The sequence below is a fragment of the Serratia sp. 121840015-1 genome (assembly GCF_053627655.1).
In genome coordinates, this window is record NZ_JBSEYF010000002.1 from 512,110 (window position 1) to 569,780 (window position 57,671).

Here is a 57,671-nt window from a genome sequence, read left to right on the forward strand (position 1 = left end):
GGAGTTGTGATGCGGCAGCTGGCGGATCAGTTCGCTGGCGTGAATGCCGTCCATCTTCGGCATCTGAATGTCCATCAGGATCAAATCCAGCACGTTGTCGCGCGCTAGCGCCAGCGCTTCCTCACCGCTCTCGCACAGCAGGGTTTTTTCTACCTGTTCCCCCAGCAGCGTGCCGATCAGCTTCAGGTTGGCCGGGTTGTCGTCAACCGCCATCACCGTCAGCGGCAGGCGTTTACGCTCAGGCTGCGCGGTGAGGCGTGCCGGCGCTTCCATCCGGAGCAGAGGGAACAGTCGGGTGCTGGTGATCGGCTTGATCAGACAGCCGAGCGCGCCTTGTTGTTTAAGCAGCTCGGCGTCGATCTGCGCCTGGCACGGCAGCGCCAGAATCACCCGATCGGCCAGCTTCAGCGAGGCCAGCAATTTGTCCTCGTGCTGCGCCATGTTGTCGCGGAACGGGATGGGCACGCCGGCCAGCAGGAAGTCATAGTGGCCTGGCGGCAACTGGCCCAGCGTCGGCGAGTGGGTGATCACCAGCTGCGTGATGCTGAGCATGTTGAGCGTCGCCTGCGCCGCCGTTGGGTTGGACTCGATATAGGCGAGCGTTTTGCCGCTCAGGTCCGGCAGGCTCGGCGCCAGCGACAGCATGCCCTCGTTCAGATCCAGCGTGATGTGGAACCAGAAGGTCGAGCCGCGGTTCAACTGGCTGTGGAAGCAGATATCGCCCCCCATTTCTTTCACCAGTTTTTGCGTGATCACCAGCCCCAGCCCGGTACCGCCGTGGCGGCGGGAGATGCTGGCGTCCGCCTGACGGAACGCCTGGAACAGCTGCGACTGCTGGCGTTCGGAGATGCCGATGCCGGTGTCGTGGATCTGCACTTCCACCTCCACCCGGCGATCCAGCTGTTTGCGCAGCTCGACGCGAATGTCGATATTGCCGGTTTCGGTGAACTTGATGGCGTTGCCCAGCAGGTTGGTGATGATTTGCTGTAGGCGCAGCGAGTCGCCGATCACCTGCTCCGGCACGTCGTTGTGCACATCCAGCGTCAGCTCCAGCCCCTTGTCGTGGGCGCTGGGTGCCAGCAACACCACCACTTCGTCCAGCGTTTCACGCAGGGCGAAAGGAATATGCTCCAGCACCAGCTTGCCGGCTTCCAGCTTGGAGAAGTCCAGCACGTCGTTGATGATGGTCAGCAGGTTGTTGGCCGAGCGTTCGATGGTCTGCAAATAATCGGTCTGGGTCGCGCTCAGATCGGTTTTCAGCATCTGGCGGGTGAAGCCGATCACGCCGTTGAGCGGTGTACGCAGCTCGTGCGACATGTTGGCCAGGAATTCGGACTTGATGCGCGCCGCCTCCTGCGCGCGTTTTTTCGCCAGATCCAGCTCGACGTTCTGGATCTCCATCTGCTCCAGGGTTTCACGCAGATCGGAGGTGGCCTGATCGATGTTCTGCTGCATCTCTTCGTGATAGGCGGTGAGCGACATCGCCATCGAGTTGATGCCATTCTTCAGCATGTGCAGCTCGCCGAGCATGTAGCCCTCCACGCGGCTGTCGAGCTGGCCGCGGCGGATGCGGTCGACGGTGTTCACCATGTTGCGGATCGGGCCGGTCACGTCGCGCATCAGCCGGTAAGCGAACAGGATAGCGATGCACATGCACAGCAACAGCAGCAGGGTGGAGACGAAGACCTCTTTATATTGCTGCAGCCGCACTGACTGCAGATCCAGCTCGATCGCCACATAGCCTAGGTTGTTGTCGGGGTGGCTGCCGCCGTCGGCGGTTTCATCCGGATACTGGCTTTCCGACAGGATCGGCGTGCGCAGGATCAGCGAATCGCCGCGTCGGGTGAGCATCAGCTCGGTGGGCAACGGCACGCCTTTCGGCAGCTGCAGCTGAGCGAAGTTGTGATGATAATTGGAGGTGACGAACAAATTATTCTGCGCATCGAACACGGTGATCGAACGCACGATGTCCGAATGGCGGCGGTGCAACAGGCTGACCAGCTGCCTGACCGATTCTCGGCTGCGGAACGTCATGCCGTACTCGCTGGCCACCGCCAGCGGCTCGATGATGCTGGCGCCGGCGTCGACCAATTGCTCCTGCAGCTCGTTATAGCGGTGCACCACGAAGAAGGTGCTGAGCAGCAAACCAATCAGCAAGGTCGGGGCCAGAATCAGGATCATCATGCGCGCACGCAGGCTGTATTTGGTCATGGGATTCCAATGTGGGAGAATTGACAGCTGACACTAGCTTAATGAACCAGCACACAATCGACAAATATGGCGCAATTCTACTCTCCCAAACGCCGCGTGACGACCCGGCAGAGCTCACAAATCTTCACCGTGACGGTGAGCGATCTCGATCCTTTCGGCCAGGGCGTGGCGCGCCACGACGGCAAAGCGGTGTTCGTGCCGGGCGTATTGCCGGGCGAGCAGGCGGAAATCCAGCTGACCGAAGACAAGCGCCAGTTCGCCAAAGGCAAGCTCAAACGCTTGCTGAGCCGTAGCCCGCAGCGGGTGACGCCGCGCTGCCCGCATTTCGGCGTCTGCGGCGGCTGCCAGCAGCAGCATGCGGATGAAGCGCTGCAGCAGCAGAGCAAGGCGGCGGCGCTGGTGCGCATGATCGCCCGCGAAACCGGGGTGACCCCGCAGCAGGAACCGGTGATCGCCGGCCCGGAATACGGCTATCGCCGCCGCGCTCGCCTGAGCCTGGCATGGCAGCCGAAGTTGCAGCGCCTGATGATGGGTTTTCGACAGGCGGCCTCCAACGAGCTGGTGGCGGTGGAGCACTGTCCGGTGCTGCGGTCGGAGCTGGAACAGCTGCTGGCACCGGTGCGCGCCTGCCTGAGCGGGCTGCAGGCGGTACGGCGGCTGGGGCATGTGGAGCTGGTGCTGGCGGACAACGGCCCGCTGCTGGTGCTGCGCCATCTCGACGCGCTGAAAGAGGCGGATCGGCAGGCGCTGTTGGCGTTTGGCGAGCGGGAAAACGTCGCCGTCTATCTGGCGCCGGACAGCGATCGCGTGGAGAAACTGTGCGGTGACACGCCGTATTATCAGGTTGACGGGCTACGCTTAGACTTCAGTCCGCGCGACTTTATTCAGGTCAATGACGTCGTAAACCAACAAATGGTGGCGCAGGCCCTTGAATGGCTCGATATTCAACCCAATGATCGGGTGCTGGACCTGTTCTGCGGCATGGGCAACTTCACCCTGCCGTTGGCGCGCCGGGCCGCTGCGGTGGTGGGCATCGAAGGTGTTGCCACGCTGGTAGCGAATGGGCAATATAATGCACATAAGAATAAGCTGAATAATGCATCGTTCTTCCACGAGAATCTGGAGGACGACGTTGCGCGGCAACCTTGGGCAGCACAAGGGTTTGATAAGGTGATGCTGGATCCCGCCCGTGCCGGTGCGGCCGGGGTGATGTCACACATTGTAAAACTGGCGCCGGCGCGGGTGGTGTATGTTTCCTGTAACCCCACCACGCTGGCTCGCGACAGCAAAGTGCTGTTGAGCGCCGGTTATCGTCTTGCGCGCGTGCGGATGTTGGATATGTTTCCGCACACGGGGCATCTTGAATCAATGGCGCTGTTTATCAACGAGCGCGCGCCAGAGGTCGCTGCAAAGTAGGGAGAAGTTATGGTTGCGGTAAGAAGTGCACATCTGAATACGGCGGGTGAATTCGCTCTCGATGAGTGGATCGCTGGCTTGGGGCTACCTAACCCGCAGTCATGTGAGCGATTGGCCGCAACCTGGCGTTATTGTGAGCAGCAGACCCAGAACCATCCCGACGCCTCGCTGCTGCTGTGGCGCGGTCTGGAGATGGTGGAAATCCTCTCGACGCTGAGCATGGACAACGACAGCATGCGCGCCGCGCTGCTGTTCCCGCTGGTGGACGCCGGCATCGTGCAGGAAGAGACCCTGACCGAAGCGTTCGGCAAGGGCATCGTCGCGCTGGTGCACGGCGTGCGCGACATGGACGCCATTCGCCAACTGAAAGCCACCCAAAACGATTCGATGGCCTCCGAACAGGTCGACAACGTGCGCCGCATGCTGTTGGCGATGGTGGAGGATTTCCGCTGCGTGGTCATCAAGCTGGCGGAGCGCATCGCCCATCTGCGCGAGGTGAAAGACGCGCCGGAAGACGAACGCGTGCTGGCGGCGAAGGAATGTTCCAACATCTACGCCCCGCTGGCCAACCGGCTCGGCATCGGCCAGCTGAAGTGGGAGCTGGAGGATTTCTGCTTCCGCTACCTGCATCCGGAAGAATACAAGCGCATCGCCAAGCTGTTGCATGAGCGCCGCATCGATCGCGAACAGTTCATCGACGATTTCGTCGCCGGGCTGCGTACCGAGATGGCCAGCGAAGGCATTCGGGTGGAGATCTACGGCCGGCCGAAACACATCTACAGCATCTGGCGCAAGATGCAGAAAAAGCACCTGGCGTTCGACGAACTGTTCGACGTGCGCGCGGTGCGCATCGTGGCGGAGCGCCTGCAGGATTGCTATGCGGCGTTGGGCATCGTGCATACCCATTTCCGCCATCTGCCGGACGAGTTCGACGACTACGTCGCCAACCCGAAACCCAACGGCTACCAGTCGATCCACACCGTGGTGCTGGGGCCGCGCGGCAAAACCGTCGAGATTCAGATCCGCACCCGGCAAATGCATGAAGACGCCGAGCTGGGCGTGGCCGCGCACTGGAAGTACAAAGAGGGCGCGGGCGTGACCGTGCGCTCCGGCTACGAAGAACGCATCGCCTGGCTGCGCAAGCTCATCGCCTGGCAGGAAGAGATGGCGGACTCCGGCGAGATGCTCGACGAAGTGCGCAGCCAGGTGTTCGACGATCGGGTCTATGTGTTTACGCCGAAAGGCGACGTGGTGGATCTGCCGGCCGGCTCCACGCCGCTCGATTTCGCTTACCACATTCACAGCGACGTCGGTCACCGCTGTATCGGCGCCAAGATCGGCGGCCGCATCGTGCCGTTTACCTATCAGCTGAAGATGGGCGATCAGATTGAGATCATCACCCAGAAGCAGCCGAACCCGAGCCGCGACTGGCTGAACCCGAACCTGGGCTATGTCACCACCAGCCGCGGGCGCTCGAAGATCCATAACTGGTTCCGCAAGCAGGATCGCGACAAGAACATTCTCGCCGGTCGTCAGATGCTGGACAACGAACTGGAGCATCTCGGCATCAGCCTGAAAGAGGCCGAGAAGCTGTTGATCCCGCGCTACAACATGAACTCGCTGGACGAGGTGTTGGCGGCGATCGGCGGTGGGGACATTCGCCTGAACCAGATGGTGAATTACCTGCAGGGCAAGTTCAACAAGCCGAGCGCCGAAGAGCAGGATCGCGAGGCGCTGCGCCAGCTGGTGCAGCAGAAAGCGCCGCCGCCGGCCCGCAACAAGGACAATGGCCGGGTGGTGGTGGAGGGCGTGGGCAACCTGATGCACCACATCGCCCGCTGCTGCCAGCCGATCCCGGGCGACGACATCGTCGGCTTTATCACCCAGGGGCGCGGTATTTCGATCCACCGTGCGGACTGCGATCAGCTGGTCGATCTGCAATCGCACGCGCCGGAGCGCATCGTCGACGCGGTATGGGGTGAAAGCTACTCCAGCGGTTATTCGCTGGTGGTGCGCGTGATGGCCAACGATCGCAGCGGGCTGCTGCGCGACATTACCACCATTCTGGCCAACGAAAAGGTCAACGTACTGGGCGTCGCCAGCCGCAGCGACACCAAGAAGCAGTTGGCCACCATCGACATGGATATCGAAATCTACAACCAGCAGGTGCTGAGCCGGGTGCTGGCGAAGCTGAACCAGCTGCCGGACGTGATAGACGCCAAGCGTCTGCACGGCAACTAAGCTCACATCGCCTTCGGGCCGTATCGATAGCGGATACGGCCCGAATTCGGCGTGCGCCCCCATGCGCTTCCATTCTTTCTCAGAGATTTTTTATGACCCAATCCACTCCGCTGCAGCGTCTGCTGAACATCATGAAAACGCTGCGCGACCCGCAGATCGGTTGCTCGTGGGACCGCAAGCAAACCTTCGCCACCATTGCGCCTTATACGTTGGAAGAGACTTACGAAGTGCTGGACGCCATCGAGCGGCAGGATTACGCCGATCTGCGCGACGAGCTGGGCGATTTGCTGTTTCAGGTGGTGTTCTACGCCCAGATGGGGCAGGAGCAGGGGCTGTTCGATTTCGATGAGGTGTGCACCGCCATCAGCGACAAGCTGGAGCGCCGTCACCCGCACATCTTCGGCGACGCCGAGGGCGGAGACAGCGAAGCCGTGGCGGCGCGCTGGGAGCAGCTGAAGGCCGGCGAGCGCGCCGAAAAAGCGCTGCACTCGGTGCTGGACGACATTCCGCAGGCGCTGCCGGCGTTGATGAAAGCGCACAAGATCCAGAAACGCTGCGCCTCGGTCGGCTTCGACTGGAATACCCTGGGCCCGGTGCTGGACAAAGTGTACGAAGAGATCGACGAAGTGATGCACGAAGCCCGCCAGGCGGTGGTCGACGAGAGCAAGCTGGAAGAGGAGATCGGCGATCTGCTGTTCGCCACGGTGAACCTGTCGCGCCATTTAGGCCACAAGGCGGAGAACGCGCTGCAGGCGGCGAACCGCAAGTTCGAGCGCCGCTTCCGCCAGGTGGAAGAGATTGTCCAGCAAAGCGGGCTGCGGCTTGAAGACGCCACGCTGGAGCAGATGGAAGAGGCCTGGCAGCAGGTGAAACGTCAGGAAAGTTGAATCGCCGCGACAATGTTGATCGCCGACAAGGTTCGCTCAAGCTGAAACGGTTAAGCTTTCGGTCAGGTTAGAGGCGCATGGCTGCCGGCGGCAGCAAAAGGGCAACAAACTGAAATCTAAGGCGTTTTATCGCTCCTGAGGGGCGGTAAAAAGAAATTTTCTCTGCTAACTCTTTGTTTTACCTGGAGGGTTTAGGCGGCGCCGGCGGAGTAAACCCTGATGAACACGGGAGGGCGGCCGAGATGATGGACAGCAAAACGATCGTTTGTAGGTCAGGAGAGGTTCGGGTATACTACTTTCCCGTCCTGGTTCTTCCATCGTCTTTAAACCTAAACTCTCAGGTTCAGCATGACAACTAATTATATTTTTGTGACCGGCGGGGTCGTATCCTCTCTGGGTAAAGGCATTGCCGCAGCCTCTCTGGCGGCTATTCTTGAAGCCCGTGGCCTCAACGTTACCATCATGAAACTGGACCCGTACATCAACGTGGATCCGGGCACCATGAGCCCGATTCAGCATGGGGAAGTTTTCGTCACCGAAGACGGCGCAGAAACCGATCTGGATTTGGGTCACTACGAGCGCTTCATCCGCACCAAAATGTCGCGTCGCAACAACTTCACCACCGGCCGCATCTACTCCGACGTGCTGCGTAAAGAACGCCGCGGCGACTATTTGGGTGCGACCGTGCAGGTCATTCCGCACATCACCAACGCGATCAAAGAGCGCATCATCGAAGGTGGCGAAGGCCACGATGTGGTGCTGGTGGAAATCGGCGGCACCGTCGGCGATATCGAATCGCTGCCGTTCCTCGAAGCCATCCGTCAGATGGCGGTGGAAGTGGGCCGCGAGCACACTCTGTACATGCACCTGACGCTGGTGCCGTACATGGCGGCGGCCGGTGAAGTGAAAACCAAGCCGACCCAGCATTCCGTAAAAGAGCTGCTTTCCATCGGTATTCAGCCGGATGTGCTGATTTGCCGTTCCGATCGCGCGGTTCCTGCTAACGAACGCGCTAAAATCGCGCTTTTCTGCAACGTGCCGGAAAAAGCGGTTATCTCTCTGAAAGACGTTGATTCTATTTATAAAATCCCAGGCCTATTGAAATCTCAGGGGCTGGACGATTATATTTGTAAACGATTCAGCTTGAACGCACCGGAAGCCAACCTGGCCGAATGGGAACAGGTGATCTACGAAGAAGCCAATCCGGGCGGCGAAGTGACCATCGGTATGGTCGGCAAATACGTTGAGCTGCCGGACGCCTACAAGTCGGTGATCGAAGCGCTGAAGCACGGCGGGCTGAAAAACCGTCTGACCGTAAACATCAAGCTGATCGATTCGCAGGACGTGGAAACCCGCGGCGTGGAAGTGCTGAAAGGGCTGGACGCGATCCTGATCCCGGGCGGCTTCGGCTACCGCGGCGTGGAAGGCAAAGTGATGACCGCACGCTATGCGCGTGAGAACAACATTCCTTATCTGGGCATTTGCCTGGGCATGCAGGTGGCGTTGATGGAGTTTGCTCGCAACGTGGCAGGCATGGAAAACGCCAACTCCACCGAGTTTATGCCAGACTGTAAGTACCCGGTGGTGGCGTTGATCACCGAATGGCGCGACGAAGACGGCAACGTCGAAGTGCGCAGCGAAGAAAGCGATTTGGGCGGCACGATGCGCGTAGGTGGCCAACAGTGCAACCTGATCGACAACAGCCTGGTGCGTCAGCTGTACGGCGAACCGACCATTGTCGAGCGTCACCGTCACCGTTACGAAGTTAACAACATGCTGTTGAAGCAGATCGAAGCCGCAGGGCTGCGTGTCGCCGGTCGTTCCGCCGACAACAAGCTGGTCGAGATCATTGAACTGCCGAATCACCCGTGGTTTGTAGCCTGTCAGTTCCACCCGGAATTTACGTCTACGCCGCGTGATGGGCATCCGCTGTTCGCCGGCTTCGTGAAAGCCGCAGGCGAGCATCAGAAGCGCCAGGTGAAATAAAATATTTGGTAGGCGGCGCGCGGTGAGAACCGCGCGCTGTTTGTCTGGAGTTTTAGTTTAACTTGTACTGAGGAAAACCTAATGTCCAAAATCGTTAAAGTCATCGGTCGTGAAATCATCGACTCCCGCGGTAACCCGACTGTTGAAGCCGAAGTTCATCTGGAAGGCGGTTTCGTAGGCCTGGCTGCTGCGCCGTCAGGTGCTTCTACCGGTTCCCGCGAAGCGCTGGAACTGCGTGACGGTGACAAGTCTCGTTTCCTGGGTAAAGGCGTACTGAAAGCCGTTGCTGCAGTAAACGGTCCGATTGCTCAGGCAGTACTGGGTAAAGATGCCAAAGACCAGGCGAACATCGACAAGATCATGATCGATCTGGACGGCACCGAGAACAAATCCAACTTCGGCGCCAACGCCATTCTGGCGGTTTCCCTGGCAGCAGCGAAAGCGGCCGCAGCCTCTAAAGGCATGCCGCTGTACGAGCACATCGCTGAACTGAACGGCACCCCAGGCAAATTCTCCATGCCACTGCCGATGATGAACATCATCAACGGCGGCGAGCACGCTGACAACAACGTCGACATTCAGGAATTCATGATTCAGCCGGTTGGCGCGAAAACCCTGAAAGAAGCGGTGCGCATCGGTTCTGAAGTGTTCCACCACCTGGCGAAAGTTCTGAAAGCCAAAGGCATGAACACCGCCGTGGGCGACGAAGGCGGCTATGCACCAAACCTGGGTTCCAACGCCGAAGCGCTGGCGGTTATCGCTGAAGCGGTAAAAGCGGCAGGCTACGAGCTGGGCAAAGACGTGACTCTGGCGATGGACTGTGCGGCTTCCGAATTCTACAAAGACGGTAAATACGTGCTGGCCGGCGAAGGCAACAAAGCCTTCACTTCCGAAGAGTTCACTCACTTCCTGGAAGATCTGACCAAACAGTACCCAATCGTGTCTATCGAAGACGGCCTGGATGAATCCGACTGGGCGGGCTTCGCTTACCAGACCAAAGTTCTGGGCGACAAAATCCAGCTGGTGGGCGACGATCTGTTCGTGACCAACACCAAGATCCTGAAAGAAGGCATCGAGAAAGGCATCGCTAACTCCATCCTGATCAAATTCAACCAGATCGGTTCTCTGACCGAAACGCTGGCTGCTATCAAGATGGCGAAAGACGCTGGCTACACCGCGGTGATCTCTCACCGTTCCGGTGAAACCGAAGACGCGACCATCGCCGACCTGGCGGTAGGGACTGCGGCTGGCCAGATCAAAACCGGTTCTATGAGCCGTTCTGACCGCGTTGCCAAATACAACCAACTGATCCGTATCGAAGAAGCGCTGGGTGACCGTGCGCCGTTCAACGGCCTGAAAGAAGTTAAAGGCCAGTAAGTTCGACCGATTCGGTTGTTAAATAAAAACCCGCTGCGGCGGGTTTTTTTATGGTCGGCGTTTGGCCAAAAGCGCAATAAAAAACCCGCCGCAGCGGGTTTTATCAGAAGCGAGCGTTACATCTGCTGCGTTGCCGCGCTCACCGGCGAGCCGCCGCCTTTCTTGCGCACCCACAGCCAGTAAGCCACGGTGAGTAAAGCGATCCACACCAGCCCGACGTACAGCGCGATGCGGCTCTCTTCGAAGTAGCCGAGCAGGCCGATGACAAATGCCATAAAGGCGGTCGCTAATGCCGGCGCCACTGGCCACCATGGCACCGGGAAGCTCAGCTGACGGGTTTCCTCCGGCGACAGCGTGCGGCGCATGACGATCTGCGACAGCAGGATCATCAGCCACACCCAGACGGTGGCGAAGGTGGCGATCGAGGCGATGATCATGAAGACTTTCTCCGGGATCAGGTAGTTGAGCACCACCGCCAACAGCAGAGCGACCGACATCACCAGCACCGTCATCCAGGGCACGCCGCTGGCGGTCAGTTTGGTGAAACTGCGCGGCGCCTGGCCGTCCTGCGCCATGCCGTACATCATGCGGCCGGCGCCGAAGATGTCGCTGTTAATGGCCGAGATGGCGGCGGTGATCACCACCACGTTCAGTACGTTGGCGGCGGAGCTGATGCCGAGGTTGCTGAAGATCTCCACGAACGGGCTGCCGTTCTGGCCGATGCTGTTCCACGGGTAGATCGCCATCAGCACCGTCAGCGTCAGCACGTAGAACAGCAGGATGCGCACCGGCACGGCGTTGATCGCTTTCGGCAGCACTTTGGCGGGGTCTTTCGCCTCGCTGGCGGTAATGCCGATGATCTCGATGCCGCCGAAGGCGAACATCACCACCGCCAATGACGCGACCACGCCGCCGATGCCGTTAGGCATAAAGCCGCCGTGCTGCCACAGGTTGCTGATACCGGTGGCGTGCTGGGTTTGGCCGAAGCCGAACAGCATCACCGCTGCGCCGCCGACGATCATCGCCACGATGGCGGCGACCTTGACCAGCGACAGCCAGAATTCCAGCTCGCCGAATACCTTGACGCTGCACAGGTTGAGCGCGCCGATAAACAGAATGATGCTGAGCACCCAGACCCACTGGGCGACCTCCGGGAACCACAGCCCCATATAAATGCCGAAGGCGGTGACGTCCGCCAGGGCGACGATCACCATTTCGAAGGTGTAGGTCCAACCGGTGAGGAACCCGGCCAGCGGGCCGAGATAGTGGCTGGCGTAGTGGCCGAACGAGCCGGAAACCGGCTGGTGCACCGCCATTTCACCCAGCGCGCGCATTACCATGAACACCGCCGCGCCGCCCACCAGGTAGGCCAGCAGCACGGCCGGGCCGGCCAGCTGGATGGCGCCGGCGGAGCCGTAGAACAGGCCGGTGCCGATCGCCGAGCCGAGAGCCATGAAACGGATGTGCCGCGCGTTTAGTCCGCGTCTGAGTTGTGTCGTTTCGTTACGCATGTTGCTTCCCGTTAAGTGTTTGCCGAACAGGCACGCGCTGCCCGCGCCGGGTGGAACGCACCCGGCGGGGCAGAACAAACTGCGTGATTCAGAGTGTGATGATTATGCCTGGCTAGGCAGCAGCGCCGCAGGCAGCAGCGATGTCAGGTGACCGGCCGCCAAGAGTTGGCTGGCGGCTTCAATGTCGGGGGCGAAGAAACGGTCCTTGTCGTAGAAACTGACATGCTCGCGCAGCAGACGGCGCGCCTGCTCCAGACCTTCCGAGGTCTTCAGGCCGTTGCGGAAATCCAGGCCCTGGCAGGCGGCCAGCCATTCGACCGCCAGAATGCCGCGCACGTTGTCCGCCATGCTCCACAGGCGGCGACCGGCGGCCGGCGCCATGGAAACGTGGTCTTCCTGGTTGGCGGAGGTCGGAATGCTGTCGACGCTCGACGGGTGCGCCAGCGCTTTGTTTTCGCTGGCCAGCGCCGCGGCGGTCACCTGGGCGATCATGAAGCCGGAGTTCACGCCGCCGTTCTCCACCAGGAACGGTGGCAGCTGCGACATGTGCTTGTCCATCATCAGCGAGATGCGGCGCTCGGACAGCGAACCGATTTCGGCAAACGCCAGCGCCAGGTTATCGGCGGCCATCGCTACCGGTTCGGCGTGGAAGTTGCCGCCGGACAGCACGTCGCCCTGTTCGGCGAACACCAGCGGGTTATCGGAGACGGCGTTGGCTTCAATTTCCAGCACCTCGGCGGCCTGGCGGATCTGCGTCAGGCAGGCACCCATTACCTGTGGCTGGCAGCGCAGGGAGTAAGGATCCTGCACTTTTTCACAGTTGCGGTGCGAGTCGGAGACTTCGCTGCGCGCGCCGAGCAGGTGGCGATAGGCGAGGGCGGCGTCGATCTGGCCGCGCTGGCCGCGCACCTCGTGGATACGCGCATCGAACGGGCTGCGAGAGCCCAGCGCCGCTTCCACCGTCAGGCTGCCCGCCACGGTCGCGGCGGCGAACAGATCTTCGGCATCGAACAGGCCGCGCAGCGCGAAGGCGGCGGAGACCTGGGTGCCGTTCAGCAGCGCCAGGCCCTCTTTCGCCGCCAGCGTCAGCGGTTTCAGGCCGGCTTTGGCCAGCGCTTCGGTCGCCGGCAGCCATTGGCCCTGATGGCGCGCCTGGCCTTCGCCCAGCAGCACCAGGCTCATGTGCGCCAGCGGCGCCAGGTCGCCGGAGGCGCCGACGGAGCCTTTCAGCGGAATATGTGGATAAACTTCGGCGTTGACCAGCGCGATCAGCGCCTGAATGACTTCCAGACGAATGCCGGAGAAGCCGCGCGACAGGCTGTTGATCTTCAGCACCATGATCAGGCGCACCAGGTTGTCGTCGGTCGGCTCGCCCACGCCGGCGGCGTGTGACAGCACGATCGAACGCTGCAGGTTTTCCAGATCGTCGCGGGCGATGCGCGTCGAAGCCAGCAGGCCAAATCCGGTGTTGATGCCGTAAGTGGTGCGGTTTTCTTCAACGATGCGTTCCACGCAGGCCACGCTCTGCTGGATTGGCGCGTAGGCGTTGTCGTCCAGCGTCAGCGTCACCGGGTGTTGATAGACGTCGCGTAGCTGGGCCAGCGTCAGTTTGCCTGGGTGAATAGTCAGCGCTTTCATGCTTTTTCTCCTTGGGTCGCGGCAACCATCGGCAGGTTCAGGCCTTGCTCACGGGCGCAGTCGATAGCGATATCGTAACCGGCGTCGGCGTGACGCATGACCCCGGTAGCCGGGTCATTGTGCAGGACGCGGGCGATGCGCTCGGCGGCCTCGTCGGTGCCGTCGCAGACGATCACCATGCCGGAGTGTTGGGAGAAGCCCATACCGACGCCGCCGCCGTGGTGCAGGGAAACCCAGGTGGCGCCGCTGGCGGTGTTCAGCAGGGCGTTCAGCAACGGCCAGTCGGAAACCGCATCGGAACCGTCTTTCATCGCTTCGGTTTCACGGTTCGGGCTGGAAACGGAGCCGGAATCCAGGTGGTCGCGGCCGATGACGATCGGGGCGGACAGTTCGCCGCGGCGCACCATCTCGTTGAACGCCAGGCCCAGCTTGGCGCGCTGGCCAAGGCCAACCCAGCAGATGCGCGCCGGCAGGCCCTGGAAGCTGATGCGCTCGCGCGCCATGTCCAGCCAGCGGTGCAGGTGTTCGTCATCCGGGATCAGCTCTTTCACCATGGCGTCGGTTTTGTAGATGTCCTGCGGATCGCCGGACAGCGCCGCCCAGCGGAACGGCCCGATACCGCGGCAGAACAGCGGACGGATGTAGGCCGGCACGAAGCCCGGGAAGTCGAAGGCGTTGTCGACGCCGGTTTCTTTCGCCATCTGGCGAATGTTGTTGCCGTAGTCGAAGGTCGGCACGCCCATCTGCTGGAACGCCAGCATGGCTTTGACGTGATCGGCCATCGACTGTTTGGCGGCGGCGACCACTTTAGCCGGCTCGGTCTGGGCGCGCTGGCGATACTCTTCCCAGCTCCAACCCTTCGGCAGGTAGCCGTTCAGTGGATCGTGGGCGCTGGTCTGATCGGTGACCATGTCCGGGCGCACGCCGCGGCGAACCAGCTCAGGCAGAATTTCCGCCGCGTTGCCGCACAGGGCGATGGAGATGGCTTTGCCTTCTGAGGTGTATTTTTTGATGCGGGCCAGCGCGTCATCCAGATCGTTGGCCTGCTCATCGACGTAGCGGGTTTTCAGGCGGAAATCGATGCGGCTCTGCTGACATTCGATGTTCAGCGAGCAGGCGCCCGCCAGCGTCGCGGCCAGCGGCTGCGCGCCGCCCATGCCGCCCAGGCCGGCGGTCAGTACCCAGCGGCCCTGCAGGCTGCCGTCGTAATGCTGGCGGCCCGCTTCGACGAAGGTCTCATAGGTGCCCTGAACGATGCCCTGGCTGCCGATGTAGATCCAGCTGCCGGCGGTCATCTGGCCGTACATGGCCAGGCCTTTGGCGTCCAGTTCGTTGAAGTGTTCCCAGGTCGCCCAGTGCGGCACCAGGTTGGAGTTGGCGATCAGCACGCGCGGGGCGTTGCTGTGGGTTTTGAAGACACCGACCGGCTTGCCGGATTGCACCAGCAGGGTTTCGTCTTCTTCCAGCGTTTTCAGGGTTTCGACGATCTTGTCGTAGCAATCCCAGTCGCGTGCGGCGCGGCCGATGCCGCCGTACACCACCAGCTCGTGTGGGTTCTCCGCAACTTCAGGATCGAGGTTGTTCATCAGCATGCGTAACGGCGCTTCGGTCAGCCAGCTTTTTGCGTTTAATTGTGTGCCGCGTGGCGCGCGTACATCGACATTGCGAACTTTGTTATTTGTAGTCACAGCAGTTTCCTCAAACAGTATCGGTGCAGATTCCATGCCGCGGTGGGGATGAGTACCACGGCATAACAATGCGTAGGGCTTATTAACATATACTTGTATGTACAAGCATATGCAACACTGACCAGTTGCCGCTGAAAAGTGGCATAAGAAAAAGTTATTTTCTTTTTATATCAGGTTGATATGCGATTTTTCATCGCCGGCTTCATGTGCGAAAAGCCTGAGAAAAGTGAGCTGTTCGGCAAAAATGAATTAAAAATGACTCATTTTTGGGCGGCTAGTCACAATATTTTTACAGACTGATTACAGTTGGCGGCTGAGGATAAACAAGCCCTATCACCGCGGGAAGAAAGCCCGCCGTGGGCGGGCTTGCCAGGCTCAGGCGGCCGGTTGCAGCATCGGCTTGCGGCTCATCTTGCACACCGTGGCGATGGCGGCGATCAGCGCCGGAACGCACAGGAACATCAGGATGCTCTGCACTTCCCACTGCATCGCCAGCAGTTGGGCGCCCATCATGGTGCCGGCGACGCCGCCGAAGCGGCCGATGCCCTGCATCCAGGCGATGCCGGTGGCGCGGCTGTGGGTGGGGTAGAAGGTGGCCGCCAGCGTTTGCAGCCCGGACTGCGCACCGTTCATGGTGACGCCCATCAGGAAGATGAAGGCGCCCAGCAATACGATCTGCTTGTCTTCGGTCGCCATCGCCACGATCAGCAGGGCGGTGACGACAAAGCCGCTCGAGACCACCTTGTGCGCATTCCAGCGATCCATCAGCCAGCCGGCTACCAGGATGCCGAGCGTGCCGCCGAAGGTGAACAGCGAGGTGAGCATCGCAGACTGTTCCAGCTGATAGCCCAGCCCCTGCATCAGGATTGGCATCCAGCTCAGCAACACGTAGTAGATCACCAGCCCCATGAAGTAGGTCACCCACAGCATCAGCGTGCCGAGCAGGTAAGGGCGGCTGAACAGCAGGCCGACGCTGGTCTTGGCCTGCGTCAGCTTCTCTTCGTACAGGTAAAAACGCGTTACACCATCAAGGCTCTGGCTGACGAAGCGTTGCGCGATGCGCTTGATCTTCGCCGCATCCTGCCCGCGGTTGACCATATATTTGACCGATTCCGGCAGCAGCAGGATCAGCAAGACCGTCAACGCCAGCGGCGCAATGGCGCCGAGCAACAGCACGCTGTGCCAGCCGTAGCTCGGGATCAGCCACGATGAAATGGCACCGCCGCCGGCCGCGCCCAGCGGAAAGCCGCAGTACATGGTATTGATCGCCAGCGAACGGCAGCGCTGCGGCGCGTATTCGGAGATCAGCGTGATGGCGTTGGGCATCGCCGCTCCCAGCCCGAGGCCGGTGAGGAAACGCCACAGCGTCAGGCTATTGAGCGAGCCGGCGTAGGCGGTGGCCAGGCTCGACAGGCCGAAGAACAGGCAGGAAAACACCAGCACGCGCTTGCGGCCGATGCGGTCGGAGATTGGCCCGGCGATCAGCGCGCCGAGCGACAGCCCCAGCAGCGCGGCGCTCAGCACCGGCCCCAGATCCTGTTTGACGATGCCCCAGTCTTTGGCGACCGAGGGGGCGATATAGCCCATGGCGGCGGTATCGAAACCGTCGATGGCGAGGATCAGGAATCCGAGAATGATCAGGGTCCAGTGAAACAGCGAAAACTTGCTGTCGTCGATGGCCTGCTGAATGTTCAACTCGCTGGTGGAATGAGTCATGGCACCCTCTAAACGCAGATGTAGTCGTGATGGATGGAACGTGGCCGAAACTGGCGCTCGGCTTGTGTTTGCTTGTATATACATCTGCGCGTCGGCGCTTTATGTCAAATATAATTATCTTATTTGTTAACTGCGTGTTGTTTTCTGTGGAGCAGGTTGCACCGCGGATGAAAGGCCAAAGCACGACTCACAAATTAAATGAGCGCCATTGGCGGTGGGATATGCTAGCGGCGGCGCGGAGAATAAAATTTAATACAATTTTGGCCGTTTGGTCGGCGGGCCGGAATCTGCGATAATCGCTTTTTACTTTTCCAGATTGAGAAACCGATGCAGTACCCGATCAATGAGATGTTCCAAACCTTGCAGGGCGAAGGCTTTTTCACCGGCGTGCCGGCCATTTTTATCCGCCTGCAGGGCTGCCCGGTAGGGTGCAGTTGGTGCGATACCAAACATACCTGGGAAAAGGAAGCCAATCGGGAAGTCGACCTGCAACGGATCCTGGTCAAAACAGAGGAAAGCGACGCCTGGGGCAATGCCGGCGCCGAGCAGCTGCTGGCGGTGATGCGCCAACAAGGTTACACCGCGCGCCATGTGGTGATCACCGGCGGCGAACCCTGCATCTACGATCTGACGCCGCTGACCGAGCTGTTCGAACAGCATGGCTACGGCTGCCAGATTGAGACCAGCGGCACCCACGACATTCGCTGTTCCGCCAAAACCTGGGTGACGGTTTCGCCGAAGGTGAATATGCGCGGCGGCATGAAGGTGTTGGATCAGGCGCTGCGGCGCGCCGACGAGGTGAAGCATCCGGTGGCGCGCGAGCGCGACATCGAGGCGCTGGACGCGCTGCTGGCGACGCTGCAGGACGGCAAGGCACGGATTATTGCGCTGCAGCCGATCAGCCAGAAAGAAGAGGCGACCCGCCTGTGCATCGAAACCTGTATCGCGCGCAACTGGCGGTTGTCGATGCAGACCCACAAGTATCTGAACATCGCCTAAAATCAGGGCGCCTTTGCGGCGCCCTTTCTTTTAACCTTTATATACGCATCCCGCAGTACAGGTCTCTTTCACCATCACCGCAGTCAGTTCCGGCAACTGGGGCTTGAGCTGCTGCCAAATCCAGGCGGCGAGCACTTCGCTGGTGGGATTTTCCAATCCTGGAATATCGTTCAGATAATGGTGATCCAACCGCTCCCAGATCGGGGAAAACACAGCCTTGAGCTCGGCGAAATCCATCACCCAACCGGTGTGGGGGTCCACTTCACCGGTCACTTCCAGACGCACCATAAACGAATGCCCATGCAGGCGGCCGCATTTATGGCCCTCCGGCACGTGCGGCAAACGGTGTGCGGCTTCAAACTGAAAATCTTTAAACAGCGTGGTTGCCATTATTACGGCCTCATTGACTCAAAAACCGCCGCATAGTACCGGAAAGCGCGTCTGCTTGCCATTTATACCGTTATGGTCTAGCGCCGCGATAACTGCGCCCGGTTAACACTTTTTTTGTTTGGTGTTTGCGGCACCTATCGGCTGGGGTAATGAGCCGAAATGTTGAACGGTGAAAAAACGATGAAAAAAAGCGCTTTAATTTCATCTGGATAAAAAACTTTGTTTAACGGTTTAAGCGTTATCCCTTACCAGAAAAACAGCTTAGTCATTTTGGTTATGATTTATTGCTATCCCTTATTTAATCGTTGCTATTCTGCTCGGTAACCTTACAAACTCTCCTGATCTTTTCCGCACACCCGACGCAGCGAAGAGACAGCGACTGACACTGGCGCGCGCCTGGCAGGAAAGGCGCTAAGTATAGGAAATAAGTACAGCAATGACGACTCAGGCTCCTCCAACATCTTTGCTCCCGCTGACGCCCGAACAGCTGGCGCGCCTGCAGGCGACGATCGGCGACTATTCGCCGACGCAGCTGGCGTGGCTGTCCGGCTATTTTTGGGGCATGGTCAATCAACAGCCCGGAGCCGTGGCCATTGCGCCTGTCGCCCCTGCGGCTGCCGCCAGCATCACCATCATTTCCGCTTCGCAGACCGGCAATGCGCGCCGCCTGGCGGAGCAGCTGCGCGACGATCTGCTGGCCGCCAATCTGAGCGCCACGCTGATCAGCGCCGGCGACTACAAGTTCAAGCAGATAGCCCAAGAGCGCCTGCTGGTGATCGTCGCCTCGACGCAGGGGGAGGGCGAACCGGCGGAAGAAGCGGTGGCGCTGCATAAATTCCTGTTCTCGAAGAAGGCGCCGAAGCTGAATGATACCGCTTTTGCGGTGTTCGGGCTGGGCGACACCTCTTATGAGAATTTCTGCCAGTCTGGTAAGGATTTCGACGGCAAGCTGGCCGAGCTGGGCGCCGAGCGCCTGGTGGAGCGCGTGGACGCCGACGTGGAGTACCAGGAACTGGCCGCCGCCTGGCGCAAACAGGTGGTATCGGTGCTGAAGGCGCGCGCGCCGGCGGAAAGCGCCGCGCCGGGCGTGTTGGCCAGCGGCGCGGTCGATCTGATCGACAGCAGCCCGTACAGCAAGGAACAGCCGCTCACCGCCCAACTGGCGGTCAATCAGAAAATTACCGGCCGCGCGTCGGATAAAGACGTGCGCCATATCGAGATCGATCTGGGCGACTCCGGCCTGCGCTATCAGCCGGGCGATGCGCTCGGCGTATGGTTCGACAACGATCCGGCGTTGGTGGACGAACTGGTGCAGCTGTTGTGGCTGAAAGGCGACGAGCCGGTCGAGGTGGAAGGGCAAACCCTGCCGCTGGCGCAGGCGCTGCGCAGCCATTTCGAACTGACGCAGAACACCACGCCGATCGTCGATAAATACGCCGCGCTGTCGCGCGATGAAACGCTGATCGGCCTGTTGGCGGATAAAGCCGCGCTGCAGCACTATGCGCACAACACGCCGATCGTTGACATGGTGCGTCAGGCGCCGGCGGACCTGAGCGCCGAACAGCTGGTCGGTCTGCTGCGCCCGCTGACGCCGCGCCTGTACTCCATCGCCTCTTCGCAGGCGGAGAACGAAAGCGAAGTGCACATCACCGTGGGCGTGGTGCGTTACGACATCGACGGGCGCGCCCGCAGCGGCGGCGCCTCCGGCTTCCTGGCGGATCGCCTGGAGGAGGACGGCGACGTGCGGGTGTTTATCGAACACAACGACAACTTCCGCCTGCCGGCCAATCCGGAAGCGCCGGTGATCATGATCGGCCCGGGCACCGGCATCGCGCCGTTCCGCGCCTTTATGCAGCAGCGCGACGCCGACGGCGCCGGCGGCAAGAACTGGCTGTTCTTCGGCAACCCGCACTTTACCGAAGATTTCCTGTATCAGGTCGAATGGCAGCGCTACGTGAAAGACGGCCTGCTGACCCGCATCGATCTGGCCTGGTCCCGCGACCAACAACATAAAATATACGTACAAGACAAACTGCGCGAACAGGGCGCGGAAGTGTGGCGCTGGATTCAGGAAGGCGCGCACATTTACGTCTGCGGCGATGCCAATCGCATGGCGAAAGACGTGGAAAACACATTACTGGAACTGGTGGCCGAGCACGGTGGCATGGATACCGAGCAGGCGGATGAATTTTTAAGTGAGCTGCGCCTTGAGCGCCGTTATCAGCGAGATGTTTACTGATGAGTGATAAACACCCCGGGCCTTTGGTAGTCGAAGGCAAACTGGCCGATGCGGAGCGCATGAAGAAGGAGAGCCACTTCCTGCGCGGCACCATCGCCGAAGATTTGAACGACGGCCTGACCGGCGGCTTCAACGGCGACAACTTCCTGCTGATCCGTTTTCACGGCATGTATCAGCAGGATGACCGCGATATTCGCGCCGAACGCGCCGAGCAGAAGCTGGAGCCGCGCCACGCTATGATGCTGCGCTGCCGCCTGCCGGGCGGCATCATCAGCCCGCAGCAGTGGCTGGGCATCGACAAGTTCGCGCAGGAGAGCACGCTGTACGGCAGCATTCGCATCACCAACCGCCAGACGTTCCAGTTTCACGGCATTCTGAAAGGCAACGTCAAACCGGTGCACCAGCTGCTGAACCGCCTGGGGCTGGACGCGCTGGCGACCGCCAACGACGTGAACCGCAACGTGCTGTGCACCTCCAACCCGGTGGAGTCCGAGCTGCATCAGGAAGCCTACGAGTGGGCGAAGAAGATCTCCGAACACCTGCTGCCGCGCACCCGCGCCTACGCCGAGGTGTGGCTGGATCAGGAGAAGGTGGCCACTACCGACGAAGAGCCGATTCTGGGGCCGACCTACCTGCCGCGTAAGTTCAAAACCACGGTGGTGATCCCGCCGCAGAACGACGTCGATCTGCACGCCAACGACATGAACTTCGTGGCGATCGCCGAAAACGGCAAGCTGGTAGGCTTCAACCTGCTGGTGGGCGGCGGGTTGTCCATCGAGCACGGCAACAAGAAAACCTACGCGCGCCAGGCCAGCGAGTTCGGCTACATTCCGCTCGAACATACGCTGGCGGTCGCGGAGGCCGTGGTGACCACGCAGCGCGACTGGGGCAACCGCACCGATCGCAAGAACGCCAAAACCAAATACACGCTGGAGCGTGTCGGGGTGGACGTTTTCCGCGCCGAAGTGGAAAAACGCGCCGGCATCACCTTCGCGCCGATCCGGCCGTATGAATTCACCGGCCGCGGCGATCGCATCGGTTGGGTGAAGGGCATCGACGATCAGTGGCACCTGACGCTGTTTATCGAGAACGGCCGCCTGCTGGACTATCCGGGGCGCCCGCTGAAGACCGGCATGGCGGAGATCGCCAAGATCCATAAAGGCGACTTCCGTCTGACGGCGAACCAAAACGTGATCATCGCCGGCGTGCCGGAAAGCGAGAAGGCAAAGATCGAAGCCCTGGCGCGCGATCATGGCCTGATCGACGACGAGATCAGCGAGCAACGCAAGAACTCGATGGCCTGCGTATCGTTCCCGACCTGCCCGTTGGCGATGGCGGAGGCCGAGCGCTTCCTGCCGCAGTTCGTCACCAAGGTGGAAGGGATCATGCATCGGCACGGGGTGGGCGACGAGCATATCGTGCTGCGCATCACCGGCTGCCCGAACGGCTGTGGCCGCGCGCTGCTTGCGGAGCTGGGGCTGGTGGGCAAGGCGGTCGGCCGCTATAACCTGCATTTGGGCGGCAACCGCGAAGGCACGCGCATTCCGCGCATGTACCGCGAGAACATCAACGAAGACGAGATCCTGAGCGAGATCGATCTGTTGGTGGGGCGCTGGGCGAAGGAGCGCAACGCCGGCGAAGGCTTCGGCGACTTCACCGTTCGCGCGGGCATCGTCAAACCGGTGCTGGATCCGGCGCGAGATTTCTGGGAGTGAGGCCGGGCGGCCCCTGGGCAGAGGGGCCGCACAGGTAATTTCAAGTAGCAGGAGAGACAACATGGCTGAATTCGATCTGGCGGCGCTGAATGCGTTGCCCAAATCCGGGCAGGCGCTGGCATTGGCGGTGGTCAACGGCCAACTGGAGACCCTCAGCGCCGAACAGCGCGTTGAATGGGCGCTGGAGCATCTGCCCGGCGAGTTCGTACTCTCGTCCAGTTTCGGCATTCAGGCGGCGGTGTGTCTGCACCTGGTGACGCGCATCCGGCCGGATATCCCGGTGATCCTGACCGACACCGGTTACCTGTTCCCGGAAACCTACCGCTTTATCGATCAACTGACCGACCAGCTGAAGCTGAATCTGCAGGTGTTCCGCGCCGAACAGTCTCCCGCCTGGCAAGAGGCGCGCTACGGCAAGCTGTGGGAACAGGGCGTGGAAGGGATTGAAAAGTACAACCAGATCAACAAGGTTGAGCCGATGAACCGCGCGCTGGAGACGCTGGGGGCACAGAGCTGGTTCGTCGGCCTGCGGCGCGAGCAGTCCGGCAGCCGCGCCAATCTGCCGGTGCTGGCGGTGCAGCGCGGGGTGTTCAAGATCCTGCCGATCATCGACTGGGACAACCGCAAGATTTACCAGTATCTGACCGAGCACGGGCTGAACTATCACCCGCTGTGGGAGCAGGGCTACCTGTCGGTAGGCGATACCCACACCACCCAGAAGTGGGAACCGGGTATGAGCGAGGAAGAGACGCGTTTCTTCGGGCTGAAGCGCGAGTGCGGCCTGCACGAAGGCTAAACGAGGCGAATCACACGACAGGGCTCAGCAATGCTGGGCCCTGTTTTTTGGCGGGCTACTTTTTCTTCTGTGCTTTCGGCGGGTGCGCCTGCGCCAGCTCTTTGATCAGCGGCAGCAGGATCTGCACGCTGTCGCGGCTGCGTTTGTCGATCCGTCCCGGCAGGTAGCGATCCAAGTACTGCAGGTTGTCATACTGCGGGCGGTGCCAGGTGATGCCCTGCGGGAAGTGTGGGCTGACGGCGCGCTGCTGGTAGCCGTCCTTGTCGCCCAGCGACCAGTTGGTGGCCTCCACCGACAGCACCGGGATGCCTGCGGCGTCGAATACCTCTTGATCGGAGCAGCAGCCGGTGCCCTTCGGATGCTGTGCGCTACCCGGATTGCTGGCGGCGGCGATGCCGTAGCGATGGGCGATATCCAGCGCGCGATCGCGGGAGCGTTTCGCCATCTGCGGCGGCGTGTTGCGCCCGGCGTTGAAGTACAGACGATCGCCGGTGATCAGGCTGTCGAGGTTGATCACCAGCACGGTGTTGCTTTTCTCTTCCGCGCTCATGCGTTGCAGGTAGTTCTGTGCGCCCAGCGAGCCGAGCTCTTCGGCGCTGGTGGCGACGAAGCGCAGGCCGTAGGCGGTGGGGATGCTTTTCAGGCGCTCCGCCAGTTCCAGCATCACGCCGATGCCGGAGGCGTTGTCGTCGACGCCCTGCAGCGTCAGGCCGCCGAGGTTGTTATCCAAATCTTCGTCGCTCTGCGGCGTGTAGGTGTCGAAGTGGGCGACGATCACTATCTGTTTCGGGCTGTCGCCGTTGCGGGCGGCGATCACCGAGCTGGCGGTGACGTTGTTCCAGTTCTTCTTGCCGTCTTTGCTGGTGTAGAGGTAGCGCGTGTTGACGCTGCGAATGTCGCTTTGGTAACCCATCTTGGCGAACTGCTGCTTCAGGTAGTCGGCGGTGAGCAATTCGGCCGGGCTGCCCGCCATGCGGCCGGGGAAGTAAGTGGCGATGTGGCGGGTCTGTTCGGCGGCGAAACGGCCCATTGGCGCGTCTTTTGCGGGCTGTGCGGCACAAACGCTGAAGACGCCGCCGAGTGCGAGGGCCAGCAGGCTGGTCTTCAGGTAAAAACGGGAAAACATACCGAAAAATCCTTCTTTGCTATCGGCGCTGCCGATCATTTTTCTGCGGCACCCAGTATGAGACGCCGGGCGGCATTACACAATTTCCCCGTCTCTTAATTTTCGCGCGAATGCGCAAACCGCCGCCGCAGTTATCACCGTTTGCCTCTGGCGTTGCGGCCTATATTCCATAAAGGAACTAATCATTCCTTTTCGTCATTTCAGAGGCTAAATCTCAGCCCGTATAGTCACACTATCTTTCTGTTATATGAAAAGGCTGTTGTGGACTATCTACCAATATTCGCCGATCTGAAACAACGTCCGGTGCTGGTCGTTGGCGGCGGTGACGTGGCTGCGCGCAAAGTCGATCTGCTTCAGCGCGCCGGGGCTGAAATACGGATAGTTGCGCAGTCGCTCTCACCGGAACTGGAACAACAACGTCAGCGAGGGCAACTGCTCTGGCTGGGGAAAACCTTTGACCCGCCGCAGCTGGACGACGTGTTTCTGGCGATCGCCGCCACGGACGACAACGCGCTGAACGCCGTGGTGTTTGCCGAAGCGGATAAACGCCGGGTGTTAGCCAACGTGGTGGACGACCAGCCGCGCTGCTCGTTCATCTTCCCGTCGATCATCGATCGCTCGCCGCTGGTGGTGGCCGTATCGTCCAGCGGCCAGGCGCCGGTGCTGGCGCGGTTGCTGCGCGAAAAGCTGGAGGCGCTGCTGCCCGCCAGTTTGGGGCAGATGGCGCAGGTGGCGGGCCGCTGGCGCGGCCAGGTCAAACAGCGGCTGGCCTCGATCGGCGAGCGTCGCCGTTTCTGGGAGAAAACCTTCGGCGGCCGTTTCGCCACGCTGGTGGCCAACGGCCAGACGGCGCAGGCGGAGCGGCAGCTTGAGCAGGATTTGCAAAGCTTCGCCGCAGGCGATGAAGGCGCGCAGGGTGAGATAGCCTTGGTGGGCGCCGGGCCGGGCGACGTGGGGCTGTTGACCCTGCGCGGGCTGCAGGTGATGCAGCAGGCGGACGTGGTGCTGTATGACCACCTGGTCAGCGGTGAGATCCTCGATCTGGTGCGCCGCGACGCCGAGCGCATCTGCGTGGGCAAGCGCGCCGGCGCGCACTCGGTGATCCAGGAAGAGACCAACCGGCTGTTGGTGGCGCTGGCGCAGCAGGGCAAACGCGTGGTGCGCCTCAAGGGCGGCGACCCGTTCATCTTTGGCCGGGGCGGCGAAGAGCTGCAGGTAGCCGCCGCCGCCGGCATTCCGTTCCAGGTGGTGCCGGGCGTCACGGCCGCTGCGGGGGCGACCGCCTACGCCGGCATTCCGCTGACGCACCGCGACCACGCGCAGAGCGTGACCTTTATCACCGGCCACTGCCGCCCCGACGGCGATGGCCTGGACTGGGCCGATCTGGCCCGGGCGCGGCAGACGCTGGCTATCTACATGGGCACCATGAAGGCGGCGGACATCAGCCAACGCCTGATCGCCCACGGCCGCGCTGCCGATACGCCGGTGGCGGTGATCAGTCGCGGCACGCGCGCCGATCAGCAGGTGCAGATCGGCACGCTGGATCAACTGGAACATCTGGCCCAACGGGCGCCGCTGCCGGCGCTGCTGGTGATTGGCGAAGTGGTGGAACTGCACCATCAAATCGCCTGGTTCGGGCATCAATCGCAGACGGAAGGGGCCGCGCGCCCGGCCGTCGTGAATTTGGCATAGGCAAGGCTTTTAAGGACCTGTTATGGACGAAAAACGACTCACTCATTTGCGGCAATTGGAGGCGGAGAGTATCCATATCATCCGTGAAGTCGCCGCTGAATTCGCCAACCCGGTGATGCTGTATTCCATCGGCAAAGACTCTTCCGTGATGCTGCATTTGGCGCGCAAGGCGTTCTTCCCCGGCACGCTGCCGTTCCCGCTGCTGCACGTCGATACCGGCTGGAAGTTCCGCGAAATGTACGAGTTCCGCGATCGCACCGCGAAAGAGTACGGCTTCGAGCTGCTGGTGCATAAAAATCCGGAAGGGGTGGCGATGGGCATCAACCCGTTCGTGCACGGCAGCGCCAAGCATACCGACATCATGAAGACCGAGGGCCTGAAGCAGGCGTTGAACAAGTACGGTTTCGACGCCGCCTTCGGCGGTGCGCGGCGCGACGAGGAGAAATCGCGCGCCAAAGAGCGCATCTATTCGTTCCGCGATCGCTTCCACCGCTGGGATCCGAAAAACCAGCGGCCGGAGCTGTGGCACAACTATAACGGCCAGATCAACAAAGGGGAGAGCATTCGCGTCTTCCCGCTGTCGAACTGGACCGAGCTGGACATCTGGCAGTACATCTTCCTGGAAAAGATCGACATCGTGCCGCTGTACCTGGCGAAACCGCGCCCGGTGGTAGAACGCGACGGCATGCTGATGATGGTGGACGACGATCGCATCGATCTGCAGCCGGGCGAAGTGATCAGCCAGCGCATGGTGCGTTTCCGCACCTTGGGGTGTTGGCCGCTGACCGGCGCAGTGGATTCGCAGGCGCAAACCCTGCCGGAGATCATCGAAGAGATGCTGGTCTCCACCACCAGTGAACGCCAGGGGCGGATGATCGACCGCGATCAGTCCGGCTCGATGGAGCTGAAAAAGCGTCAAGGGTATTTCTAAGGAGCCGCCGGATGAACAACGCAATTGCACAACAAATCGCTGACCAGGGCGGCGTCGAATCCTACCTGCACGCGCAGCAACACAAGAGCCTGCTGCGCTTTCTGACCTGCGGCAGCGTCGACGACGGCAAAAGCACCCTGATAGGTCGCCTGCTGCACGATACCCGCCAGATCTACGAGGATCAGCTGTCGACGCTGCACAGCGACAGCAAACGCATCGGCACCCAGGGCGAGAAGCTCGATCTGGCGCTGTTGGTGGACGGCCTGCAGGCCGAGCGCGAGCAGGGCATCACCATCGACGTGGCCTATCGCTATTTCTCGACCGAAAAACGCAAATTTATCATCGCCGATACCCCAGGGCATGAGCAGTACACCCGCAACATGGCCACCGGCGCCTCCACTTGCGATCTGGCGATCCTGTTGATCGACGGGCGCAAAGGGGTGCTGGACCAGACTCGTCGCCACAGTTTTATCGCAACCCTGCTGGGCATTCGCCATCTGGTGGTGGCGGTGAACAAAATGGATCTGGTGGACTACCAGGAAGCGGTGTTCGAGCAGTTCAAACAAGATTACCTGACCTTTGCCCAGCAGCTGCCAGGCGATCTGGACATCAAATTCGTGCCGCTGTCGGCGCTGGACGGCGACAACGTGGCGAGCGAAAGCGCCCATATGCCGTGGTACAGCGGCCCGACGCTGCTGGAAGTGCTGGAGAGCGTTGACGTGGTCAGCGAGCGAGAAAACCAGCCGCTGCGTTTCCCGGTGCAGTACGTCAACCGCCCGAACCTCGATTTTCGCGGCTATGCCGGCACGCTATCCGCCGGCGTGGTGCGGGTGGGGCAACGGGTCAAGGTGCTGCCTTCTGGTGTGGAGTCCAGCGTGGCGCGTATCGTGACCTTCGACGGCGATCTGCAAGAGGCGGTGCCGGGCGAGGCGATTACGCTGGTGCTGAAGGATGAGGTGGACATCAGCCGCGGCGATCTGCTGGTCGACGCCGGCGAAAGCCTGCAGGCGGCGCAGAGCGCGCTGGTGGACGTGGTATGGATGGCCGAGCAGCCGCTGGTGCCGGGCCAGAGCTACGACATCAAGATCGCCGGTAAAAAGACCCGCGCCCGCGTGGAGAGTATCCGCCATCAGGTGGAGATCAATACGCTGGCGCAGCACCCGGCAGACACGTTGCCGCTTAACGGCATCGGTCTGGTGGAGCTGACCTTCGACGAGCCGCTGGTGCTGGACAGCTATCAGAGCAATCACGACACCGGCGGGCTGATCTTCATCGATCGCATGAGCAACGTCACGGTAGGCGCCGGTCTGGTGCGCGAAACGCTGCAGGCCACCCCGGCGGCGCACGGCGAGTTCAGCGCCTTCGAGCTGGAGCTGAATGCGCTGGTGCGCAAGCACTTCCCGCACTGGGGCGCACGCGATCTGCTCGGTGGTCGATAAGGTGGCCGCTGAACTGAGGGCGACCGGGCCGGACGATGAGAACGTGGTTTGGCATCCGCACGCCGTGACGCGCGCGGATCGCGAAGCGCGCAACGGCCATCGCGGCGTGGTGCTGTGGTTTACCGGGCTGTCCGGCTCGGGCAAATCCACCGTCGCCGGCGCGCTGGAGCAGGCGCTGCACGGGCTCGGCGTCAGCACCTATCTGCTGGACGGCGATAACGTGCGCCACGGCTTGTGCCGCGATCTCGGCTTCTCTGACGAGGATCGGCGCGAGAACATCCGCCGGGTGGGGGAAGTGGCCAAACTGATGGTGGATGCCGGGCTGGTGGTGCTGACCGCGTTCATTTCGCCGCACCGCGCCGAGCGGCAGATGGTGCGCGAAATGCTCGGCGACGATCGCTTTATCGAAGTGTTCGTCGACACGCCGTTGGCGATCTGCGAGGCGCGCGATCCGAAGGGATTGTATAAAAAAGCGCGCGCCGGCGAACTGCGCAACTTCACCGGTATCGACGCGGTTTACGAGGCGCCGCAGCAGCCGGAAATCCACCTTGATGGCCAACAATTGGTAACAAATTTGATTGCGCAATTGTTAGACGTGTTGCGTGGTCAGGCTATTATCAAACCCTGAATTCAAAAAAAGCGTGTGGCGTTTTTCGCCATGCGCTTTTTACTCTAAGCCGCCGCAGAGCGAGCCGAATAACCAGGGATCACTATGCAAAATGTCACGCCTATCTTGATCGACTCCAAGCAGTCAAAACAGGAGAGAGAGGAGCCTTCTTATTCTTTCCTGGGCGGCGTCAGCGGCTTTGTTTTCTACTGGCTGGCGTTCGCGTTGCCGTTCCTGGTTTACGGTTCCAACACGCTGTTTTTCCTGCTCTATACCTGGCCGTTCTTCCTGGCGCTGATGCCGCTGTCGGTGCTGATCGGCATCACCCTCAGCATGCTGTTGCGCGGCCGTCTGATCCTGACGCTGCTGCTGACCGGCGCCATCGTGCTGTGCCTGTTCTGGCTGGTGTTCAGCTTCTTGACCGGGTGGTGAGAGAGCGGGCGCCGATGCCGGCGCCCGAAGGATTGCAAAGCGGTGCCGAAGGTTACAAAACTTTGCTCAGAAACGCCTGTGTGCGCGGATTGGCCGGATGGCTGAAGATCTGCTGCGGCGCACCTTCCTCCTGAATGATCCCCTGATCGATAAACAGCACTCGATCGGCCACCTCGCGGGCAAAGCCCATCTCATGCGTGACCACCACCATGGTCATGCCCTCGTGCGCCAGCGATTTCATCACCGTCAACACTTCGCCCACCAGCTCCGGATCGAGCGCGGAGGTGGGTTCGTCAAACAGCATGATCTTCGGCTCCATCGCCAGCGCGCGGGCGATCGCTACCCGCTGCTGCTGGCCGCCGGAGAGGCTGTTGGGGTAGGCGTCTATCTTGTCGAGCAGCCCGACCTTGTGCAGCAGCTGCTCGGCTTGCGCGATGGCTTCGGCGCGCGGCCGTTTTTTCACGCTCACCGGTGCCATGATGATGTTTTCCAACACCGTCATGTGCGGGAACAGGTTGAAGCGCTGGAACACCATACCCACGCTTTCACGCATCTTGTTCAGGTCGGTTTTTTGATCGTGGACGGCGAAGCCGTTGACCTCGATCTCGCCGCCGGAGAGCGTTTCCAGCGCGTTGATGCAGCGCAGGAAGGTGCTCTTCCCGGAGCCGGAAGGGCCGATGACGCACACCACTTCGTTGGCGGCGATCCGGCAGGAAATGCCGCGCAGCACGTGGCTCTCGCCGAACTGTTTTTGCAGGTTATGTACGCGAATCACTTTTACCGAACCTCTTTTCCATGTGTTGCACCAGCAGCGAGAGCAGGAAGGTGATGACCCAATAGACCAGCGAAATGGTCAGGTAGGGCTCCCAATAGGTGGCGTAGGCGCCGGAGACGGTGCGGGCGGCATAGGCCAGATCCGCCAGGCCGATGGCGGAGGCCAGCGACGAATCCTTGACGATAGCGATGGCGTTGTTGCCCAGCGGCGGCAGCATGCGGCGGAAGGCCTGCGGCAGGATCACCTGGCGCATGGTCTTGCCGTAGCTCATGCCCAGCGAGCGCGAGGCCTCCATCTGGCCGCGGTCAATCGACTGGATCCCGGCGCGGAAGATCTCCGACACATAGGCGCCGGCGTTGAGCGTGATCGCCACTACGCAGGAGAGAAAGGCACCGTAGTCGGCGCGCAGCGCGCGGGCAAAATCGACGCTCATCAGGCCGCTGGTGACCAGCAGGCCGTCGCGCGGGTTGATGAACAGCGGCACCAGCGCGAAGTGTACCACCATGATCTGCACGAACAGCGGCGTGCCGCGAAAGGCGCTGATGTAAATGCGCACCGGCCACTGAACGCCGTAATGCAGGATGGGTTTCCAGATGCCGTGCGGCGCCTGCGCCAAACGGCCCAGCCCGAGGATCAATCCCCAGGTGGTGCCGAGCAGTACGCAGATGATGGTGCATTTGATGGTCATCCAGGCGCCTTCCATAAACAGCGGCGCGTATTCCTGGATGATCTCCCAGCGGAAGTTCAAAAGGTATTCCTTCTTGGTAGGCTGAAACGGGGGTGCGCCGACGGCCTGGCGGGCGCCGGCGACAGGGTATTATTCCGCCGGCAGCGTCGGTACGTTGCTGTCGAACCAGGTTTGGTAAATCTTGGCGTAGGTGCCGTCGGCGACGATTTTCTTCAGGCCGGCGTTGATCTTGTTGCGCAGCTCATCGTTGCCTTTGGCGACGGCGATGCCGAAATACTGGCGCTCGAACTTGGCGTCAGGCACCAGCTTGAAGGCTTTCTCAGGGTGGGTTTTGATATAGAACTTGGCCACGCCGACGTCGCCGACCGCCGCGCCGATGCCGTCTTCATACAGCTCCTGCAGCATCAGCGGGGTATTGTCGAAGCGCTTGATGGCGGTGCTGTTTTTGCCCAGCACGTCGGACACCACGATGTCGCCGGTGCTGGAGTTCACCACGCCGACCTTCAGCGCTTTCAGCGCGGCGATGGAGTCTACCGTCGAGTCCTGCGGCACCACGATAGCCTGCTCGGCCGGGAAGTAAGGCGCCGAGAAATCAACCATTTGTTTGCGCTTGTCGGTGATGGTGATGCCGGAAATGATGATGTCGCGATCGCCGGAATTCAACGTGGCGAAGATCCCCTCCCACGGCGTATTGATCAGTTTGATCTGGAAGCCTTCGGCCTTGGCCACCGCTTTGATGATGTCGATGTCGAAACCTTCCAGCTGTTTTTGGCTGTTTTCAAACTCGAACGGCCGATAGGTGCCGCCGGAACCGACGACGTAGGTAGGTTCAGCCGCCAACGCGGCGGTGGAGAAGGTGGCGGCCAGGCAGGCGCCGATCAGAACTAAACGTTTTAACATCGCGATCCCCGATAATGAAAGGTTATATATTGGAATTATTTATGCATTAGTAGTGCATAAAAATAAGCTTCAATGAATGAAAGCACAACCCCTGCATAAGGATTATTCTTTCTATGGTGGTAAATATTCACTTTTTGCATTGTGGCGGAGTAAGCGATGGGGCAGAAAGCGGCGGTGCAGTGGTTCTTGCTGCATAATGGGTGAAGGGCAGTGTGTGTCTCAGCGGAAAACGCGTCGTGCGCATCGGGTGTAAGGGGCTTTTTTTGCCGCTTTCGCCGCGGAATTGGGCGATAAACTCGGGAACCCTTCATCCGTATTCTGAATTTGGCGTTGAAATGCCGCTCTCAGTGTGGAGTCCAACGAAAAGTTGTGGGATGATTGGTCGGTTTTTCAGGGGGCGGAGATGGGAAAACTTACGCTGCTATTGCTGGCATTGCTCGGTTGGTTACAGTATTCACTGTGGCTGGGCAAAAATGGTATTCACGATTACGTGCGAGTCAATGAAGACGTTGCGGTCCAACAGGGCAACAACGCCAAGTTGAAAGCGCGTAACGATCAGCTGTTTGCCGAAATCGATGATTTGAACGGCGGTCAGGAAGCGATCGAAGAGCGAGCGCGTAATGAGCTGGGCATGATCAAGCCCGGTGAGACTTTCTATCGTCTGGTTCCTGACCAATCCAGACGCAACGCGGCGTCTTCCTCGCAAAATAACGCACAAAAATAACGCATGAATCACTCCGCAGGCACCTTTCCCTCGGTGATTGCCGTCCTGCCCGCTGCCGGTATCGGCAGCCGCATGCAGGCGGAATGCCCGAAGCAATATTTAACCATCGGCCGGCACAGCATCGTCGAGCACGCCATCCACGCCCTGTTGCGTCATCCGCGCATTGAGCGGGTGATCGTGGCGATCGGCCCCGAAGATCGCCAGTTCGAACAGTTGCCGATCGCCCAGGATCCGCGGGTGATCGTCACCGAGGGCGGCAGGCAGCGCGCCGATTCGGTGATGGCCGGGCTGAAGCTGGCGGGCGATGCGGACTGGGTGCTGGTGCACGACGCTGCACGCCCCTGCCTGCACGCCGACGATCTCGAGCGCCTGCTGGCGATCACCGCACACAGCAAGGTCGGCGGCATTCTCGCCGCCCCGGTGCGCGACACCATGAAACGCGCCGAACCCGGCCGCGAAACCATCGCCCACACCGTCGAACGCCAGGATCTGTGGCACGCGCTGACGCCGCAGCTGTTTCCGCTGCCGCTGCTCAAGCAGTGCCTGCAGCGCGCGCTGGATGAAGGTGCGAACGTCACCGACGAAGCCTCGGCGCTGGAGCATTGCGGTTATCATCCGCAGCTGATCGCCGGCCGGGCGGACAACATTAAAGTAACGCGGCCGGAGGATTTGGCGCTGGCGGCGTTTTATTTGACTCAGTTGGACAATTAAGGAGCGCATCATGCGTATCGGTCACGGTTTTGACGTACATAAATTCGGCGGCGAAGGCCCGCTGGTGATCGGTGGCGTTCGCATCCCTTACGACAAAGGTTTGCTGGCCCACTCCGACGGCGACGTCGCGCTGCATGCCGCGACCGACGCCCTGCTGGGCGCGGCGGCGCTGGGCGATATCGGCAAGCTGTTCCCCGATACCGATCCGGCGTTCAAAGGCGCCGACAGCCGCGAACTGCTGCGCGAAGCCTGGAAACGCATCCGCGCCAAAGGGTACCGCCTCGGCAACCTCGATATCACCATCATCGCCCAGGCGCCGAAAATGGCGCCGCACATCCCGCAGATGCGCGTCTTCCTGGCGGAAGATCTGCAGTGCCATATGGATGACGTCAACGTGAAGGCCACCACCACCGAGCAGCTCGGTTTCACCGGGCGCGGCGAGGGCATCGCCTGCGAAGCGGTCGCCTTGCTGATCAAGGAATAACCGCATGGATATGGCGAATCTGACCTGGCTGCATGGCCGGCCGCAGAGCACCGGGGTGTTGAAAGCCAATCCGGAAGATTTCGTGGTGGTGGAAGACCTGGGCTTTGCGCCGGACGGTGAAGGCGAGCACGTACTGGTGAACATCCGTAAAAACGGCTGCAATACCCAGTTCGTGGCCGATTACCTGGCGCGCTTCGCCGGTATTCACGCCCGTTCCGTCAGCTATGCCGGCTTGAAGGATCGCCACGCGGTGACCGAGCAGTGGTTCTGCCTGCATATGCCGGGTAAGGACACGCCGGATTTCTCTCGGTTTACGCTGGAAGGCTGCGAGGTGCTCTCGTACGCCCGCCACCTGCGTAAAATGCGCATCGGCAACCTGAAGGGCAACCACTTTACGTTGGTGCTGCGCCAGATTTTCGACCGGCAGGACGTGGAACGCCGCCTGCAGGCCATCGCCGCGCAGGGCGTGCCGAACTACTTCGGCAGCCAGCGTTTCGGCCGCGGCGGCAACAACCTGGTGATGGCGCGCCGCTGGGCGAATGACGAAATTCGCGTCAAAGAGCGCAGCAAGCGTAGTTTCTACCTGTCCGCCAGCCGTAGCGCGCTGTTTAATCAGGTCGCGAGCAGGCGCCTGGCCGACGGCCTGCAGCGCACCGTGCTGGAAGGTGACGCCCTGCAGCTGAGCGGCCGCGGCAGCTGGTTTGTCGCCAAAGCCGATGAGCTGGAGACGCTGCAACAGCGCCTGGATGCCGGCGAGCTGGTTGTCACCGCGACGTTGCCGGGCGACGGCGAGCCGGGTACTGCCGGCGATGCGTTGGCATTTGAACAACAATGCTTGGCGGAGCAGCCGGAATTGCTTACGCTTTTAAAGCGCGAGCGTGTCGAACCCGCTCGTCGGGCCCTGCTGTTACAGCCGCAAAATATGCTGTGGAACTGGTGGGATGACGTTACCGTGGAACTGCGCTTCTGGCTGCCGGCGGGCAGCTTCGCCACCAGCGTAGTTCGCGAGATCATGCAGCAGGATGACAGTGATGCGGATATTGCTGAGTAACGATGACGGCGTCAGCGCTCCGGGCATTCAGGTGCTGGCGGCGGCGCTGCGGGAATTCGCCGAGGTGCAGGTCGTGGCGCCGGATCGTAACCGCAGCGGCTCTTCCAATGCGCTGACGCTGGAATCGCCACTGCGCACGCAAACGCTGGCCAACGGCGATATTGCGGTGCTGCAGGGGACGCCGACCGACTGTGTCTATCTTGGCGTCAACGCACTGATGCATCCGGCACCGGATATCGTGGTCTCCGGCATCAACGCAGGGCCAAATTTGGGCGACGATGTCATCTATTCCGGCACCGTCGCAGCGGCGATGGAGGGCCGGCATTTGGGGCTGCCCGCGTTGGCAGTGTCGTTGAACGGCCACCAGCACTATGCGACCGCCGCCGTCATTACCTGCCGTATCCTGCGCGCGTTGCAGCGTGAGCCGTTGCGTACCGGAAAAATACTGAATATCAACGTACCGGATCTGCCCCTGGCGGAGATTAGAGGCCTGCGCGTTACCCGCTGCGGCAGCCGCCATCCCGCCGACAAGGTGTTCTGCCAGCAGGATCCGCGCGGACAAAATCTCTACTGGATCGGGCCGCCTGGTGATAAATTTGATGTCGGGCCGGATACCGACTTTGCGGCGGTGGAACAAGGCTATGTGGCGATCACGCCGCTGCAGGTGGATTTGACCGCCTACGCGGCGCAGGAAGTCGTGAAAACATGGTTAACCAAGGCAGAGGTTAGCGGGGAATGGTGAACAAGCGTATGCAAACATTGCTGACGCAGCTGCGGCAGCAGGGGATCCGGGACGAAAAGCTGCTGCGGGCGATCGAAGTGGTGCCGCGCGAGCGTTTTGTCGACGAAGCGCTGGATCATAAGGCCTACGAAAACACCGCGCTGCCGATCGGCTCCGGCCAGACCATTTCCCAGCCTTATATGGTGGCGCGGATGACCGAGCTGCTGAATTTGAAGCCCACTTCACGGGTGCTGGAGATCGGCACCGGTTCCGGTTATCAGACCGCTATCCTGGCACATCTGGTGCAACACGTTTGTTCCGTCGAGCGCATCAAGGGGCTGCAGTGGCAGGCCAAGCGCCGCCTGAAGCAGCTCGATCTTCATAATGTTTCCACCCGCCACGGCGACGGCTGGCAGGGCTGGGCATCGCGCGGTCCGTTCGATGCGATCATCGTCACCGCCGCACCGCCGGAGATCCCGCAGGCGCTGGTGGAACAATTGGACGACGGCGGCATTTTGGTGCTGCCGGTGGGCGAGCAGGCCCAAACCCTCAAACGCATTCAACGCCATGGCAACGAGTTCGTTGTCGATGCGGTGGAAGCGGTGCGCTTTGTCCCGCTGGTGAAAGGCGAATTGGCCTAGCGATTGTCTGATTTTTCGACCGTCTGCAAAATCTGTTGCACTTTCATCACGTCCGGATAAGGTTTTCTCGTTCCAATCAGGCTAATTTTCACTAGAATTGGCCTTTCTACGTAGTTGTCTTATGGTGCGGCAACGCCAATGTGGTTAGCATTGGCGCGCGTTTTGATGCTCCGGCGGGAGATGACCTGGCGTTCAGGGATCGGCCGGCGGCGCCTTTACATCGCAGGGACTGGGAAGTGGCAAAAGCTCGGCTACGATGTAAAGGGTATTTTGGATATATCACTGATATTGCTGTCATGGGGGAAGCATGAGCACGGGAAGCCCAATGATTACGTTACGCCGGGTAGCGGTGTGTACGATGGTAAGTTTGTGGTTGGCGGGTTGTACGAACAATGCCTCGACGTCGGCCCCTATCAGCAGCGTGGGTGGCGGCGGTGCCGTTCCATCCGGCAATAATAATGGCGGGGCGCAGCAGGTCAGCCCCGAGGGCCGCATTGTCTATAACCGCAGTTATAACGCTATCCCTAAAGGGAGCTACAGCGGCGGTGAAACCTACACGGTCAAGCGCGGCGACACGCTGTTTTATATCGCCTGGATCACCGGCAACGATTTCCGCGACCTGGCGCAGCGCAACAATATTCCCGAGCCATACAGCCTGAATGTTGGCCAAACCATTCAGCTTGGTAATGGTTCTGCCAACGGCGGCGGCGGCATGCTGGCGACGACAGACGCGACCAAAGGCGGCGTTCCGAAGCCACCTTCCAGCTCCCAGATCCAGACGGCAACGGTTGATTCTCAATCAACTAACGCGTATTCTGAAAACTCGGGTAAACAGAATGTAGGTAAGATGTTACCTGCAGCAGGTGCCGCAGCGGTTGGGACCGCGACTGCGCCTGTTACCGCACCGGAAGCCGCTCCACCCGTGAGCAGCACCGTCAGCAACAGTTCTCCGGTCAGTACCTGGAGATGGCCGACTGACGGTAAGATTATTGATAACTTTTCCTCATCAGAAGGTGGGAATAAGGGCGTCGATATCGCCGGTTCCCGTGGGCAGCCTATCTTCGCTACCGCCGATGGCCGCGTAGTGTATGCCGGCAACGCTTTACGGGGTTACGGTAATCTAATCATCATCAAACACAATGATGATTACCTGAGCGCCTACGCTCATAACGACACAATGCTGGTCCGGGAACAACAAGAAGTGAAGGCGGGTCAAAAAATAGCCACCATGGGTAGCACCGGTACCAGTTCAGTACGTTTGCATTTTGAAATTCGTTACAAGGGGAAATCCGTAAACCCGCTGCGTTATCTTCCGCAGCGATAGATTGGGCAGAATACGCTGAGATTCTGCTCGCGGTATCACGGGTAGGAGCAGCATATGAGCCAAAATACGCTGAAAGTTAACGAGTTACATGATGATGCGGATTTCGACGAGAATGGAGCTGAGGCTGAGTCGTTTGATGAAAAAGCGCTGGTAGAAGAAGAGACCAGCGAGAACGATTTAGCGGAAGAAGAGCTGTTGTCTCAAGGCGTTACGCAACGCGTATTGGATGCGACGCAGCTCTATCTGGGTGAGATCGGTTATTCACCTCTGCTGACCGCAGAGGAAGAAGTCTATTTTGCGCGGCGTGCTCTGCGCGGTGACGTGCCGTCCCGCCGCCGCATGATTGAAAGCAACCTGCGGCTGGTGGTGAAAATCGCCCGCCGCTACAGCAACCGCGGTCTGGCGCTGCTGGATCTGATCGAAGAGGGTAACCTCGGTCTGATTCGCGCAGTGGAAAAATTCGACCCGGAACGCGGTTTCCGCTTCTCCACTTACGCAACCTGGTGGATCCGTCAGACGATTGAACGGGCGATCATGAACCAAACCCGTACCATTCGTTTGCCTATCCATATCGTCAAAGAACTGAATGTCTATCTGCGCACCGCGCGCGAGCTTTCCCACAAGCTGGATCATGAACCGAGCGCTGAAGAGATTGCCGAGCAACTCGACAAGCCGGTGGATGACGTCAGCCGCATGCTGCGTCTGAATGAGCGCATCACCTCGGTGGATACGCCGCTGGGCGGGGATTCGGAGAAAGCGCTGCTGGACATTCTGGCCGACGAGAAGGACAACGGGCCTGAAGACACCACGCAAGACGACGATATGAAGCAAAGCATCGTCAAATGGTTGTTCGAACTGAACGCCAAACAGCGTGAAGTGTTGGCGCGTCGTTTCGGCCTGCTGGGCTATGAAGCGGCGACGCTGGAAGACGTAGGCCGGGAGATTGGCCTGACGCGTGAGCGCGTTCGTCAGATTCAGGTTGAAGGCCTGCGCCGCCTGCGTGAGATTCTGCAGATGCAGGGCCTGAGCATTGAGGCGCTGTTCCGCGAATAACGCCGGTTGTTGAACCGCATCAAATAAAAACGGTGAGCATGATGCTCACCGTTTTTTTATGCCCGCGTTTGGCGCCAGACTACACCATATTTTTCAGCCGGTAGATCCATTCCAGCGCCTGGCGTGGCGACAGGGAATCCGGATCCAGCGCCTCCAGGGCTTCTACCGCCGGCGAGGTCTCTTCCTGCAGCAGCGTCATCTGGGTGGCATCGACGCTGCCCGAGGCGGTGTGGCTGGAGATAGACTCCAGCTCGCGCAGCTTCTGACGGGCGCGCTTGATGACGTCGCGCGGCACGCCGGCCAGCGCGGCGACCGCCAGGCCATAGCTTTTGCTGGCAGCCCCGTCCTGCACGCTGTGCATGAAGGCGATGGTATCGCCATGTTCGAGCGCGTCCAGATGCACGTTGACCACGCCTTCCATTTTCTCCGGTAGCGTCGTCAGCTCGAAGTAGTGGGTGGCGAACAGCGTCATCGCCTTGATGCGGTTGGCCAGGTTCTCGGCGCAGGCCCAGGCCAGCGACAGGCCGTCGTAAGTGGAGGTGCCGCGGCCGATTTCATCCATCAACACCAGGCTGTGCTCGGTGGCGTTGTGCAGGATGTTGGCGGTTTCGGTCATCTCCACCATGAAGGTGGAGCGGCCGGAAGCCAGATCGTCCGCCGCGCCGACGCGGGTGAAGATGCGATCCACCGGGCCGATAGTGGCCTTGGTGGCGGGGACGTAACTGCCGATGTGTGCCATCAGCACGATCAGCGCCGTTTGCCGCATATAGGTGCTTTTACCGCCCATGTTCGGACCGGTAATGATCAGCATGCGGCGCTGCGGCGACAGGGTGAGCGGGTTGGAGATAAACGGCTCGCTCAGCACCTGCTCCACCACCGGGTGGCGACCTTCGGTAATGCGGATCCCCGGCTGCTCACTCATGGTCGGGCAAGCGTAGTTCAGGGTATCGGCGCGCTCGGCCAGGTTGGCCAGCACGTCCAGCTCGGCCAGTGCGGCGGCGCTTTGCTGCAGTTCCGCCAGGTGCGGCAGCAGCAGATCAAACAGCTCGTCGTACAGGCTTTTCTCGATCGCCAGCGCCTTACCCTTGGAGGTGAGCACTTTGTCTTCGTACTCTTTCAATTCCGGGATGATGTAGCGCTCGGCGTTTTTCAGCGTCTGGCGGCGCACATAGTGGATCGGCACCAGGTGGCTTTGGCCGCGGCTGACCTGAATGTAGTAGCCGTGTACGCCGTTAAAACCGACCTTGAGCGTATCCAGCCCCAGCTTTTCACGCTCGCGGATCTCCAGCCGGTCGAGGTAGTCGCTGGCGCCGTCGGCCAGTGCGCGCCACTCGTCCAGTTCGCTGTTGTAACCGGGGGCGATCACGCCGCCGTCGCGTACCAGCACCGGCGGCGATTCAATGACCGCGCGTTCCAGCAGCTCACGCAGCTCGTCGAACTGGCCCACCTGTGACAGCAGCTGCTGCACGTGCGGGGTGTCCACGTCTTGCAGCAGCGCGCGGATGTCCGGCAGTTGCTGGAAAGCATGGCGCATGCGCGCCAGATCGCGCGGCCGCGCGGTGCGCAGCGCCAGACGCGCCAAAATTCGCTCCTGATCGCCCACCTGACGCAGAGAAGGCTGCAGATCGGTGAACAGGTCCTGCAATGCGCCGATCGCCTGTTGGCGGGCGGTGAGAACCTTGATATCGCGGGTCGGCATGTGCAGCCAGCGTTTCAGCATACGGCTGCCCATCGGCGTGACCGTGCGATCGAGGATCGCCGCCAGCGTGTTGTCGCTGCCGCCGGACAGGCTTTGCGTCAGCTCCAGATTGCGGCGGGTCGCGGCGTCCATGATGATGCCGTCCTGCTGGCGCTCCATGGTGAGGCCGCGAATGTGCGGCAGTGAAGTGCGCTGGGTATCTTTGACGTACTGCAGCAGGCAGCCGGCGGCGCGCAGCGCCTGGTGCGCCTGCTCGACGCCAAAGCCGGTCAGATCGCGGGTGCCGAACTGCAGATTGAGCTGCTGACGCGCGGTCTCAAGCTCAAATTCCCACAGTGGGCGGCGGCGCAGGCCGTGGCGCTGTTCGATCAGCGCCATTTGTTCGAAGGTTTCCGGGTAGAGCAGCTCGGCCGGATTGGTGCGCTGCAGCTCGGCAGCCATGGTTTCCAGATCCTGCGGCTCGGCGACGCGGAAGCGGCCGGAGCTGACGTCCAGCGTGGCGTAGCCGAAACCGCGCGCGTCCTGCCAGATCGCCGCCAGCAGGTTGTCCTGACGCTCTTGCAGCAGCGCTTCGTCGGTGATGGTGCCGGGGGTGACGATACGCACCACTTTGCGTTCGACCGGCCCTTTGCTGGTGGCCGGATCGCCGATCTGCTCGCAGATGGCGACGGACTCGCCGAGCTGCACCAGCTTGGCCAGGTAGTTCTCCACCGCGTGGTGCGGCACGCCGGCCATCGGGATCGGTTCACCCGCCGAGGCGCCGCGTTTGGTCAGCGAGATATCCAGCAGTTGGGAGGCGCGCTTGGCGTCGTCGTAAAACAGCTCGTAGAAGTCGCCCATGCGGTAGAACAGCAGGATTTCAGGATGCTGGGCCTTGAGGCGCAGGTACTGCTGCATCATTGGCGTGTGCGAATCGAGTTTATCGGTGCTATTCATGCGATTATTTTTCCAATCCATTGAATGTAAAGGTCACTGTGATTTTCATTGTCATCATTCGCTATCACATTGTTTCAGCAGGCCCGCCCCCTTTAGCGCTTGCCGGGCGGCGCAAATCAAATCATCAAAACGCCAGACGGCGCGCTCAAACCCGAGGTTTGCACAGACGCTTATACTAGCCTAGCGGGCAATCGGCTGTCACAGGTAAAAATGGGAAGCGCTGCGCAAGGCCGGTTTGTAACGCAGCGAGATTGTTGTTCGCCTGCGGGCAACAACGCAAGTCGCCGCCCGCAGTGGTGGTGGAAAGGTTATTGCGCGGCGGTGAGAGGCAAAGGCAGTTGATAGAGGCGGAAGCTGTCGGGCACTTCGGTTTCATGGCCGGGCAGCAGGCGGTGGCGGATGCGCGATTCGCTGACGAAGGCGCAGCCTTGTGGCGTGATAGTCAGGTTGACCGGCGACTCCATGCCTTCGCGCAAGATCTCAATGCGGTGCATGCCTGCCGCCTTGGGGGAAGGGATCCGCAGGATCCGCCCCTGGCCGCTCTGGATCCCGTTTTCCAGCACGATCAGCGCGCCGTCCGGTGCCAACCCCATCCCGTCCGGGTTTTCGATGAGGCGCGGCAGCTGCATTTCCGTCAGCTGCGGCTTTGGATCGTTATAGCTGAGGGCGTAGAGCTTACCGGTGCCGAAATTGGCGACTGCCATCAGCCGGTCGTCGAGCAGCACGATCCCGGCGGCCCCCAACCCGCTGGGAGCCGCCAATTGCGGATCCCGATACAGCGTACTGAAGGCCGTTTCGCCCGGCCGCAGGCTCAGGATGCCGCCGCCGCGGGTTTCCGTCACGTACACCGTGCCGTCTGCGCCGAGCACGATATCGTTGCCCATTTCCCCCGCCGGCAGCGCCAGGCTGCGGTTGAGGGTGCCATCCACGACGTTCAGCGCATAGATGCGGTTGGCGCGCGTTTTGCCGCCGGAGAGAAAGTCCGGCGAGTTCCCCCACAGCAGCCCGCGCCGTTCGTCCAGCCGCAGCGCGTTTGAGGCGAACACCGTGTCAGCGCCGGGGAAGAAGGTTTCCCACGCCTGACCCGGCCGTTTGCGCAGCACGTTGCCGCTGGTGATCAGCCCGACATACAGCGTACCGTCCGCCGCGCGGGCGATGCCGTTGGGGTAAAGTGCGCCGGGCGGCAGCGTTATGCTGCTTTCTGTGCAGTCTGCGCTGACGGCGGCCTGCGCCGGCGCGCTAAGGGTGAATGCGGCAGCGAGGGTGAACAACGCCGCTCGCGCGGTAACAGCGTATGACATGTTTCTCTCCGGGAATGAGGGAAAGGGGGCTACCAGCGCTCGGGGCGGGCAGCGTGTGCCATTGGCGCCTCCAGCGCGGCCACGTCTTCCGGCGATAGCCTGAGGTCGAGCGCCGCCAGCGCATCCTGCAGATGGTGTGGCTTGGACATGCCCACCAGCGGCGACGCTACGCCGGGTTTGGCCAACAGCCAGGCCAGCGCGATCTGCGCCGGTGGAACGCCGCGCGCGGCCGCCACCTCCGCTACGGCAGCGACGGTGCATTCCACCTCGTTTCTGCCGCCGTACCAACGGGGCGCCTGTTCGTCGGTGGCGGCGCGCAGCGTGCCGCCACTGGCGGAGCCGGCCAACACGCCGCGGGCCAGCGGCGACCAGGGCGTCAGGCCAAGACCTTCCTCCAGGCACAGCGGGATCAATTCTTCTTCGTCTTCACGCGTCACCAGGTTGTATTGGCTTTGCAACGAAATAAACGGCGCCAGGCGGTGCTGACGTTGAAAGGCCAGCATTTTCATCAGGCGCCAGGCGTGCAGTGAAGACGCGCCGAGATAGCGGATCTTGCCCGCCCGCACCAGGCCGTCGAGGGTGTCGGCAGTTTCTTCGATCGGCGTTTCGGTATCGAAGCGGTGCAGGACGAACAAATCGAGGTAATCCGTTCCTAGCCGCTGCAAGGAGGCGTCGACGCTGTGCAGCAGGTGTTTGCGCGACAGCCCGCGGCTGTTCGGCTGCGCGTCCATCGGAAAGTAGGCTTTGGTGGCGATCACCACGTCTTCACGACGGGCGAACGCCTTCAGCGCGCGGCCGAGAATGCGCTCGCTTTCTCCGCCGGAGTAAATGTTGGCGGTATCGAAAAAATTGATGCCCGTCTCCAGCGCCTCACGGATAAAGGGGCGCGCTTGCTCTTCTTTCAGCACCCAGGGCCGCCAGGCCGGATCGCCGTAGGTCATGCCGCCCAGACAAAGGCGGGACACCTGCAGGCCGCTGTCGCCAAGCCGAACGTAATTCATGGCGTCGCCCCCTCAGCGCATGCCGGCGATGGTGTAACCGCCGTCCACCAGCAGGCTTTGGCCGGTGATGAAGCGGGCTTCGTCCGTCGCCAGCCACAGCGCCACATCGCCGATGTCTTCCGATTCGCCCAGGCGGCCGGCGGGCGTGTGGGCGATAAAGGGCGCGAACGCCGCGCTGTCGGCCACGCTGCCGCGCGCCATCGGCGTGTCGATGATGCCGGGGTTGATGTTGTTGACGCGGATGCCCTGGCCGCTGTATTCGAGCGCCACCGCGCGGATCATCGCATCGAGCGCGCCTTTGCTGGCGGAATAGCTGGATGAGCCGGCGAGCGCGCCGTGGGTCAGCCAGGAGGAGGTGTTAACGATCACGCCGCCTGAATGTTGCGCCAGGAAGGTTTCAATCTCGTATTTCATCGCCAGCCAGACGCCACGGAGGTTAATGGCGATCACGCGGTCAAAATCCTCGCTGCTCTGTTCGGTGATGGGGGCGAAGTTGCCGATGATGCCGGCGTTGTTGAAGGCGACGTCGAGCCGGCCGTAGTGGGCGGTCACCGTGGCGAGCAGCCTGCGGATGTCGTTTTCCTGGGAGACGTCGGCCACGATGGGCAGGGCGTCGCCGCCGGCGAGCGCGATGTCGCGCGCCGTGGCTTCGATTTCCGCCGCACGCCGGCCGGCCAGCGCCACTTTTGCGCCTTCGCGGGCATAGGCCAGCGCGGCTGCGCGGCCGATACCGGTGCCGCCGCCGCTTACCAGCACGACTTTGTCAGCCAGACGGCGCGGCGTTTCATGAGTTGGGGCTGTAGTATTAATCATCGCATCGATACCTGGTAATGGGTTCGATCGCAATGCTATGTTGTTAGATGACGGATAACTATCCGCTAAAAATTCATCTCACTATTAGATAATTTATATTAATAGCATGAAGAAACCCGAATTGTCCGGCCTGGCAGCCTTCGTGGCTATCGCCAGTGAACGCAGCTTCCGCCGCGCCGCCGCCCGACTGGGCGTGACGCCGCCGACGCTGACCCACACCCTGCGCGAACTGGAAGCGCAGGTGGGCATTCGCCTGCTGAACCGCACCACCCGCAACGTCTCGCCGACGGAGGCCGGTGAGCATCTGTTGGCACAGCTGGTGCCGGCCTTTACCGACATCGACGCCGCGCTGGAGAGCCTGAATGCGTTTCGCGAAGGGCCACGCGGCCTGGTGCGCATCAACGCGCCGCGTTCGGCGATCGATCTCGCCATCGTACCGCATCTGGGGCGGTTGGCCAGCGAGTACCCCGGCATTACGCTGGAGGTAGTGGCGGACGAAGGGTTTGCCAACATCGTCGAGCAAGGCTTTGACGCCGGTATTCGGCTCGGCGAGGATCTGCACAACGATATGCGTGCGGTGCGCCTGACGCCGGATCTGCGTTTTGCCATCGTCGCCACGCCGGACTATTTTCAACGGCACGGCGAACTGACGCATCCACAGGATTTGCTGCAGCACCGCTGCATCGGTTGGCGCAAGGCCTCTTCGGGCGAGCGCTACAAATGGGCATTTCAGCAGGGCGAGCAGCGATTTTCCGTGGCGGTCAACAGCCCGCTTATCGTGGATGACGCCAGGCTGTTGCTGCAGGCGGCGTTGGCGCACGTCGGCATCGCTTTCGCCATCGAACAGGAGGTGGAAGAACACCTCGCGAGCGGGCGGCTGCGGCGGGTGTTGGCCGACTGGTGCGCGCCGTTTCCCGGTTTTTACCTCTATTATCCCAACCGCAGGAATCATTCCGTGGCGCTGACCACAGTGATCGAGTTGCTGCGTCTGCCCACCTAATCTTCTTTACCGGCCATCGCGTTCGGATGGCAAGTAAGCGAATCAAGCTTGAACTATTTTTACTCTCCCTTCGTTTGTTCGGGCGCAAATAATCCCTTAAATTCCCGGCGAGTTTATAACTGGCTGTTTATAATTGCTATTTGAGTATTTATTGCGAATATTCCGAGTTTTTATCGGTTATTTGAGAGCCCGGTCACACTATTTTTTTATGTGAAATGTGAAGAGGGTCAAGCCAGTAGGTCAAGGAGAGACGGTTATTATCCTCGCTGGCTTACCGATCCGTTTTTCATGCTCCGTATACTGTCTGCAACCAGGGCAACGTGACGGAAATTTTCATAAGGAATGTGCGTGAAGCAATCGTGATTGCATCTGGCATACAAATAACACGGGGTTTTTTTGATTATCTGAGGTGCTTGGTATGGAAAAGAAAAAAATCTATCTGTTTTGTTCTGCCGGTATGTCCACTTCCCTGTTGGTATCAAAAATGAAGGCGCAGGCCGAGAAATACGAAGTACCGGTGATCATCGCCGCCTATCCGGAGGCGCTGGCCGCGGAGAAAGGCGTTGAAGCGGATCTGATCCTGCTGGGGCCGCAGATCGCCTACACCTTGCCGGAAGTGCAAAAACAGCTGCCCAACAAACCTGTTGAAGTCATCGATCCGCTGCTGTACGGCAAGGTCGATGGGCTGGGGGTGCTGAAGGCCGCGGTGGCCGCCATCAAGAAAGCCAATCAATAACAGGAGGCCGCCGTGAATACCCTCATTGCCTCGCTCGAGAAGGTTATCCTGCCTTTCGCCGTAAAAATCGGTAAGCAGCCCCACGTCAACGCCATCAAGAACGGCTTTATCCGCCTGATGCCGCTGACCTTGACCGGGGCGATGTTCGTGTTGATCAACAACGTGTTCCTGAGCTTCGGCGAAGGATCGTTCTTCTATTCGCTGGGCGTGCGCCTGGATGCTTCCACCATCGAGACGCTGAACGGGCTGAAGAGCATCGGCGGCAGCGTTTACAACGGCACGCTGGGGATCATGTCCCTGATGACGCCGTTCTTTATCAGCATGGCGTTGGCTGAAGAGCGCAAGGTCGATCCGTTGGCTTCGGCATTGCTGGCGGTGGCGGCCTTTATGACCGTCACGCCGTTTAACGTCGGCGAGGCCTATGCGGTAGGCGCCAACTGGCTGGGCGGCGCCAACATCATTTCCGGTATGGTGATCGGGCTGGTGGTGGCCGAGATGTTCGCTTTCATCGTGCGGCGCAACTGGGTGATCAGCCTGCCGGACAGCGTGCCGGCTTCGGTGTCGCGCTCCTTCTCGGCGCTGATCCCCGGTTTCATCATCCTCTCCATCATGGGGCTGGTGGCGTTCGCGCTGGCGCACTGGGGCACCAACTTCCACCAGATCATCATGGACGGCATTTCGGCGCCGCTGGCCAAGATGGGCAGCGTGGTGGGCTGGGTGTACGTGCTGTTCTCTTCGCTGCTGTGGTTCTTTGGGGTGCACGGCTCCATGGCGCTGGCGGCGCTGGACAGCGGCATCATGACGCCGTTCGCGCTGGAAAACGTGGAGCTGTACAACAAATACGGTTCGGTCGAAGCGGCGGTGGCCGCCGGCAAAGAGTTCCATATGTGGGCGAAGCCGTTTGTCGACTCCTACATCTACCTCGGCGGCACCGGCTCGACGCTGGGCCTGATCATCGCCATCTTCATTGCCTCGCGCCGCGAAGATTACCGCCAGGTCGCCAAGCTGGCGACGCCGTCCGGCATCTTCCAGATCAACGAACCGATTCTGTTCGGCCTGCCGGTGATCATGAACCCGGTGATGTTCATTCCGTTCATCCTGGTGCAGCCGGTACTGACCATCATCACCTCGCTGGCTTATTACTCCGGGCTGATCCCGCCGATCACCAACATCGCGCCCTGGACCATGCCGGTCGGCCTGGGGGCGTTCTTCAACACCAACGGCAGCATCATGGCCCTGTTGCTGAGCCTGTTCAACCTGGCGGTCGCCACCGTGATTTATCTGCCGTTCGTGGCGATCTCCAACAAGGCGCAGAGCCAGATCGACGCAGCGACGGAAAGCGAAGAAGACATCGCCAAGGCGCTGAAATTCTAACAGTGGAACGGGGCGGCGTGGCCGCCCCGCGAGGGACGCAAGTATGGAATATCAATTTGCCGACGGGTTCTGGTGGGGCAGCGCCACCTCCGCGCCGCAGTCTGAAGGGGCGGCCGCACGGGACGGCAAGAGCCGCAACATCTTCGACTATTGGTACGAGATCGCGCCCGAGCGCTTTCACGATCGGGTGGGGCCGGGCGAGGCCTCAACCTTTTACGACCATTTCCGTACCGATATCGGGCTGCTCAAAACGCTGGGCCACAATACCTTTAGAACGTCGATCTCGTGGTCGCGGCTGATCCCGGACGGCGACGGCGAGGTGAACCCGCAGGCGGTGGCCTTCTATAACGCGATGATCGACGAGCTGCTGGCGCAGGGCATCACCCCGTTTATCAATCTCTACCACTTCGATATGCCGCTGTGCATGCAGCAGCGCGGCGGCTGGGAAAGCCGGGCGGTGGTCGAAGCCTATGCGCGTTACGCCGATACCTGTTTCGGTCTGTTTGGCGATCGGGTCACCCACTGGTTCACCTTCAACGAGCCGATCGTGCCGGTGGAGGCCGGTTACCTGAATGACCTGCACTATCCTTGCGTAGTGGACTTCAAACGGGCGGTCACCGTGGCGTATCACAGCGTACTGGCGCATGCCATGGCGGTGCAGCGTTTCAGAGCGCGGGAGCTGCCGGGGAATATCGGCATTATTTTGAACCTGAGCCCGACCTATCCGCGTTCCGATGCGTCGGAGGATCGGCAGGCTGCACACGACGCCGATCTGCTGCTCAACCGCAGTTTCCTCGATCCGGTCGCCAAAGGGCGTTATCCGGCGGCGTTGCTGCAGCTGCTGGAGCGGCATGGGCTGATGCCCCACTGCGAGCCGCAGGATGCGCAGCTGATTGAAGACGGCGTGGTGGACATCCTCGGCGTCAACTATTACCAACCGCGCAGGGTGCAGGCGAAAGAGGGGCGCCGTGCCGAGGGGCCGATCGCATCGCCGGAGGATTTGTTCAGTTACTATGCAATGCCGGGCCGCAAAATCAATCCGCACCGCGGCTGGGAGATCTACGAAAAGGGGCTGTACGACATCCTGATGGATCTGAAAGAGAACTACGGCAATCTGCCTTGTTATATTTCGGAAAACGGCATGGGCGTTGAAGGCGAAGAGGCGTTTATCGGCGCCGATGGGCGGGTGGAGGACGATTACCGCATCGACTTTATTCGCGAGCACCTGAAATGGCTGCACCGCGCGCTGGCGGAAGGCTCGCAGTGCAAAGGCTATCATCTGTGGACCTTTATCGACTGCTGGTCCTGGCTGAACGCCTACAAGAATCGTTATGGGCTGGTGCGGCTGGATCGGGCGGATCAGCGCCGCACCATCAAGAAAAGCGGCTACTGGTTTGCCGAGGCGGCCAGACGCAACGGATTTGACTAACGGGAGGCCGGCGCCGTGTCCGACAACCGAATTTCGCTGAGTGCGAACGACGTGAAGCTGATTCGCGAGCAGGATTTTTTTAACTGCAAAGATTTTCACCTGTTTATCTACAACAAGGTGGAAAGCGCCACTGGGCTGCATCAGCACGACTATTACGAGTTCACCATCGTGCTGAGCGGCAAGTGCTACCAGGAGATCAACGGCAAGCGGGTACTGCTGGAACGCGGGGATTTCGTCTTTATCCCTATCGGCTCCTACCACCAGAGCTTTTACGAGTTCGGCGCGACGAAAATCTTCAACGTGGCGGTCAGCAAAGCGTTCTTTGAAGAGCACTATTTGCAGCAGCTGCCGCGCTGCTTCGTCGCCTCGCAGGCCTACAGCCTGAGGAGCGAGTTTTTGGCCTATATCGAATCGGTGGTGAGTTCGCCGCAGTTTCGCGAGGATGATTTCGCCGAATTTCTCGAAACGCTGACTTTCTATGTGATCAGCCGCATTCGTCACTATAAGGAAGAAAACGACGGCGGCGATGATATCCCGCAGTGGCTGAAGAACACTCTGGCCGGCATGCATGACAAGGCGATGTTCGGCGAAAGGGCGTTGGCGAACATGGTGGCGCTGTCGGGGAAGACCCAGGAGTATCTGACCCGGGCGATGCGGCGTTACTACCATAAGACGCCGATGCAGGTAATCAATGAGATCCGCATCAATTTCGCCAAGACGCAGCTGGAGGTCACCAACTCTTCGGTTTCCGATATCGCCTTTGATTCCGGCTATGGCGATGTCAGCCTGTTCATTAAGAACTTCAAGCGGCTCACCGACGTGACCCCAGGCAACTACCGAAAAAAGTGCTACGGCCCTCTTTAGGGCCGCTCCCGATCAGTATCAACGCCGATATGCCGATGAGCTTCAGGCCGCCGGCCGGTTAATCATTCGATTTTTACCTTAGCGAAGGGGAATGCCGCGTCGGTCGGTCGGGCTTCCCTTGCCAAAAATCCATCTCGCGGGAGCCATTATGGAAAAACTACTGATCGTGAATGCCGACGACTTCGGCCTGAGCAAGGGGCAAAACTACGGCGTCATCGAGGCGTATCAGCATGGCGTGGTTTCTTCTACCACGGCGATGGTGAACGGCGGCGGCGCCCAGCACGCGGCGGCGCTCAGCCGGCAATATCCGGGGCTGCCGATCGGGCTGCATTTCGTTTTGACCCATGGCAGGCCGCTGGGCGCCATGCCTTCGCTGGTCAACGAGCATGGCGAACTGGGTAAATGGCTGTGGTGCCGCGCCGAGGCCGGCGAGCTGCAGCTGGACGAGATTCAGGAGGAACTGCAGCGCCAGTTCGCGCGGTTTGTGACGCTGTTCGGCAGGCCGCCGACGCACATCGACAGCCACCACCATGTGCATATGCAGCCGCAGATTTACCCGCTGGTGGAGGCGTTTGCGCAGGCGCAGGGTCTGCCGCTGCGTCTCGATCGCGAAGAGGCGAAACGGCGCGATATTACGTTGCAGACGCTCTGCAGCACCGACGCGTTTGACGCGGGATTCTACGGTGAAATGATTTCCGAAGCCTTGTTCCTGCAGCGGTTGACGCGCGCCGACGAGCAGGGCGCCGAGTCATTGGAAATGATGTGCCATCCGGCGTTCCTTGACGCGACGATCCTGCAGAGCAAATACTGTCATCCGCGCCTCGTCGAGCTGGATGTGTTGACCGCGCCGACGCTGAAAGCGGCGATCGCCGAACGCGGTTTTATGCTGGGCTCCTTCCAGGATCTGTAGCGCCGCCGTTTACAGCATGGCGTGCGCCTTTTTCAGGCCGGTATCCTCTTGCGGATCGGCCCCCTGAGGCAGGGGCTCCGCCTCCTGTTCCTCGGGCTGCGGCTCGTCGACATCGGGCGCCGCTTCCGGCGGCGGCATGGTGTCGTGAATGATCTGCTCATCGAAGGTCGGATTGAGCGCCGGCGACAGCGGCGAACTGGCGAGGCTGTCCGGCAGCGGAATATGCGGCACCGGTGCGTCCTGCGCCAGCTGAGGTTCCTCCGCTTTCGCCGTGCGGCTGAGGGCCGCCAGCAGCACGCCGCACAGGGCGAAGAAGGCGTACAGGATATTACCGCCAAGCGGCTCGATCAGCGCGCCGACCGCCAAGGGCCCGATGCTGGCGCCGACGCCGAACGCCATCAGCAGGCAGGCGGCCAGCGATACGCGGCGCTCCGGCTCAATCAGATCGTTGGCCAGCGCCACTACCAACGGGTAAAGCGTAAACTGCAGCATGCTGACGACGAATCCCACCGCCAGCAACAGCGGGAAATCGATGTGCGGCAGCAGCGCCAGCGGCAGCGCCGCCACGATCAGGAAAATAGCGTTGAGTCGCATCAGCAACGGGCGGCTATAGCGATCCGACAGCCAGCTGAGTGGGAACTGCGCCACCAGCCCGGCGAAGATGGCCAGTGCCATGAACAGGCCGGTTTGTTGAGTGGTTAAGGACTGCAGGCTGGCATAGACCGGCGCCAGCCCGTAAAACGAGCCCACCACCATGCCGATCACCAACGTGGTGGCCAGCACCTTGGGAATGGCGCCGACAAAGTAGCGCAGCTCCATCGGCGCCGGCGACATGTGGCGCGCATTGGTGCGGGTGGTGAGGGCGATGGGCACCAGACAGAGCGCGAAGCACAGCGCGATCACCAGCAGCGTGGTGATGCCCAGGTTGCTTTGCAGCATCAGCACGATCTGGCCCAGCGACATGCCGAGATAGGTCGCTGCCATATAGAAGCCGAACACCATGCCGCGCTGGTTGGATTCCGCCTGGTCGTTCAGCCAGCTTTCCAGCACCATGTACTGACACATCATGCACAGCCCGATCACCAGGCGCAGGGCGACCCAGGCGGGAATGAACTCCGTTAGGCCGTGCCCCAGCACCGCAGCGGTAATGATGCCGGCGCAGGCCACGTAGGCGCGGATATGCCCGACGCGGGCGATGAGAAAGTGGCCCACCTTGCCACCGATCACCAACCCGATGTAGTTGGCGGCGATGATGGCGCCGATCAGCGCGCTGCTGACGTGGATGGAGGCCAGCCGCAGCGAGACGTAGGTGGTGAGCAGGCCCGAGCCCAACAGCAGCAGCAGGGTGGTGGTGTACAACGGCAAGAATACGGCCAACGTTTTTTTCACGCTATCATCCTAATCTCTTCTGGTGCGCCCTGAGGCCGCCGCCGCAGCGTGCCGCCTCCGTGATGTTCCTTGTGCTGGTGCGCCGCCGCTCGCTGGGGCGCTTCTTTTGATACTAGCAGCTTGGCTGGGCGCTTAAAACCGCACCTCCTGCGAGGTGCTGCGCATTTCCACGCGTCGGCCGCCGCATCGCCTTGATAAATGCTACTATCGGGCGCATATACCTGAATTCGCGAGGGAGAGGTTATGAGTGAAAACCAACTGCGCCGGCTCAGCGTGCTGGTGGGGGAAAAACTGAAGGCGCAGGGCCGCTGGATCACCTGCGCAGAATCCTGCACCGGCGGCGGTATTGCCAAGGCCATTACCGATATCGCCGGCAGCTCCGCCTATTTCGATCGCGGTTTCGTCACCTACAGCAATGCGGCGAAGCATGACCTGCTAGGGGTGCGCGAAGCCACGTTGGCGGTGCACGGCGCGGTCAGCGAAGAGGTGGTGCGCGAGATGGCGATAGGGGCGCTGCGGGCGGCGCAGGCCGATCTGGCGCTATCGGTGAGCGGCATCGCCGGCCCGGACGGCGGCAGCGCGGAAAAGCCGGTCGGTACCGTGTGGTTCGGCTTCGCCGGCAGCGATGGCCGGGGGCTGTCGCGTAAGATGCAATTCGAGGGCGACCGCGACGCGGTGCGGCTGCAGGCGACGATTTTCGCGCTGCAAACCGCCATCGACGAATTTTTGTAAATTAGGCTTGATACTGTATGACCATACAGTATAATTAGTGACATTTCCTGCACAACATACATTCAGTGGCAGTGTGGGGTAACACCGGCATTGCGAAACGAAGGAGCAAAAATGGCTATTGATGAGAACAAGCAAAAGGCGTTAGCTGCGGCACTGGGCCAGATTGAGAAACAGTTCGGCAAAGGCTCCATCATGCGCCTGGGTGAAGACCGCTCCATGGACGTGGAAACGATCTCCACCGGCTCACTGTCACTCGATATCGCTCTGGGCGCCGGCGGCCTGCCGATGGGCCGCATCGTCGAAATCTACGGCCCGGAATCCTCTGGTAAAACTACCCTGACGCTGCAGGTGATCGCCGCTGCGCAGCGCGAAGGCAAAACCTGTGCGTTCATCGATGCCGAGCACGCGCTGGATCCTGTCTATGCGAAAAAGCTGGGTGTCGATATCGACAACCTGCTGTGCTCCCAGCCGGACACCGGCGAGCAGGCGCTGGAAATCTGTGATGCGCTGACCCGCTCCGGCGCGGTTGACGTTATCATCGTCGACTCCGTGGCGGCGCTGACGCCGAAGGCGGAAATCGAAGGTGAAATCGGCGATTCGCACATGGGCCTGGCGGCACGCATGATGAGCCAGGCGATGCGTAAGCTGGCCGGCAACCTGAAAAACGCCAATACCCTGCTGATCTTCATCAACCAGATCCGTATGAAAATTGGTGTGATGTTCGGCAACCCGGAAACCACGACCGGCGGTAACGCCCTGAAGTTCTACGCTTCGGTGCGTCTGGATATCCGCCGCATCGGCGCCATCAAAGAGGGCGACGAAGTGGTGGGCAGCGAAACCCGCGTGAAAGTGGTGAAGAACAAAATCGCTGCGCCGTTCAAGCAGGCTGAGTTCCAAATCATGTACGGCGAAGGCATCAACAGCCGTGGCGAGCTGGTCGATCTGGGCGTGAAGCACAAGATGATCGAAAAAGCCGGCGCCTGGTACAGCTATAACGGCGAGAAGATCGGTCAGGGCAAGGCGAATGCCTGTAACTTCCTGAAAGAAAACCCGGCTATCGCCGCTGAGCTGGATAAGAAGCTGCGTGACCTGCTGCTGCACAGCGGCGGTGAACTGGTGGCCGCTTCCGGTGACGACTTCGAAGACGACGAAGCGGAAACCAGCGAGCAGTTCTAATCGCTGAAGATATGCGCCGCCGTTCGTGTGGCGCATATCCCATAAATTCAGGCTTGAATGATGAATGACTTGCTAAGCCGCGCCATGCGCCTGCTGTCGCAACGCGATCATAGTGAAGCTGAACTGCGCCGCAAACTTGCGGCGCAGCCGTTTGTGGCGAAAGCCCGTTTTGGCGGCAGGGGGCCACATGCGCCGGCATCATCGCCGGGGGCTGAAGAGCCGGTGGATCCTGCGCTGATCGAGCAGGTTATTGCCTACTGTTACCAGCATAATTGGCTAGACGATAAGCGTTTCGCTCACAGCTACATCGGCAGCCGCAGCCGCAAAGGTTACGGTGCGCAGCGTATCCGCAGTGAACTGATGCAAAAGGGCGTCGACAAAGCGCTGGTGCAGGACGCGCTGGCGGAATGCGACATCGACTGGTGTGAACAGGCGAAACAGGTGGCGCAGCGAAAATTTGGCGATGCGTTGCCAACCGACTGGAAAGAGAAAGCCAAAGTGCAGCGCTATCTGCTCTATCGCGGCTTCTTCCAGGAAGAAATTCAGTCAATTTACCGTGATTTTGCGCAATGAGCGCACACGGGGTTTTACTTCCCTCTGAAGAAAATTTATCTTATCCCCACTTTTTGTTCGTGAGCTGGTTGTCATCGTCGGGATGACGCGTCACCGGCTCACGTGTCGTTATTCTAGCCTTTCCAGGAAAATTATGAGCAAGAGCACCGCTGAGATCCGTCAAGCGTTTCTCGATTTCTTTCATAGTAAGGGTCACCAGGTTGTAGCGAGCAGCTCCCTGGTGCCTAACAATGATCCGACATTGCTGTTTACCAATGCCGGCATGAACCAATTTAAGGATGTTTTCCTGGGGCTGGACAAACGCGCCTATTCCCGTGCCACCACCTCGCAGCGCTGCGTGCGCGCAGGCGGCAAGCACAATGACCTGGAAAACGTCGGCTATACCGCCCGTCACCACACCTTCTTTGAAATGCTGGGCAACTTCAGCTTCGGCGATTACTTCAAGCATGACGCGATCAGCTACGCGTGGGAACTGCTGACCGGTGAAAACTGGTTCAACCTGCCGAAAGAGCGACTGTGGGTCACCGTGTATGAAACCGATGACGAAGCGTTCGACATCTGGCAGAAGCAAATCGGCGTACCGGCCGAGCGCATTATCCGCATCGGCGACAACAAGGGCGCGCCTTTCGCTTCCGACAACTTCTGGCAGATGGGCGACACCGGCCCATGCGGCCCGTGCACCGAGATTTTCTACGATCACGGCGATCACATCTGGGGCGGCCCTCCTGGCAGCCCGGAAGAAGACGGCGACCGCTACATCGAGATCTGGAACATCGTTTTCATGCAGTTCAACCGCCAGTCCGACGGCACCATGCTGCCGCTGCCGAAACCTTCGGTGGATACCGGTATGGGCCTGGAGCGCATCGCGGCGGTGTTGCAGCATGTGAACTCCAACTACGAAATCGATCTGTTCCGTACCCTGATCGCCGCCGTGGCAAAAGTGACCGGTGCAACCGATCTGGACAACAAATCCCTGCGCGTTATCGCCGACCACATCCGTTCCTGCGCCTTCCTGGTGTCGGATGGCGTGATCCCGTCTAACGAAAACCGCGGCTACGTGCTGCGCCGCATCATTCGTCGCGCGATCCGCCATGGCAACATGCTGGGCGCGAAAGACACCTTCTTCTACAAGCTGGTGGCGCCACTGATCGAAGTGATGGGCCCGGCGGCCGACGAACTGAAACGCCAGCAATCGTTGGTGGAGCAGGTGCTGAAAACCGAAGAGGAGCAGTTTGCCCGCACGCTGGAGCGTGGCCTGGCGCTGTTGGACGAAGAGTTGGCCAAGCTGCAGGGCGATACCCTGGACGGCGAAACCGCTTTCCGTTTGTACGATACCTACGGCTTCCCGGTCGATCTGACCGCTGACGTCTGCCGCGAACGCGGTCTGAAAGTCGATGAAGCGGGCTTTGAAGAAGCGATGGAAGCGCAGCGCCGCCGTGCGCGTGAATCCAGCGGTTTCGGCGCCGACTACAACAGCCTGATCCGCGTGGACGGCAGCAGCCAGTTCAGCGGTTACGATCACGACGAGCAGCAGGCAACTGTCATCGCGCTGTTCCGCGACGGCCAGCCGGTCGATCAGATCAATGCCGGCGAAGAGGCGGTGGTGGTATTGGATGAGACGCCGTTCTACGGTGAATCCGGCGGCCAGGTCGGCGATAAAGGCGTGCTGAAAGCCGCCGGCGTAGAGTTTGTGGTCAACGACACCCAGAAATACGGCCAGGCTATCGGCCACCAGGGCAGACTGGCGCAGGGCTCGCTGAAGCTGAACGATCGCGTGGATGCGCAGATAGACGCTGAGCGCCGCAACAGCATCCGTCTGAACCACTCCGCGACTCACTTGCTGCACGCCGCGCTGCGCCAAACGCTGGGCGACCACGTCGCGCAGAAAGGCTCGCTGGTTAACGACAAATATCTGCGTTTCGACTTCTCGCACTTCGAAGCGATGAAGCCGGAGCAAATCCGCGCGGTGGAAGATCTGGTGAACCAGCAGGTGCGTCGTAACCTGCCGGTACAGACCGAGCTGATGGCGTTGGAAGATGCCAAAGAGAAGGGCGCGATGGCGCTGTTCGGCGAGAAGTACGATGACAACGTGCGCGTACTGACCATGGGCGACTTCTCCACCGAGCTGTGTGGCGGTACTCATGCCAGCCGCACCGGCGATATCGGTCTGTTCCGCATTCTGAGCGAGTCGGGCACCGCGGCGGGCATTCGTCGTATTGAAGCGGTGACCGGCGCAGGCGCTATCGCCACGCTGCACCAGCAAAGCGATTTGTTGCAAGACGTTGCGCAGCTGGTTAAGGGCGACAGCAACACACTGAGCGATAAAGTGCGCTCGGTGCTCGATCGCACCCGCGCGCTGGAAAAAGAACTGCAGCAGCTGAAAGATCAGCAGGCGGCGCAGGAAAGCGCGTCGCTGTCCAGCCAGGCAAAAATGGTTAACGGCGTGAAGCTGTTGGTCAGCCAGTTGGACAATGTCGAAGCCAAAATGCTGCGCACCATGGTGGATGACCTGAAAAATCAATTGGGTTCGGCCATCATCGTGTTGGCAACGACGGCTGATGACAAAGTCAGCCTGGTTGCAGGCGTGACCAAGGATCTGACTGACCGCGTGAAAGCCGGCGAGTTGATCGGCAACGTGGCGCAGCAGGTAGGCGGCAAGGGCGGTGGTCGCCCGGATATGGCGATGGCGGGGGGGACGGATATCAACGCCCTGCCAGCGGCGTTAAACAGCGTAGAAGCCTGGGTGGCCTCGAAGCTGTGAACATAAATAAATAGCACGCACAAACGCCATAATACTTTGTTGATTATGGCGTTTTCATACTGTGCTAACACAATTTAGTTACAATTGCGGGAACAAAGTTTTTCAGGTCGGCTAAACTTACCATTATCTGAGGTGGGACCAAGTCTGCTTACACTTATTGTGGGTTGCGCGGCTTACGTTTTCACCACATATGATGGATAATGACGGGGAAACTGAGAGACCCGACTCTTTTAATCTTTCAAGGAGCAAAGAATGTTAATTCTGACTCGTCGAGTTGGTGAAACCCTCATGATTGGCGATGAGGTTACGGTCACTGTGCTAGGGGTAAAAGGCAACCAGGTGCGTATTGGTGTGAACGCCCCCAAAGAGGTTTCAGTTCACCGTGAAGAAATCTATCAGCGCATTCAGGCAGAGAAGTCTCAGCAGACGACTTACTGATTCCGAAGCAGCGTCTCGTTGCCAGACGAGACGCTACTGCATCGTTTTACCCACTTCTTTCGTTCTCCCCTCTCTTTTTCGTGATTATTTTCCCGGTTAGTTTCCTGCTTTATTGCTGCAGACGTTGCGGTTGCCTGTTGATAAAACGCCATTTTTGCCGTGAAATCGCCCATGTTGGGTGCGAATTGTGCAAACGCACATGAGTTGGGAAAAATTGTTTGACTTAAAAGTCGGAGAAAGTAATATGTGCGCCACGCAGTGCCGATGAGCTTCTCCAAAGCAAGTTAGGCACAATTCGAAAGAAGCGTATGGTGAGGTGGCCGAGAGGCTGAAGGCGCTCCCCTGCTAAGGGAGTATGCGGTCAAAAGCTGCATCCGGGGTTCGAATCCCCGCCTCACCGCCATTTGCATCCGTAGCTCAGCTGGATAGA

The 57,671-nt window shown here is 60.5% G+C and carries 49 protein-coding genes and 2 tRNA genes (2 of these 51 only partly in view); 35 read left to right on the forward strand and 16 right to left on the reverse strand.

All coding sequences use genetic code 11. The features are described 5' to 3' along the window. Positions 1–2,211, reverse strand: the 5' portion of a protein-coding gene (gene barA, locus ACUXAC_RS15850) for a two-component sensor histidine kinase BarA (RefSeq protein ID WP_038873538.1). Its footprint begins 516 nt before the window's first position; 2,211 of the gene's 2,727 nt are visible here — the first part of the coding sequence; the start codon lies at positions 2,209–2,211; its stop codon lies beyond the left edge, outside the window. A 66-nt stretch (positions 2,212–2,277) separates the two neighbouring features. Here barA and rlmD point away from each other — a divergent pair, with 66 nt between their 5' ends. From rlmD to eno, 5 genes are all read left to right on the forward strand, one after another. Continuing rightward, positions 2,278–3,627 carry a 23S rRNA (uracil(1939)-C(5))-methyltransferase RlmD gene (gene rlmD, locus ACUXAC_RS15855; protein WP_387443191.1) on the forward strand — a complete coding sequence of 450 codons (1,350 nt, stop codon included), beginning with the start codon at positions 2,278–2,280 and terminating at the stop codon, positions 3,625–3,627. 9 nt (positions 3,628–3,636) lie between these two features. Continuing rightward, positions 3,637–5,868 carry a GTP diphosphokinase gene (relA, locus tag ACUXAC_RS15860; protein WP_038873545.1) on the forward strand — a complete coding sequence of 744 codons (2,232 nt, stop codon included), beginning with the start codon at positions 3,637–3,639 and terminating at the stop codon, positions 5,866–5,868. A gap of 92 nt (positions 5,869–5,960) precedes the next feature. After that, entirely contained in the window at positions 5,961–6,755 is a 795-nt protein-coding gene (gene mazG / locus ACUXAC_RS15865) for a nucleoside triphosphate pyrophosphohydrolase (RefSeq protein WP_033649234.1), read from the forward strand. Between the two features lie 348 nt (positions 6,756–7,103). After that, complete coding sequence (pyrG, locus tag ACUXAC_RS15870; RefSeq protein ID WP_033637139.1) at positions 7,104–8,741, forward strand: glutamine hydrolyzing CTP synthase; 1,638 nt, start codon at positions 7,104–7,106, stop codon at positions 8,739–8,741. An 81-nt stretch (positions 8,742–8,822) separates the two neighbouring features. Then, positions 8,823–10,118 carry a phosphopyruvate hydratase gene (gene eno, locus ACUXAC_RS15875; protein ID WP_038873548.1) on the forward strand — a complete coding sequence of 432 codons (1,296 nt, stop codon included), beginning with the start codon at positions 8,823–8,825 and terminating at the stop codon, positions 10,116–10,118. Between the two features lie 116 nt (positions 10,119–10,234). Here eno and ACUXAC_RS15880 read toward each other — a convergent pair whose 3' ends face one another. The 4 genes from ACUXAC_RS15880 to ACUXAC_RS15895 all read right to left on the reverse strand — a co-directional run bounded on the left by ACUXAC_RS15880 (position 10,235) and on the right by ACUXAC_RS15895 (position 16,671). Next, entirely contained in the window at positions 10,235–11,629 is a 1,395-nt protein-coding gene (locus tag ACUXAC_RS15880) for an amino acid permease (protein ID WP_060422516.1), read from the reverse strand. Positions 11,630–11,731: 102 nt separating this feature from the next. Next, on the reverse strand, positions 11,732–13,267 hold the full coding sequence (gene hutH, locus ACUXAC_RS15885; protein WP_421115329.1) for a histidine ammonia-lyase: 1,536 nt from the start codon (positions 13,265–13,267) through the stop codon (positions 11,732–11,734). After that, complete coding sequence (gene hutU, locus ACUXAC_RS15890) at positions 13,264–14,955, reverse strand: urocanate hydratase (RefSeq protein WP_041033306.1); 1,692 nt, start codon at positions 14,953–14,955, stop codon at positions 13,264–13,266. The genes hutH and hutU overlap by 4 nt, the downstream gene beginning before the upstream one ends. A gap of 375 nt (positions 14,956–15,330) precedes the next feature. Beyond that, a complete protein-coding gene (locus tag ACUXAC_RS15895) occupies positions 15,331–16,671 on the reverse strand; it encodes an MFS transporter (RefSeq protein ID WP_015376678.1) in 1,341 nt (446 codons plus the stop codon). A 327-nt stretch (positions 16,672–16,998) separates the two neighbouring features. Between ACUXAC_RS15895 and queE the strand changes: the two genes are divergently transcribed. Continuing rightward, positions 16,999–17,670, forward strand: a complete 672-nt coding sequence (gene queE / locus ACUXAC_RS15900; RefSeq protein ID WP_387443200.1) for a 7-carboxy-7-deazaguanine synthase QueE — start codon at positions 16,999–17,001, stop codon at positions 17,668–17,670. Positions 17,671–17,700: 30 nt separating this feature from the next. Here the strand turns inward: queE and queD are convergent, their stop codons facing one another. After that, positions 17,701–18,060 carry a 6-carboxytetrahydropterin synthase QueD gene (gene queD / locus ACUXAC_RS15905; protein ID WP_004932638.1) on the reverse strand — a complete coding sequence of 120 codons (360 nt, stop codon included), beginning with the start codon at positions 18,058–18,060 and terminating at the stop codon, positions 17,701–17,703. A 436-nt stretch (positions 18,061–18,496) separates the two neighbouring features. On the opposite strand from queD, the gene cysJ reads away from it, so the two are divergent. The 3 genes from cysJ (at position 18,497) to ACUXAC_RS15920 (ending at position 22,810) form a co-directional block, all read left to right on the forward strand. Further along, positions 18,497–20,299: an NADPH-dependent assimilatory sulfite reductase flavoprotein subunit gene (gene cysJ / locus ACUXAC_RS15910; protein ID WP_060440759.1), complete on the forward strand. Its 1,803-nt coding sequence runs from the start codon at positions 18,497–18,499 to the stop codon at positions 20,297–20,299. Further along, complete coding sequence (gene cysI / locus ACUXAC_RS15915) at positions 20,299–22,014, forward strand: assimilatory sulfite reductase (NADPH) hemoprotein subunit (RefSeq protein WP_038871907.1); 1,716 nt, start codon at positions 20,299–20,301, stop codon at positions 22,012–22,014. Before cysJ ends, cysI begins: the two co-directional genes overlap by 1 nt. Positions 22,015–22,075: 61 nt before the next feature. After that, entirely contained in the window at positions 22,076–22,810 is a 735-nt protein-coding gene (locus ACUXAC_RS15920) for a phosphoadenylyl-sulfate reductase (protein ID WP_387443206.1), read from the forward strand. A 55-nt stretch (positions 22,811–22,865) separates the two neighbouring features. Here ACUXAC_RS15920 and ACUXAC_RS15925 read toward each other — a convergent pair whose 3' ends face one another. Next, the gene (locus ACUXAC_RS15925) at positions 22,866–23,936 is read right to left on the reverse strand and encodes an aminopeptidase (RefSeq protein WP_060422571.1); all 1,071 of its coding nucleotides are present in this window, start codon (positions 23,934–23,936) and stop codon (positions 22,866–22,868) included. A gap of 261 nt (positions 23,937–24,197) precedes the next feature. Here ACUXAC_RS15925 and cysG point away from each other — a divergent pair, with 261 nt between their 5' ends. The 5 genes from cysG to ACUXAC_RS15950 all read left to right on the forward strand — a co-directional run bounded on the left by cysG (position 24,198) and on the right by ACUXAC_RS15950 (position 29,037). After that, positions 24,198–25,628, forward strand: coding sequence for a siroheme synthase CysG (gene cysG / locus ACUXAC_RS15930; protein WP_387443209.1), 1,431 nt, complete (start codon positions 24,198–24,200; stop codon positions 25,626–25,628). Between the two features lie 22 nt (positions 25,629–25,650). After that, entirely contained in the window at positions 25,651–26,559 is a 909-nt protein-coding gene (cysD, locus tag ACUXAC_RS15935) for a sulfate adenylyltransferase subunit CysD (protein WP_004932620.1), read from the forward strand. A gap of 11 nt (positions 26,560–26,570) precedes the next feature. Further along, positions 26,571–27,998, forward strand: a complete 1,428-nt coding sequence (cysN, locus tag ACUXAC_RS15940) for a sulfate adenylyltransferase subunit CysN (RefSeq protein WP_342121480.1) — start codon at positions 26,571–26,573, stop codon at positions 27,996–27,998. Then, positions 27,937–28,626 carry an adenylyl-sulfate kinase gene (gene cysC, locus ACUXAC_RS15945; protein ID WP_077791524.1) on the forward strand — a complete coding sequence of 230 codons (690 nt, stop codon included), beginning with the start codon at positions 27,937–27,939 and terminating at the stop codon, positions 28,624–28,626. The genes cysN and cysC overlap by 62 nt, the downstream gene beginning before the upstream one ends. 84 nt (positions 28,627–28,710) lie before the next feature. Then, a complete protein-coding gene (locus ACUXAC_RS15950) occupies positions 28,711–29,037 on the forward strand; it encodes a DUF3561 family protein (RefSeq protein WP_004932611.1) in 327 nt (108 codons plus the stop codon). A gap of 52 nt (positions 29,038–29,089) precedes the next feature. Here ACUXAC_RS15950 and ACUXAC_RS15955 read toward each other — a convergent pair whose 3' ends face one another. The 3 genes from ACUXAC_RS15955 to ACUXAC_RS15965 form a co-directional block, all read right to left on the reverse strand. Continuing rightward, positions 29,090–29,812 carry an amino acid ABC transporter ATP-binding protein gene (locus ACUXAC_RS15955; RefSeq protein ID WP_387443216.1) on the reverse strand — a complete coding sequence of 241 codons (723 nt, stop codon included), beginning with the start codon at positions 29,810–29,812 and terminating at the stop codon, positions 29,090–29,092. Then, on the reverse strand, positions 29,796–30,515 hold the full coding sequence (locus ACUXAC_RS15960) for an amino acid ABC transporter permease (RefSeq protein ID WP_042706788.1): 720 nt from the start codon (positions 30,513–30,515) through the stop codon (positions 29,796–29,798). Before ACUXAC_RS15960 ends, ACUXAC_RS15955 begins: the two co-directional genes overlap by 17 nt. Before the next feature lie 114 nt (positions 30,516–30,629). After that, a complete protein-coding gene (locus tag ACUXAC_RS15965) occupies positions 30,630–31,400 on the reverse strand; it encodes a basic amino acid ABC transporter substrate-binding protein (RefSeq protein WP_039568898.1) in 771 nt (256 codons plus the stop codon). Positions 31,401–31,803: 403 nt separating this feature from the next. Between ACUXAC_RS15965 and ftsB the strand changes: the two genes are divergently transcribed. The 8 genes from ftsB (at position 31,804) to rpoS (ending at position 38,109) form a co-directional block, all read left to right on the forward strand. Further along, a complete protein-coding gene (gene ftsB, locus ACUXAC_RS15970) occupies positions 31,804–32,124 on the forward strand; it encodes a cell division protein FtsB (protein ID WP_016929043.1) in 321 nt (106 codons plus the stop codon). A gap of 3 nt (positions 32,125–32,127) precedes the next feature. After that, positions 32,128–32,835 carry a 2-C-methyl-D-erythritol 4-phosphate cytidylyltransferase gene (gene ispD / locus ACUXAC_RS15975; protein WP_060422529.1) on the forward strand — a complete coding sequence of 236 codons (708 nt, stop codon included), beginning with the start codon at positions 32,128–32,130 and terminating at the stop codon, positions 32,833–32,835. Positions 32,836–32,845: 10 nt separating this feature from the next. Then, positions 32,846–33,319 carry a 2-C-methyl-D-erythritol 2,4-cyclodiphosphate synthase gene (gene ispF / locus ACUXAC_RS15980; RefSeq protein WP_004932594.1) on the forward strand — a complete coding sequence of 158 codons (474 nt, stop codon included), beginning with the start codon at positions 32,846–32,848 and terminating at the stop codon, positions 33,317–33,319. A 4-nt stretch (positions 33,320–33,323) separates the two neighbouring features. Continuing rightward, positions 33,324–34,370, forward strand: a complete 1,047-nt coding sequence (gene truD / locus ACUXAC_RS15985; RefSeq protein ID WP_387443222.1) for a tRNA pseudouridine(13) synthase TruD — start codon at positions 33,324–33,326, stop codon at positions 34,368–34,370. After that, the gene (surE, locus tag ACUXAC_RS15990; protein WP_197848631.1) at positions 34,351–35,112 is read left to right on the forward strand and encodes a 5'/3'-nucleotidase SurE; all 762 of its coding nucleotides are present in this window, start codon (positions 34,351–34,353) and stop codon (positions 35,110–35,112) included. Before truD ends, surE begins: the two co-directional genes overlap by 20 nt. After that, positions 35,106–35,732 (forward strand): protein-L-isoaspartate(D-aspartate) O-methyltransferase, encoded by a 627-nt coding sequence (locus tag ACUXAC_RS15995; protein WP_308344958.1) that lies wholly within the window; start codon positions 35,106–35,108, stop codon positions 35,730–35,732. The genes surE and ACUXAC_RS15995 overlap by 7 nt, the downstream gene beginning before the upstream one ends. A 325-nt stretch (positions 35,733–36,057) precedes the next feature. Further along, positions 36,058–37,056, forward strand: a complete 999-nt coding sequence (gene nlpD / locus ACUXAC_RS16000; protein WP_038871876.1) for a murein hydrolase activator NlpD — start codon at positions 36,058–36,060, stop codon at positions 37,054–37,056. Between the two features lie 54 nt (positions 37,057–37,110). Continuing rightward, entirely contained in the window at positions 37,111–38,109 is a 999-nt protein-coding gene (gene rpoS / locus ACUXAC_RS16005) for an RNA polymerase sigma factor RpoS (RefSeq protein WP_004932578.1), read from the forward strand. A gap of 79 nt (positions 38,110–38,188) precedes the next feature. On the opposite strand, the gene mutS is transcribed toward rpoS, so the two are convergent. From mutS to ACUXAC_RS16025, 4 genes are all read right to left on the reverse strand, one after another. Further along, on the reverse strand, positions 38,189–40,744 hold the full coding sequence (mutS, locus tag ACUXAC_RS16010; protein WP_060425333.1) for a DNA mismatch repair protein MutS: 2,556 nt from the start codon (positions 40,742–40,744) through the stop codon (positions 38,189–38,191). A 308-nt stretch (positions 40,745–41,052) separates the two neighbouring features. Next, positions 41,053–42,045, reverse strand: a complete 993-nt coding sequence (locus ACUXAC_RS16015; protein ID WP_454266779.1) for a hypothetical protein — start codon at positions 42,043–42,045, stop codon at positions 41,053–41,055. Between the two features lie 29 nt (positions 42,046–42,074). After that, positions 42,075–43,046 carry an aldo/keto reductase gene (locus ACUXAC_RS16020; RefSeq protein WP_201967049.1) on the reverse strand — a complete coding sequence of 324 codons (972 nt, stop codon included), beginning with the start codon at positions 43,044–43,046 and terminating at the stop codon, positions 42,075–42,077. Positions 43,047–43,058: 12 nt separating this feature from the next. Continuing rightward, positions 43,059–43,859 (reverse strand): SDR family NAD(P)-dependent oxidoreductase, encoded by an 801-nt coding sequence (locus tag ACUXAC_RS16025; RefSeq protein ID WP_049200335.1) that lies wholly within the window; start codon positions 43,857–43,859, stop codon positions 43,059–43,061. Positions 43,860–43,965: 106 nt separating this feature from the next. On the opposite strand from ACUXAC_RS16025, the gene ACUXAC_RS16030 reads away from it, so the two are divergent. From ACUXAC_RS16030 to chbG, 6 genes are all read left to right on the forward strand, one after another. Beyond that, on the forward strand, positions 43,966–44,859 hold the full coding sequence (locus tag ACUXAC_RS16030) for a LysR family transcriptional regulator (RefSeq protein WP_387443230.1): 894 nt from the start codon (positions 43,966–43,968) through the stop codon (positions 44,857–44,859). A gap of 418 nt (positions 44,860–45,277) precedes the next feature. Further along, positions 45,278–45,595, forward strand: a complete 318-nt coding sequence (locus tag ACUXAC_RS16035) for a PTS sugar transporter subunit IIB (RefSeq protein WP_004932561.1) — start codon at positions 45,278–45,280, stop codon at positions 45,593–45,595. Between the two features lie 12 nt (positions 45,596–45,607). Next, positions 45,608–46,969 (forward strand): PTS N,N'-diacetylchitobiose transporter subunit IIC, encoded by a 1,362-nt coding sequence (gene chbC, locus ACUXAC_RS16040; RefSeq protein WP_049200339.1) that lies wholly within the window; start codon positions 45,608–45,610, stop codon positions 46,967–46,969. Between the two features lie 43 nt (positions 46,970–47,012). Next, positions 47,013–48,398, forward strand: a complete 1,386-nt coding sequence (locus tag ACUXAC_RS16045; RefSeq protein ID WP_387443234.1) for a glycoside hydrolase family 1 protein — start codon at positions 47,013–47,015, stop codon at positions 48,396–48,398. Between the two features lie 15 nt (positions 48,399–48,413). Continuing rightward, positions 48,414–49,262: a transcriptional regulator ChbR gene (gene chbR, locus ACUXAC_RS16050; RefSeq protein ID WP_060425318.1), complete on the forward strand. Its 849-nt coding sequence runs from the start codon at positions 48,414–48,416 to the stop codon at positions 49,260–49,262. 148 nt (positions 49,263–49,410) lie between these two features. Next, positions 49,411–50,172 carry a chitin disaccharide deacetylase gene (chbG, locus tag ACUXAC_RS16055; RefSeq protein WP_387443237.1) on the forward strand — a complete coding sequence of 254 codons (762 nt, stop codon included), beginning with the start codon at positions 49,411–49,413 and terminating at the stop codon, positions 50,170–50,172. Positions 50,173–50,181: 9 nt separating this feature from the next. Here chbG and ACUXAC_RS16060 read toward each other — a convergent pair whose 3' ends face one another. Continuing rightward, positions 50,182–51,561 carry an MFS transporter gene (locus ACUXAC_RS16060; RefSeq protein WP_387443239.1) on the reverse strand — a complete coding sequence of 460 codons (1,380 nt, stop codon included), beginning with the start codon at positions 51,559–51,561 and terminating at the stop codon, positions 50,182–50,184. A 243-nt stretch (positions 51,562–51,804) separates the two neighbouring features. On the opposite strand from ACUXAC_RS16060, the gene pncC reads away from it, so the two are divergent. From pncC to recX, 3 genes are all read left to right on the forward strand, one after another. Then, on the forward strand, positions 51,805–52,293 hold the full coding sequence (gene pncC / locus ACUXAC_RS16065; protein WP_147839750.1) for a nicotinamide-nucleotide amidase: 489 nt from the start codon (positions 51,805–51,807) through the stop codon (positions 52,291–52,293). Between the two features lie 111 nt (positions 52,294–52,404). Further along, complete coding sequence (gene recA, locus ACUXAC_RS16070) at positions 52,405–53,469, forward strand: recombinase RecA (protein WP_060425321.1); 1,065 nt, start codon at positions 52,405–52,407, stop codon at positions 53,467–53,469. A 60-nt stretch (positions 53,470–53,529) separates the two neighbouring features. Beyond that, positions 53,530–54,042 (forward strand): recombination regulator RecX, encoded by a 513-nt coding sequence (gene recX, locus ACUXAC_RS16075; RefSeq protein WP_060440746.1) that lies wholly within the window; start codon positions 53,530–53,532, stop codon positions 54,040–54,042. A 40-nt stretch (positions 54,043–54,082) separates the two neighbouring features. Here recX and ACUXAC_RS16080 read toward each other — a convergent pair whose 3' ends face one another. Further along, entirely contained in the window at positions 54,083–54,226 is a 144-nt protein-coding gene (locus ACUXAC_RS16080; RefSeq protein WP_162091232.1) for a hypothetical protein, read from the reverse strand. On the opposite strand from ACUXAC_RS16080, the gene alaS reads away from it, so the two are divergent. The 4 genes from alaS to ACUXAC_RS16100 all read left to right on the forward strand — a co-directional run. Continuing rightward, the gene (gene alaS, locus ACUXAC_RS16085; protein WP_387443244.1) at positions 54,176–56,803 is read left to right on the forward strand and encodes an alanine--tRNA ligase; all 2,628 of its coding nucleotides are present in this window, start codon (positions 54,176–54,178) and stop codon (positions 56,801–56,803) included. The two genes, ACUXAC_RS16080 and alaS, sit on opposite strands and share 51 nt — an antisense overlap. A 252-nt stretch (positions 56,804–57,055) precedes the next feature. Then, positions 57,056–57,241 (forward strand): carbon storage regulator CsrA, encoded by a 186-nt coding sequence (gene csrA, locus ACUXAC_RS16090; protein WP_004091602.1) that lies wholly within the window; start codon positions 57,056–57,058, stop codon positions 57,239–57,241. A gap of 310 nt (positions 57,242–57,551) precedes the next feature. Next, a tRNA-Ser gene (locus ACUXAC_RS16095) sits at positions 57,552–57,644 on the forward strand. A 3-nt stretch (positions 57,645–57,647) separates the two neighbouring features. Then, positions 57,648–57,671, forward strand: a tRNA-Arg gene (locus ACUXAC_RS16100); it runs 53 nt beyond the window's last position.

Coding starts and splice junctions, on each gene's coding strand:
- rlmD (WP_387443191.1), top strand. CDS start 2,278: ATGGCGCAATTCTACTCTCCCAAACGCCGCGTGACGACCCGGCAGAGC.
- relA (WP_038873545.1), top strand. CDS start 3,637: ATGGTTGCGGTAAGAAGTGCACATCTGAATACGGCGGGTGAATTCGCT.
- mazG (WP_033649234.1), top strand. CDS start 5,961: ATGACCCAATCCACTCCGCTGCAGCGTCTGCTGAACATCATGAAAACG.
- pyrG (WP_033637139.1), top strand. CDS start 7,104: ATGACAACTAATTATATTTTTGTGACCGGCGGGGTCGTATCCTCTCTG.
- eno (WP_038873548.1), top strand. CDS start 8,823: ATGTCCAAAATCGTTAAAGTCATCGGTCGTGAAATCATCGACTCCCGC.
- ACUXAC_RS15880 (WP_060422516.1), bottom strand. CDS start 11,629: ATGCGTAACGAAACGACACAACTCAGACGCGGACTAAACGCGCGGCAC.
- hutH (WP_421115329.1), bottom strand. CDS start 13,267: ATGAAAGCGCTGACTATTCACCCAGGCAAACTGACGCTGGCCCAGCTA.
- ACUXAC_RS15895 (WP_015376678.1), bottom strand. CDS start 16,671: ATGACTCATTCCACCAGCGAGTTGAACATTCAGCAGGCCATCGACGAC.
- queE (WP_387443200.1), top strand. CDS start 16,999: ATGCAGTACCCGATCAATGAGATGTTCCAAACCTTGCAGGGCGAAGGC.
- queD (WP_004932638.1), bottom strand. CDS start 18,060: ATGGCAACCACGCTGTTTAAAGATTTTCAGTTTGAAGCCGCACACCGT.
- cysJ (WP_060440759.1), top strand. CDS start 18,497: ATGACGACTCAGGCTCCTCCAACATCTTTGCTCCCGCTGACGCCCGAA.
- cysI (WP_038871907.1), top strand. CDS start 20,299: ATGAGTGATAAACACCCCGGGCCTTTGGTAGTCGAAGGCAAACTGGCC.
- ACUXAC_RS15920 (WP_387443206.1), top strand. CDS start 22,076: ATGGCTGAATTCGATCTGGCGGCGCTGAATGCGTTGCCCAAATCCGGG.
- ACUXAC_RS15925 (WP_060422571.1), bottom strand. CDS start 23,936: ATGTTTTCCCGTTTTTACCTGAAGACCAGCCTGCTGGCCCTCGCACTC.
- cysD (WP_004932620.1), top strand. CDS start 25,651: ATGGACGAAAAACGACTCACTCATTTGCGGCAATTGGAGGCGGAGAGT.
- cysN (WP_342121480.1), top strand. CDS start 26,571: ATGAACAACGCAATTGCACAACAAATCGCTGACCAGGGCGGCGTCGAA.
- cysC (WP_077791524.1), top strand. CDS start 27,937: ATGCGCTGGTGCGCAAGCACTTCCCGCACTGGGGCGCACGCGATCTGC.
- ACUXAC_RS15950 (WP_004932611.1), top strand. CDS start 28,711: ATGCAAAATGTCACGCCTATCTTGATCGACTCCAAGCAGTCAAAACAG.
- ACUXAC_RS15960 (WP_042706788.1), bottom strand. CDS start 30,515: ATGGAAGGCGCCTGGATGACCATCAAATGCACCATCATCTGCGTACTG.
- ACUXAC_RS15965 (WP_039568898.1), bottom strand. CDS start 31,400: ATGTTAAAACGTTTAGTTCTGATCGGCGCCTGCCTGGCCGCCACCTTC.
- ftsB (WP_016929043.1), top strand. CDS start 31,804: ATGGGAAAACTTACGCTGCTATTGCTGGCATTGCTCGGTTGGTTACAG.
- ispD (WP_060422529.1), top strand. CDS start 32,128: ATGAATCACTCCGCAGGCACCTTTCCCTCGGTGATTGCCGTCCTGCCC.
- ispF (WP_004932594.1), top strand. CDS start 32,846: ATGCGTATCGGTCACGGTTTTGACGTACATAAATTCGGCGGCGAAGGC.
- truD (WP_387443222.1), top strand. CDS start 33,324: ATGGATATGGCGAATCTGACCTGGCTGCATGGCCGGCCGCAGAGCACC.
- surE (WP_197848631.1), top strand. CDS start 34,351: ATGCGGATATTGCTGAGTAACGATGACGGCGTCAGCGCTCCGGGCATT.
- ACUXAC_RS15995 (WP_308344958.1), top strand. CDS start 35,106: ATGGTGAACAAGCGTATGCAAACATTGCTGACGCAGCTGCGGCAGCAG.
- nlpD (WP_038871876.1), top strand. CDS start 36,058: ATGATTACGTTACGCCGGGTAGCGGTGTGTACGATGGTAAGTTTGTGG.
- rpoS (WP_004932578.1), top strand. CDS start 37,111: ATGAGCCAAAATACGCTGAAAGTTAACGAGTTACATGATGATGCGGAT.
- mutS (WP_060425333.1), bottom strand. CDS start 40,744: ATGAATAGCACCGATAAACTCGATTCGCACACGCCAATGATGCAGCAG.
- ACUXAC_RS16015 (WP_454266779.1), bottom strand. CDS start 42,045: ATGTCATACGCTGTTACCGCGCGAGCGGCGTTGTTCACCCTCGCTGCC.
- ACUXAC_RS16020 (WP_201967049.1), bottom strand. CDS start 43,046: ATGAATTACGTTCGGCTTGGCGACAGCGGCCTGCAGGTGTCCCGCCTT.
- ACUXAC_RS16025 (WP_049200335.1), bottom strand. CDS start 43,859: ATGATTAATACTACAGCCCCAACTCATGAAACGCCGCGCCGTCTGGCT.
- ACUXAC_RS16030 (WP_387443230.1), top strand. CDS start 43,966: ATGAAGAAACCCGAATTGTCCGGCCTGGCAGCCTTCGTGGCTATCGCC.
- ACUXAC_RS16035 (WP_004932561.1), top strand. CDS start 45,278: ATGGAAAAGAAAAAAATCTATCTGTTTTGTTCTGCCGGTATGTCCACT.
- ACUXAC_RS16045 (WP_387443234.1), top strand. CDS start 47,013: ATGGAATATCAATTTGCCGACGGGTTCTGGTGGGGCAGCGCCACCTCC.
- chbG (WP_387443237.1), top strand. CDS start 49,411: ATGGAAAAACTACTGATCGTGAATGCCGACGACTTCGGCCTGAGCAAG.
- pncC (WP_147839750.1), top strand. CDS start 51,805: ATGAGTGAAAACCAACTGCGCCGGCTCAGCGTGCTGGTGGGGGAAAAA.
- recA (WP_060425321.1), top strand. CDS start 52,405: ATGGCTATTGATGAGAACAAGCAAAAGGCGTTAGCTGCGGCACTGGGC.
- recX (WP_060440746.1), top strand. CDS start 53,530: ATGAATGACTTGCTAAGCCGCGCCATGCGCCTGCTGTCGCAACGCGAT.
- alaS (WP_387443244.1), top strand. CDS start 54,176: ATGAGCAAGAGCACCGCTGAGATCCGTCAAGCGTTTCTCGATTTCTTT.
- ACUXAC_RS16080 (WP_162091232.1), bottom strand. CDS start 54,226: ATGAAAGAAATCGAGAAACGCTTGACGGATCTCAGCGGTGCTCTTGCT.
- csrA (WP_004091602.1), top strand. CDS start 57,056: ATGTTAATTCTGACTCGTCGAGTTGGTGAAACCCTCATGATTGGCGAT.